The organism is Micromonospora lutea (genome assembly GCF_016863535.1).
Taxonomy (GTDB): Bacteria; Actinomycetota; Actinomycetes; order Mycobacteriales; family Micromonosporaceae; genus Micromonospora; species Micromonospora lutea.
Map to the genome: position 1 here is coordinate 169682 of NZ_BOPB01000007.1, position 56438 is coordinate 226119.

The following is a 56438-nucleotide window of genomic DNA, read 5'->3' on the forward strand; positions in this document are numbered from 1 at the left end:
GAGATCGAGTTGGACGCCGATCCGGAGGTGATGCGTTTCCTGGGGCCGGTGCGCTCGGCTGAGCAGGTGCGTGAGGCTCATCGGCGACGGTTGGCGGTGGCCGGGCAGGCGCCGGGGTTGGGGTTCTGGGCCGGCCTGGTCGATGGGGAGTTCGTCGGCTGGTGGCTGCTGGAGCCGCCGCGACGTGCCGACCAGGGGCCGGTGGCCGGGCAGGCGGAGTTGGGTTACCGGTTGGCGCGCCGGTGGTGGCGGCGGGGCTTGGCCAGCGAGGGGGCCCGGGAGTTGATCCGGCACGGTTTCGTCGACCTGGGGTTGCGGCGGGTCTTCGCCGAGACGATGGCGGTGAACGAGGCGTCGCGGGCGACGATGGCGGCGGTGGGGATGCGCTACGTGCGTACCTTTCACCAGTCGTGGCCGGATCCGCTGCCCGGCGCCGAGCAGGGTGAGGTGGAGTACGAGATCACCCGGCAGCAGTGGATGGCGTCAGCGGCGGGGTGAGTCGAAGCGTCCGGCGCGTATCTCCCGCAGGGCGCGGCGTCGGACCTCGCCGCGCAGGATGTCGACGTAGAGGCGGCCGTGCAGGTGGTCGGTTTCGTGTTGCAGGGCGCGGGCGAGGAAGCCGCTGCCGGCGATGGTCAGGGGTTCGCCGTGCTGGTCGAAGCCGTGGGCGGTGGCGTGCAGGGCGCGCGGTGTCGGGAAGTAGAGACCGGGGATGGACAGGCAGCCCTCGTCGTCGTCCTGGAGTTCGTCGGACAACTCCAACGTGGGGTTGATCATGTGGCCGCGGTGGCCGTCGGCGTCGTAGACGAAGACCTGGGCGTTGACGCCGATCTGCGGGGCGGCGACGCCGGCGCGGCCGGGCGCGCCGAGCAGGGTGTCCATCAGGTCGGTGACCAGGGCGCGTAGGTCTGCGTCGAAGCTGGTGATCGCTTCGCTGGGGGTGCGTAGCACTGGGTCGCCGATGATTCGGATGTCCCGCATCGTCATGTCGGCAAGATTATCGGTCGGTGGTGTGGGGTCGCTGGCCGGCTGGCGGGTCGTCAGGTGAGGGCGGCGCGCACCGGGGTGGTCTTGGCTGCCGCTTCGGCGACCTCGGCGGCGGGGTCGCTGTCCCAGGTGATGCCGCCGCCGGCCCACACGTGCACGGCGTTGCCGTCGACGGCGGCGGTGCGGATGGTCAGGCCGAGGTCGAGGTGGCCGGGGCCGACCCAGCCGAGGGCGCCCATGCCGGCGCCCCGGCCGACGGGTTCCAGCGCGGCGATGTGGTCCAGGGCGGCCAGCTTCGGGGCGCCGGTGACCGAGCCGCCGGGGCACACGGCGCGGAGCAGGTCGGCCAGGCCGAGTCCGTCGGCGACGTCGGCGCGGATGGTGGATTCGGCCTGCCACAGGTCACACCAGCGTCGTACGGCGAACAGGTCGTCGACGCGGACGCTGCCGGTGCGGGCGACGCGGGCCAGGTCGTTGCGTTCCAGGTCGACGATCATGATGTGTTCGGCGCGTTCCTTGGCCGAGGCGAGCAGGTCGGCGCGGCCGGCGGTGGTGGCCGGGCGGGTGCCCTTGATCGGTCGGGTGGTGAGGGTGCCGTCGCGTACTTCGATCAGGGTTTCCGGGCTGGCGCAGCCGATGGCCCAGCCGGGCCCGGTGAGCACACCGCCGTAGCGGGCGCCGGGCAGCCGGCCGAGACGGGCCAGGGCGGGCAGTGGGTCGCCGGTGTAGGTGGCGCGGGCATGGCCGACGAGGTTGACCTGGTAGACCTCGCCGCGCCCGATGGCGTGGCGGATCGCGGTGACCGCGTCGGCGTGCTGGCGGGGGCTCCAGCTCTCGGTCCAGGCGTCGGGCCGGAAGGGCGGTGGTGGGCCGGGGTGGCCGGGGGTGGTGGTGTCGGTGTGGCCGTAGACGACGACGGCCACCTCGGGCAGGTCGGCGGGGTTGGGTGCGCCGGGTGCGCCGCCGGCGAGGACGGCTCCGGCGGCGGCGGAGAGGTAGAGGGCGGCGCCGCAGATGTCGTGGGGGTGGTGGCGGCGTGCGGGGCGGCTCAGGTCCGCCAGGTGCAGGCCGTGGTCGGCGAGGAACTCCTCGGCGTAGGCGGCCGGGTCGCCGCCGTCGGCGGGTCGCCAGTGCCAGCGGGCCCGTTCGGTGAGCCGGCCGCGGCACGAGGCGGGCACCGAGGGCGGATCGACAACCATCCGTGGGAGCGCTTCCACGACGTCTGGGCGGTTCATGCTCATCCGTTCAGCGGATTTCCCGCTCACCACGCGCACATCTGCTCGATGCGGCGCGCTTCCGCTTGGTACTGTGCGTCACTGGTCATGTGAACCATGACACAGTGCCCCCACAGTCCGGAGAACCCGATGTGCCAGCACCAACCCACCTGTCCCTCCGCCGAAGCCACCGACCGGGAAGCCGCCAGGGTCATCGCCTGCTTCCGTGAACAGGGCTGGAGCCTGCTCTGCAACGGAGTCATCGTCTTCGAGGACACCGGCGAGCTGCTGCCCGACGGCAGCAGCATCGCACCGCACCGCGGCCCCGCCCGACACGCGCTCGCCGCCTGACACCCCATCACGATCCGTCACGACGCTTCCCGCGCCGACCCAGGCTAGTCCCCCGGTCAGGGACCGCCACGACCAGGTCGGCGCGGTACCGGACCCGGTCAGCTCTCGTACGCCTGCGGTGACGGGCACGAGCAGACCAGGTTCCGATCGCCATACCCGCCGTCGACCCGACGCACCGGCGGCCAGTACTTCCCCACCCGGCTCACCCCGGCCGGCCAGGCACCCACCGACCTCGGGTACGGGTGCGGCCAGTCGTCACCGCCGACCATCGCCGCCGTGTGCGGCGCGTTGGCCAACGGATTGTCCCCGGCCGGCCACTCACCCGAACCCACCTTGTCGATCTCCGCCCGGATGGCGATCATCGCGTCGCAGAACCGGTCCAGCTCGGCCAGGTCCTCACTCTCGGTCGGCTCCACCATCAACGTCCCCGCCACCGGGAACGACATCGTCGGCGCGTGGAACCCGTAGTCGATGAGCCGCTTGGCCACGTCGTCGACGCTCACCCCGGTCGCCTTCGTCACCGGCCGCAGATCCAGGATGCACTCGTGGGCGACGAGACCCTTGTTGCCCGCGTACAACACCGGGAAGTGCTCCCGCAGCCGCGCCGCCACATAGTTCGCCGCCAGCACCGCCACCCCGGTCGCCCGCGCCAACCCGTCAGCACCCATCATCCGCAGGTACGCCCACGGAATCGGCAGAATCCCCGCTGAACCGTACCGGGCCGCCGCGATCGCCGGCCGCCCGTCGACCGGCGCACCGGCCGGATCACCCGGCAGGAACGGCGCCAGATGCGACCGCACCGCCACCGGCCCCACCCCCGGCCCACCGCCACCGTGCGGAATGCAGAACGTCTTGTGCAGGTTCAGGTGCGACACGTCCGCCCCGAACCGGCCCGGCCGGGCGAACCCGACCAACGCGTTGAGGTTCGCCCCGTCGACGTACACCTGGCCACCCGCGTCGTGGACCTTCGCGCACAGCGACGCGATACCCGTCTCGTACACCCCGTGGGTCGACGGGTACGTCACCATGATCGCCGCCAGGGTGTCCCGATGCGCGTCGATCTTCGCGTCCAGGTCCACCAGATCGACATTGCCGTCATCGTCACAGCCGACCACCACCACCCGCATGCCGGCCATCACCGCGCTGGCCGCGTTGGTGCCGTGCGCCGACGACGGAATCAGACACACGTCACGGTGCCGCTCACCCCGACTACGGTGCCACGCCCGAATCGCCAGCAGCCCCGCCAACTCCCCCTGCGAACCGGCGTTGGGCTGCACACTCACCGCGTCGTAGCCGGTGACCTCGGCCAGCCACCCCTCCAACTGGCCGACCAGCTCCCGGTAACCGGCGGTCTGCTCCGCCGGCGCCAACGGATGGATGTGCGCGAACTCGGCCCAGCTCACCGGCTCCATCTCCGTGGTGGCGTTGAGCTTCATCGTGCACGACCCCAACGGGATCATGCCCCGGTCCAGGGCGTAGTCGACGTCCGCCAACCGACGCAGATACCGCAGCATCGCCGTCTCCGAGCGGTGCGCCCGGAACACCGGATGGGTGAGGAAATCGCTGGTGCGGGCCAACCCGGCCGGCAACGCCTCAGGCACCTCACCGTTGACCCCGTCGACACCGAACGCCGCCCACACCACCGCCAACTGCTCGACCGTGGTGGTCTCGTCGCAGGAGACACCGACCCGGTCGGCGTCGACCAGCCGCAGATTCACCCCACGCCGCCGCGCCTCAGCGACCACCTCGGCGGCCCGACCGGGCACCCGCGCCGTCACCGTGTCGAAGAACGCCACATCCGCGACATCGACTCCACCGGCACGCAACCCGGCCGCCAACCGGGCCGCCAACCGGTGGGTACGGGCCGCGATCTCCCGCAGCCCGTCCGGGCCGTGGTAGACGGCGTACATGCCGGCCATCACCGCCAGCAGCACCTGCGCGGTGCAGATGTTACTGGTCGCCTTCTCCCGCCGGATGTGCTGCTCACGGGTCTGCAGCGCCAACCGGTACGCCGCGGCGCCGGCCGCGTCCCGGGACACCCCGACCAGCCGGCCCGGCAGCATCCGCTCCAGACCCGCCCGCACCGCCAGATAACCGGCGTGCGGCCCACCGAAGCCCATCGGCACCCCGAACCGCTGGGTGGTGCCGGCGGCGATGTCCGCACCGATCTCCCCCGGCGGCCGCAGCAACGCCAAGGCCAACAGGTCCGCCGCCACCGTCACCAACGCGCCCACCGCGTGCGCGGCCTCGACCAGCGGCGCATGGTCCCGCACCGCCCCGGACGCCCCCGGATACTGCAGATGCAGACCGAAGAACTCCGCCGGCAACGGCTCCACGTCCAGATCCAGCACCCGCACCTCGATGCCGAGCGGCTCCGCCCGCCCGACGATCACCGCGATGGTCTGCGGCAACGCGTCCGCGTCGACCACATACACCCGGCTGCCGTGCTTCGACGCCCGCCGGGCCAACGTCATCGCCTCCGCAGCCGCGGTGCCCTCGTCGAGCATCGACGCGTTCGCGGTGACCAACCCGGTCAGATCCGACACCATGGTCTGGAAGTTCAGCAGCGCCTCCAGCCGGCCCTGGCTGATCTCCGGCTGATACGGCGTGTACGCCGTGTACCACGCCGGATTCTCGAACACGTTGCGGCGGATCACCGCCGGAGTGTGGGTACCGTGATACCCCAACCCGATCATGGAAACGGCCACCGTGTTGCGGGCCGCCAACGCCCGCAACTCCGCCAGCGCCTCCGGCTCAGTGGCCGGCGGCGGCAGATCAAGCCGGCCGTGCCAGCGGATCACCTCGGGAATCGCCGCGTCCATCAACTCGTCGATCGAGGCGTACCCGACGGCGTCCAACATCCGGCGCTCGTCGTCCGGGCCGGGACCGATGTGACGGTCGGCGAACTGTTCTGCGGTCATGGGCACTCCTGCGCGGGGCGGGGGGGTCGACAGGTCGGCCCTCCCCCTCTGTCGCACCCCACGGGCGCTCCACAGTGCCTGACCCGACGCGGTCCTTCTGCCTGAGAGGTTCCGGGGAGGATTTGCCCCTTCGGCGCCGCCCCGTCTCGCCAGGCGGTCTCTCCCACGTCGGTGTTACCGGCGCGATCAACGCTACCAGCGTGCCCGATGACCCGCACCGAAGCCCCTGACCTGGGACAGGTCAGGCACCCACCGGGCTGGCCACCACCGCCGGCCGCTCGTCGAGCAGCCGGTCGGCCAACGCCGGCAACAGCCGCCCCAACGCCGCCTCCACCCGCAGACACGCGTACCCGTCACCGCGGGTCGGCCCCTGGTTGACGATCACCACCGGCACGCCCCGCTTCGCCGCCCGCACCACGAACCGGCGCCCCGACATCACCGTCAACGACGACCCCAACACCAACAGCAACCGGGCCCGCTCCACCAGCGCGAAACACGACTGCACCCGCGCCGCCGGCACCGTCTCACCGAAGAAGACCACGTCGGGCTTGAGCAACCCGCCGCAGGACACACAGTCGACCGTACGAAACGCCGCCACCTGCTCCTCAGCGAGCTCCACGTCACCGTCAGGGTTGACCGCCACTGACTGCCCACCGAACCCGGGATTGGCCGCCCGCAGCCGCTCGTCCAACTCCGCCCGAGACATCCGACCCCGGCACCCCAGGCACACCACCTCGTCGAGCCGCCCGTGCAACTCCGTCACCGCAGGACTACCGGCCGCCGCATGCAACCCGTCGACGTTCTGCGTGATGACGCCGCTCACCAGCCCACCCTGCTGCAGGCGAGCCACCGCCCGATGCCCGTCGTTGGGCACCGCCCGGGCGATCAACCGCCACCCCAGATGGCTGCGCGCCCAGTACCGCCGACGTGCCACCGGATCACCCAGAAACGTCTGATACGTCATCGGAGTGTGCCGACGAGCGACACCACTGGGCCCCCGATAGTCGGGAATGCCCGACTCGGTGGACAACCCGGCGCCACTGAGCACCACCACCCCACCGCCGGTCACCAGGTCCGCCAGCGGCTCGATCAGCTCCTGCACCCACCCATCGTGCCCCAGCCCCGCCGACAGCGACGAACGCCACCGTCGGTGGCGTTCGTCGCTGGCCACGCGACACCCGCGCCGACAACCCCAGCGTCAACGCTGCTGGTGCCGAGGCAACGACCGCGCCGCCCCCGCCGCCGCCGGCTGCGCACCGAACCGCTCCACGGTCCGAGCCAACTGCGCACTGCCGTCGTCGAGATGCCGGGCCGCCGCCTGCATGTGCGAAATCATCATCTCGCCGTAGATCCGCAACGCCTCCCGCGCGGCCACCCCATCATCGAACGTCGGACCCGCCGTCGCGTGGTAGTCCTGCACCGCCCGCTCCGCCTCCTGACGGGCCTCCTCCACCGCCGCCCGCACATAGCTCTCGTACTGGGTACGGGCGTACTCGGCGACCCGCCGCGCGTAGTCGTGCGCCTGAGCGATGATCTGCTCGGCCTCCCGCTGCGCCGCCGACAGCAGATTCACCTCCTTGGCCGCCGGCACCTTCACCGCCGACTCGGCACTCGGGATCACCCCGTGCCGGTGCAACTCCACATGATCGTTGAGCCGCTCGTTCTCCGCCCGCAGATTCGCCACCTGTGTCGACAGCAGATCCAACTCATCGGCCACCTGCATCCGGAACCGATCCACGTCGGTGTGGTCGTAACCACGCCGCCCGAACGACGACGACCCGAACTCCCACCGACGCACCCGGTCGGCGGTCATCCGCACCTGCACACCACCGGCGACCTGCCCACCGTCGTACCTGCCCACCGGGGCTGTGCTCACCGTACCGGCCCGCCACTCGCGGCCACGAGGCTCACTCACCGGGCACCTCCGGAATCGTCAGAGATGGCGGGACCACCCGCCGCCGTCCGCCACGAAGCGCCGTACCAGTGCCTACCCAGACCCTCGTGATGCACCTGCCCGGCATGGAAGCCGGACCGAGTCAGGGTCGCCACCGTGTGCGACACCATGTCATCGGAACCACACACGTACACATGCCGGGACCGCCAGTCACCATCGGCCAGCGCCCGGTCCACCGGAAACACGAACTCCCCCGGCCGGTTCAGGTCCAACCCCGCCACCTGCGTCACGGTCAGCCACGGGTGGGAGGAAACCAACTTCTCCACCGCGTCACCGTCGTAGAACTCGCTCCGCGAACGCGCACCCAGATACACATCGACGCGACGTCGGGAACCCTCCGCGGCCACCTGCTCCACCAACGCCTTCAACGGCGCCCAACCGGTACCACCGGCCAACAGCAGCAGATCCGCCGAACCAGCCGGACCCAACGTCAACCCGTCACCCACCGGAGCGGCCAGATGCACCTGGTCACCCACCGCGCACCCGTACACCAGCCGCGACGACACCGCGCCCCCCGGAGCCGCCCGCACGTGCAACTCCACCGTGCCGTCCGCACGCGGCGCATTCGCCGGGGAGTAGTACCGCCACGCCCGCACCGCCGGATGCGACACCCCGATCGACTGGCCCGCGGTGAACGGCAGCAGATACTGCGGACGCAACGTCAACACCGCCACGTCGAACGCCCGCCGCTCGTGCCCCACCACCTCCGCCGCCCACCACGGTGGACTCACCGACTCAGCGGCCTGCGCCGCCTCGGTCATCACCTTCGCCACCAGCCCGTACGCCGCCGCCCAGTCCTGCGCCAACTCGTCGGTCCACTGGTCGGCGAGAAAATGCCGCAGCGTCGCCAGCAACGCCTCCCCCACCGCCGGATAATGCTCCGCCCGCACGGCGAACTTGCGGTGGTCGACGCCGAGATCCTGCAGGAAACCCACCAGCCGGTCCAACTGGTCCACCTGGGACACGATGTGACCAAGCGCGGTCACCAACCGGTCCCGCTGCCCCGCCATGTTGGTCGGGAACATCTGCCGGGTCTCCGGATACGCCAGGAACAGCGTGGAATAGAAGTAGAGCGGCACCTGGTCGCCGTGCGCGGCCACCAACGACCAGCTCTGCTTGAGCCGGGGCACGTCCACGTTCAGGAACCCGCCTGGTCCCCGCCGACCACCACCTGGTCCTGCACCTGCGCCAGCACCGCCTGCACATCGGCGATGATGTCACCCGGCACACCCAGCTGCGTCAACGTCGCCGTCAGATGCTCACCCACCTTGACGTAATGCGCCACCGGAATGTTCAACGGCTGGTGCGCCGACGCCAGATCCCGCCCGCTGTACTCATTCGGACCACCGAGCACCACCGTCAGCATCAACGCCAGATGCCGACGCTGTCCCACCATCTCCACCTCGGAGAAATAACCGGCAAGCTCCGGATCAGCCAGCACCCGGTCGTAGAACAGCTCGACGGCGGCCTTCACCGAAGCCGCCCCGCCGATGCGCTCGTAATGCGAGACCGGAGTGGTCTCTTCGGTAACCGTCACAGGTGTTTCCTTCCGTCGTGAGGGGACGCGCGGTGTCAACGCGCGCAACGACGACCCACCGACGGCGGAACCATCCCACAACAGCAGCAGCCGGCAGACCGAGTCGGACGATAGCGTGCCGCGTTCGACCCGTCACCGCCGGCCCATAGGATTCCCGGCAACAACCAGACACGAAGAGTCACAAAACGCCCCAGAATTCTCACCCTGAGGCAATCCCGGAAGCACAGAACGTGATCAACAAGGGTCGGTCGAGCCCACACCCACATCACCCTCGACGCTGACCGCGCCGACGACCGCGCACCTCAGTGGACGCGCGCCCTCACCAGCACACCACAGTGGAACGTCTCAACCCGCCCGCCGCCGGGCCCGCCGGGCGGCCAACTCGTCGCCCACCGCACCACCCTCGGTGACCTCCGACGCCGCCGGCTCAGCCGACACCGCCGCCGGCTCCGCCGGAAGATGCGACAACGAACCCTGGATCTCCTTGAACGCGCCACCGATCGCGATGCCGAACACCCCCTGGCCGCCCTGCAACAGGTCGACCACCTCCTCCGGCGAACGACACTCGTACACCGTCGTCCCATCGGAGATCAACGTGATGCCAGCCAGATCATCCACCCCACGCGACCGCAACGCCTCGATCGCCTTCCGGATGTTCTGCAACGACACCCCGGCGTCCAACAGCCGCTTCACCACCTTCAACACCACCAGGTCGCGAAACGAATACAACCGCTGAGTCCCGGAACCCGACGCGTCCCGCACACTCGGCACCACCAGCGACGTACGCGCCCAGTAATCCAACTGGCGGTAGCTGATCCCCACCGCGTGGCAGGCCGTCACACCCCGATACCCCACCGCACCGTCACCGTCAGTTGCCGACCCGGGCATCCCAGCCGGCTCACCCGACACCGCACCCCGATCGGAATCCCGCGGCTCGTACATCCGGACAACCTCCCCGTCAGTGCGGTGCCACGCCGGTTCCGGAACGCGCACCCCTCGACACGGCAACCCTATAGCGACCGCCAGGAGTTACCACGGAGAAACCGACGCGACACGCCGCGCATCGACAGCGATGACCATCACCATCACCGACAGTCACCACCCAGGCGGCGACACACACCCACCGACACCGGCAGGGCCAAGCCCTCAGCCGGCAAAATCCTCCGGACGCACCTGCTCCAGGAACTCCCGGAACTTCTCCACCTCGTCCTCCTGCTCGTCGGGAATCACGATCCCCGCCTCACTGAGGACCTGCTCCGCACAACGAATCGGCGCACCCACCCGCAACGCCAAAGCGATCGAATCACTCGGCCGAGCCGAAACCCGCACCCCATCACCGATCAACAGATCAGCGAAGAACACGTTCTCCTTCAACTCGGTGATCTCCACCGCCCGCAACGGCGCCTTCAACGCCGCCAACACATCCCGCAGAAGATCATGAGTCAACGGACGCGCCGGCTTGACACCCTGCTGCTCATAAGCGATCGCCGTCGCCTCGACCGCGCCGATCCAGATCGGCAGATAGCGGTCCCCCTCGACCTCCCTGAGCAGGACGATCGGCTGGTTACTGGGCAACTCAACCCGAACCCCGACCACGCTCAGCTCGCGCACCGCTGCCTCCGTGTCGTTGTCACCTACGCCGCACCGCGCCCTTCTCTGCACGGTACACGGACCGCGACACGACCGTTTCATGCGCTACACGCACCCACGCCCGCGCCAGAAGAGGGGTTACCCCCGCAAGCCTACGCCACTCACCAAGCCGCCGATCAGTACGCACACGCACCTCACCGCCCCAACGCCGAGCGCAACCCCACCCGCACCAACGCCGCATGCAACTGCTGCGACAACGCCTCCAACTCCCGCGCCGTCTCCGCCGCCCGCGCCCGCGCCGCCGGATCACTCTGCCGCGCCAACGGCGCCACCAACTGCGCGAACAAACCCACCTCGCGATCCGCCGCCGTCCGGTAACCCCGCAAATGCCGCGGCTGGAACCCGTACTCCGCCAGACCCGCCACCGCCCGCGCAATGATCAACGCATCGCCGTCATACCACCCCGGCGGATCCGACACCACCAGCCCGAGCCGCTCCAACTCACCCAACGTCGACCCGTCCAGCCCACTGCGCGCCACCAACTCGGTACGGTCCAACCGCACCTGCGCCGACTCACCCGACGACACCGCGTCACGACCCGGAACCTCACCATCAGGCCCCACCGCCACCAACGCCGGCCGCGACCACTCCGGCGCCTCACCGTCGTCGGCATCCCAGCGCGCCAACTGCTCCCGGATCACCCGCAACGGCAGATACTGATCCCGCTGCGCGGTCAGCACGAACCGCAACCGCGCCACATCGTCCCAGCCGTACTTCCGGTAACCCGCCGCCGTTCGTTGCGGCTCCACCAGGCCCTCAGCCTCAAGAAACCGCAACTTCGAAATCGTGACGTCCGGAAAATCCGCCCGCAACTGAGCCAGCACCTCGCCGATACTCATCAACGGCTGGGCGCCACCCACCCCGGACGGCCTGGAGGCCGCAGGCTCGTTCACCCCCGGCCGGCCTCACCCTCCGGGCGCGGACCGGCGATGAACACCACCCGGAACTTGCCGATCTGCACCTCGTCACCGTTGCTCAACGTCGCCGCCTCGACCCGCTCCCGGTTCACGTACGTGCCGTTCAAACTGCCCACGTCCCGCACCGTGAACGTCCCACCATCCCGGTGGAACTCCGCGTGCCGACGCGACACCGTCACATCGTCGAGGAAGATGTCACTGTCCGGATGCCGTCCACTGGTCGTCACATCGTGATCCAACAGGAACCGGGCACCCGCGTTCGGCCCCCGCCGGACCACCAGCAGCGCCATCCCCGGCGGCAGCGAACCGGACATCCGGCTCGGCACCACATCGGTGTCCGGGCCCTCCAGCGCTTCCTCGAGCGAACCGAGATTGAGCGTCGACGTGACGTCGAGCGGGGGGAACTCGTCGCCTGGGCGAGTCATGGGGACCACCTCACGGAATCTGTTTCGGTCGGCGTCGGGTGACGGCGGGTCTGGCCGCCGGGCTCTCATCCACCCGGCGGCTGGCTCTCCGTGCCCCGAAAGGCTGTCCGCGACGCTCAACTAATGGGTTCTCGGTCGACTGGGCGAGCCTAGCCAGCGCCGAAAAGCAGGGCAACCGGACGCGCGGCAGACACCGCCCCGCCCGCACAGCAAAAACGGTCAGCTCTCGGTCAACTCGCGGTACGCATCCGCACTCAACAGCCCGTCCACCACCGCCGGATCCGACACAGTGATCTCCACCAGCCAACCCGCACCGTACGGATCGCTGTTGATCACCTCAGGGGTGTCGGTCAGCGCCTCATTGCGCGCCGACACCGTACCCGCCACCGGGGCGTAGAGCTCCGACACACTCTTGGTCGACTCGATCTCACCCAACGACTCACCGGCCGCCACCATCGCGCCCACCTCCGGCAACTGCACATACACGATGTCGCCAAGAGCATCCTGCGCGTAATGGGTCACGCCAACCCGGACGGACCCACCGTCCGCAGCAGCCACCCACTCGTGCTCGGCGGTGTAACGCAGATCCTCAGGAATCACCAGCAGCGTCCTCATCCATCGCGACACCGGGCCACCAGGTGTCGGCCCACCGACCTTCAGGAGACCGGACGGGCATGTTCCAGCGGGCGGGGGTCGTGCAGCGCCAAGACCTCGGCAACCTCACGATCCTCAACGATCACGTTACCGCCGTCACCGGCCACCGACGCCACCACCCCACCAGGAATGTTGAGCGCCGTACGCATCGTCGCCGGATCACCCAACACGGTGATGGTGAACGGCCCCGTCAACCGACGCCCGTCCACCACCAACGACCCGTCCTTGCTCTCGTGGTCCAGGAAGTACGTCGACGCCACGATCCGCACCGTCGCCCGATCACCACCGGAAATCTGCATCGCCTCGGCCCCGGCACCCCGCAACTCCTGCACCGCGTCCAGCACCCGCATCGCCGAGATCGACTTCCCCGGCCCCGCGTCGAACCGCACCGCCAAACCCGGGCCCCGCGCCGGCAACGTACCCGCCAGGATCCCCAACTCGTCCGCCCGCCGGGTCGCCTCCTCCAACGCCGCCTGGCGGCCCTGCTCACCCGAACGCAACTGCCGCTGACTCTCCTCCAACGCGGCGACGTCCTGCCGCAACCGGATCTCCCGCGCCTCCAGGTCGTACAGAATCCGGACCAGGTCCTCCTGCCGCGCCGCCGCCAACGACGAATCCGTCGACGTCGTCTTCAACTGCACCGCCAGCGTGAAACCCAACAACCCCAGCAGCACACCGATCATCACCGCGGCCGAACTGAACCGTCGCCACGGCGACACCGCCGCAGCCCGCTCCTCCACCACCGCGCCACCCTCGGCGGACGCCGCCGCCACACCCTCGTCCGGCGCGGCCGACGGATCCTCGTCCTCCCCCGGCGGCGACAACGGGCTCAACTCGTCCGGATCCGGTGCCTCCGGACGCGGATCAGGCTCCCCCGCCGGACCATCCGGCCGCGCCGGCTCCGCCGGCTGCGGCCACCCCGTACCCGTCTGCGTGTGCTCGTCACTCACGGCACAAACCTACGCCCGGAACAGGTGCCGACGGATCGCCGCCACGTTGCCGAAAATACGAACACCCAACACCACCACCACACCGGTGGACAACTGACCGCCCACTCCCAACTGGTCACCCAGATACACGATCAGCGCGGCGACCAGCACGTTCGAGATGAACGACACCACGAACTGCTTGTCGTCGAAGATGCGGTCCAGCTTCGCCCGCACCCCACCGAACACCGCGTCCAACGCGGCCACCACCGCGATCGGCAGATACGGCTGCAGCGCCGCCGGCACCGTGGGATCCAGCCACAGCCCGAGCAACACACCGGCGAACAGTGCCAGCACCGCGATCATCGACCACCTCCGGAGGGACTGGGGGACGTACCCGAGCCGGACGACTCGTCACCGCCCGACGGCGACGCACTCGGACTCACCGAGGGCTCCGCGTAGCGTAGCCGCGGCTCCGGAGCAGCAGGCAGCGTCAGGTCATCGGCGTCGCGTACCGCGAACGACAACCCGTTCGCCTTCGCCACCTTGCGCATCGTCAACGCGCTGTAGCTCGTCTCGTACCGCTTACGCATTCCACCCGGCCCGATCGCGGCCACCTCGTACGGCCCGGTCACCGGACGGAAGTCCACCAGAATCGCCTGACCCGCGGAACGGATCGTCGACGTCGAGGTCAACCGCTGCCCGTTGATCGCGATCGCCTCCGCACCGGCCGCCCACAGATCATTGGTCACGCTCTGCAGATCGAGGTAGATCACCTGCGCCGGACCGACGTTGGCGCCGCTGAGCGAATCCTGGCCACCTGGCCCGTCCGCCAGCTCCACCACGACACCGTCACCGCGTACCCGCCCCAGGCCGGTGCTCGCCTCCAACTCGCGCAACCGGGCCGCGCGGGAACCACCCAACGCGGTCTCCCGCTGCCGGTTGACCTCCTCGCGCAACTGCTCGGCCCGCGTCGACAGAGCGTCGGTCTCGTTCTGCCGCTGCTTGATCTGCGCCACCAACCCGGAGCGGGCCTGAGCCCGCCCCGGCTCCTCGGCCACCGTCTGCCGGTAGGCCACCGCGAACAGGAAACCGAGCAGCACGATCACCACCAGGCCGACCGGTCCCACCGACCAGCCCGACCGCGCCGGTCGGCCAGTCTTCGCCCGCTGGGCCGCCGCGTCGGCGTACCCCGGATCCAACGGGTTGTGGAACAGCTCAGTGAGAAAGTCCGGCGTGAAGGCCCTCATCCCACGCCGGTTCTGCCCCGGCTCATCGCTCGTGCGCTCGCTCATGCCGCCGCTCCTTGCCGGCCGCGTACCGCCCGCACCAGATGCCGAGCCTGGACCACGTACAGCGCGCCGGCGACCCAGTAGAGCACCAGACCCCACCAGGCCAACGCCCAGCCGATCGCGCCGGCCACCGCCGCAGCCGTCGGCACCGCTGCGGCCAGCAGCAGGATCGGGAAGGCAGCCAGCAGCAGGAAGGTGGCCGTCTTACCGACGTAGTGCACCGGCGGCGGCCCGTACCCGTGCCGTCGCAGCACCCCCAACGAGCCCAACAGCAGCAGTTCCCGGGCCAGCAGCGCGGCGGTGAACTGCCAGGGCACCACCTCGCGGGCGGTGAACGCGATCAGGGTGGCGAGGATGTAGAGCCGGTCGGCGAGCGGGTCGAGCAACTCGCCCAACCGGCTGACCTGTCCCAGCCGCCGGGCGATCCAGCCGTCCACCCAGTCGCTGGTGCCACCGACGGCCAACACCACGATCGCGGCAGTGTCGGCACCAGCCACCAGGAACAGATAGAGGAAGAGCGGAACACCCAGTAGGCGGACGAAGCTGATCAGGTTCGGCCAGGTGAGCACCCGGTCGTCGGGTCGCTGCTCATCACCGTCACGGGCCTGCGACTGCTCCGCCCGACCCGACACCGATCCTCCTCCGCGACGCGTTCGGGCGCCCCCGGCCCTCAACCGCCGTGCGGCGTTGTACGCGTTGTTCAGCCGACTGGTGCCGGCGCCCCCAGTGATCCCGCAGCGGGATCGGTCCCTGACCCGCCGTCCATCGTCGATGATCACGGGCCGGTCGAATGCGCTGCCACTATAACGGGTCACTTTCGTGCTTTGGCTGCCCAGCGTGCTCGTGGCGGGATGTCGGTGAGCAGTCGTGGTGACGTGTGTTACCACGCGTAAGTCATCCTAGGACACTAGTGGAGCACGGATCAGGCGCTGCGGGCCTTCGTGCTCGTCTCCGTGTTCGCGGCCTGCACCCCCAACGCCGCCTGCCCGAACGCCGCCAACGCCCGCAACAGGTCCTGCTGCCCGCAGATCGGCATCCGATCGAGCACGGCCCGCACCGCCTCGTGGCGACGCGACCGCACCTCCCCCAGCAGCACTTCGGCGGCGGCGGTCGGGACCAGGCGCACCTCCCGGCGGTCCCGGGGGTCGGCTGTGCGGCGCACCAACCCGATCGCCTCCAGCCGGTCGCAGAGTCGACTGGCTGACGAGGGCACCACGTCCAACAACTCCGCCAGCCTGTTGACGTTGATCTCCGGGCGGGCGCTCAGCAGGGACAGCACCCGCAGCTGGGTCGGCGACACCGCGAGCCGGTGCCGGGAAACGGCGGAGTCGAGGACGCCCACCAGCGCTTCGGCGGCCGCGTCGATCGACGCGGCGAGATCCGGTCGCTCCACTCGATGTCCCCTGCGATTGTCCCGCTGGTACCGCACCGACCCGCCGGGCAGGCCGGTCAGCCCGGCTTCCGGCTGACCGTGCCACGCCAGTCCAGGCAGACGACGACCGCGTCGTCGCGCAGGTCGGTGTCCGCGTGGAAGGTCTGCAACTCCCGCATCACCGTACCAACCGCCTCGGTCGGCGGCTGCAACCGAGTGGCCCGCATCGCCCGGGCCATCGCCCGTTCACCGTACGTCTCCCGGCCGCTCGGATCGGCCGCCCACACCCCGTCGGAGACGACAAACAACCGGTCGCCCGGGTCGAGGTCGAACTCCTGCAGGTCATAGCGGGTCTCCCCGAACATTCCGAGGGGCAACTGCTGTTCGAGGGTGACCCGGGAGACGGTACCGCCGCGCAGCCGCACCAGGTGCGGTGAGCCGGCGTCCACCGCCCGCACCCGCCCGGTCGCACAGTCCAGTTCGAGCAGCAACGTCGCCACGTGCCGGTTCCCCCGATGCTGGTAGTAGACCGTGTCGGAGGCCAACTCGGCCTGTTCCACCAGCCCACCACCGGAGCGGCGGGCGTTACGCATCGCGTTCACCGTCACCGCCGTCAACAACGCGGCGGCGAGCCCGATGCCGTCGCCGTTGAGCACGGTGACGGTGAGCCGACCGTCGTCCAGGGACCAGTCGAAGTGGTCACCACCCACCGTGTACGCCGGTTCCAACTGGCCCGCCAGATGGAAGGAGTCGTGGCTGACACTGCGCCCCGGCAGCAGTTCCCACTGCAACTCGGCAGCCATGCTCAGCCGCTCCCGCCGCCGGGCCCGCCGGTAGCGGTCGGTCTCCCGGTCGGCCGCCCGCAAGGCCATGGCCATGTCCCCGGCGATGTCGACCGCCGCGCGCACCACCGTCTCCGGCGGCTCGTCGGGCAACTCGACCATCAGCACCCCCAGCCGCTCGCCCCACACGGACAGGGGAAGGTAGAGCCGGCACCCCCCGTCCTCACCGGACTCCCGAACCGGCTGCTGACTGCTGAAACAGCGCTGCACCGTACCCTGAACTGCCGGGGTGGCCACGCCAGGCCGGCGCGAGTCGAGCACCGGCCACAGCCCGCTGATCCGGTAGTCGGCGAGGAAGACGGCGGTGCCCGACGCGCCGAGCACCGACCGGATGGCCAGGTCGGCGGCCTCGACCACGCGGTCGGGCGGGGCCTCGCGCAGGGCGCGGGAGATCCCGGTTGGCGCATCCGCCATGACCATCCCTCCGAAATGCTTGCTCTGGGGCAAGCATCATACGGAGGCGGATCCACCCATGGTCACCCGGCCGACCGCACCGCGACCGCACCGTGGAAGGCATCCGGCACCTCCGCCGGCCGGCCCTCCGGTCGCCATCGGGTCACCGGCACGATCCCGTCCCCGGTGGGCGTCCACCGACCGAGCAACGGGGCGAACGCGGCCGGCGGACGCATCCGGAACGCCGGACCCATCATCGACAGCGCATCCGGATACGCGGCGAGTTCCTCGGTGTCGAAGTCGATCGCCAGGTGACTGCGCGGCGCCGCCGCCGTGTACAACTCGTCCAGGGTACGGAGGAGGGTGTCGTCGTCCAGGAACGCCGCCAGCCCGAGGAACACCACCCCCACCGGGCGACGGCCCCACCCCGGCACGAACCGGTGCAGCAGCACCGGGTCGATGGTGCCGATGTCGGTGGCGTCACCGAAGCCGTAACCCGCCCGATCGCTGCCGGAAAGGAGGCGCTGCCCGAGACGGATGGTGACCGGGTCGACGTCGGTGTAGAGGACGGTCGCGTCCGGCACCGCCTCGTGCACGTTGCCCATCGTCGGCACCCCGGCGCCGAACACCAGGAATTCGTCCACACCGGTGGCGGCGATCGCGCGTACGGCGCGGCCGAGGAAGGCGCGCAGCTCCCGGAAGACCGGGGCACACGGACCGTACGCCTGCTCGAAGGCGTGGGCGGCGGCCACGTCGACCGGATAGTGGTGCGCACCGCCAAGCCAAAAATCGATCATCCGTGCGGTACTCGGCTGGTCGGGTTCCACCATCGACCACGCTCCTCCCCGGCACTCTGCGCCAGCGTACCGATATCACGTCGCTCGCCGGTATCGGCCCGCCGGCCCACCGCAGACGGCGATACTGACCCAGAGCGGTCCCGATGACGGCCCAGCACGGGAGGCGACGGTGAACTCGGCGAGCGGCTCGGCGGTGCTGGTCGGGGTGGACGGCTCCGAGTCGGCCCGCGCCGCGGTACGACTGGCCGCCGCAGTGGCGGCCCGCCGCGACCGGCCGCTGCGGGTGGTGCACGCCTTCATCTGGCCGACGCTGCGCACTCCCATCCGACCCGCCACCGACGGTGCCCCCGAGGGTGGTCTGCGAGCGCAGGCGGAGCAACTGATCATCGCCGCCGTCGACGAGGCCGAGGCGACCGTCCCGGGGCTCCGGGTCACCGGCGAACTCGTCGAGGGTGAGGCCACCGCCGTGCTGCTCGCCGCAGCGCGCACCGCGACGATGGTGGTGCTCGGGCACCGGGGTGCGGGCGGGTTCGCCGCGCTGGTGGTCGGCTCGGTGGCGGTGAAGTTGGCCGCGTACGCCGACTGTCCGGTGCTGGTGGCACGCGGCGCGCCGCACACCGACGGTGCCGTCGTGGTCGGGGTGGACGGGTCCGAGTCGTCCCGCCGAGCCGTGGAGTTCGCCGTCCAGGAGGCCGCTCTGCGCGGTGCCGATCTGCGCGCCCTGCACGCCTACCGGCATCCCGTCTCCACCGGCCCGGGCGACATGCAACCGCTGGTGTACGACGAGTCCGAGTTGCGAGCCGACGAGGACCGGGCGGTGGCCGAGTCCATCGCCGGGCTGACCGAGCGGTACCCGGAGGTGCCGATCATCCGGGACTCGGTGCGAGGTCGCGCCGCCCGGGTGCTCACCGATGCCTCCCGCCAGGCCCAGCTGGTGGTCGTCGGGGGCCAGGGACACGGTGAGGTGACCGGTTTGCTGCTGGGTTCGGTGAGTCAGTCACTGCTGCACCACAGCCACTGTCCGGTCGCGGTGGTACGCGGCCCCCGGTGACCGGTCGGCACGGTTGGCGGCGGTCCAGGCGGGTAGACGGGCCGCGTACGCCACCGGCGACGACCAGAGGGGTCACCGACGCCACCGGCGACGACCGTGAGGAGACAGCGATGCCAGGACCTCGACCCGGCAGCAACGCCTACGACAAGCAGCGCGCCCGCCTCCGTAACGCCATCGACGGCTCGGGGCGGCGCACCCCGGATCAGAAGGCCGACGAGGCGGCCAACCGGATCCTGCGGGAGGATCAGGGCCGTCGTGGCATCGTGCGGGGCGAACGCACCTACGGCCCGAAGGGCAACCGCGAGCCCGGAGATCCGAAGAAGTGAGAGCCGCCGACCTGACCGACGGCCTCATCGCCGGGGCCGTCGGCACCACAGCGCTCAACGTGGTCACCTATCTGGACATGACCGCCCGGGCCCGGCCCGCCAGCCGAACGCCGGAGCAGAGCGCCGGAAAGCTGGCCGACGCTGTGCAGGTGTCGCTGGGGTCACCGACGCAGGCGGCCAACCGACGCGCCGGCCTGGGTGCCCTGATGGGTTACGGACTCGGCGTGGCCACCACGGTCGGCTTCGCGCTGCTGACCCGGGGTCGCCGTCAGCCGCTGCTGCGAGCGTCCGCCCTGCTCGGCGGGGGCGTGATGACCCTGGCGGACGGATCGTTGACCCTGCTCGGGGTCACCGACCCGCGTACCTGGCGGCGCGCCGACTGGCTCGCCGACATCGTCCCGCACCTCGCCTTCGGGCTGACAGCCGCAGCCACCTGGAACTGGCTGCGGCCGTCGGAGTAGCGCGGAATTCCTCGTATCAGCGGCGGTCGCTGTCGTCCTCGGCCACCGGCTGGCCGCTGGGACCGTACGGTGACACCTGGCCGTGCGGCACCGGGCGGCCGGCGTCGCCCCGCGACGAACCACGGTTACGGGGGTGGCCGGCCGGATCGGGGCCCTTGTTGTCCTGGCTGGTCTCACCGAGGGCGTTGCGTCGGAGTTCCTGCTGCTGCGGGTTCGTCACGGTCTTCTCCCTTCGCCGGTGCGCGGCACGACGCCGCGTCATCCGCGGCATACCCGCCGCCGTCGGCGGCATTCCGGTGCGGCGGCCACGACGAGGGCTATCCGGGTCGCCGGTGGGTACACCCGGAGGATGGGCGACCAACGGGCGTTGGCGCGGGCCCTGCTGACCCGCCGTACGTACGCCGAGGAGGCCGGCATCACGCTGGCCGACCGACCAGCGCCGCTGTACCAGCTGCTGGTGCTGGTCACCCTGCTCAGCACGCGGATCCGGGCGCAGGTGGGAGTGGCGGCGGCCCGGGAACTGTTCGCGGCCGGTTACCGCACCCCGCAGGCCATGGAGGCCGCCAGCTGGCAGGAGCGGGTCGACGCGTTGGGGCGCGGCCACTACCGCCGCTACGACGAGCGGACCGCCACGATGCTCGGCTCCGGCGCCCGACTCTGCCTGGACCGCTGGCACGGCGACCTGCGGCGGCTGCACCGGGAGGCCTCCGGTGAGCCGGCACAGCTGCGGCGGCTGCTCACCACGTTCCCCGGTATCGGGCCCACCGGCGCGGACATCTTCCTGCGTGAGGTGCAATCGGTCTGGCCGCAGGTGCGCCCGTACGCCGACCGGCGGGCGGTGGCCGGCGCGCGGCGACTCGGGCTGCCCGCCACGACGGACCGGTTGGCCCGGCTCGTCGACGACGTCGACTTCGGCCGGCTCGCCTCGGCACTGGTCCGGGTCGCCCTCGGCGAGGAGTCGGCCGGGCAGCTCAGCCGCAGCGCCGCCGCCCGCTGAACGCCGTCACTTCGCCGCGTCGCCGCCGGGTTTCGTCAGGTGCCACACCAGCAGCGACGCCAGCAGTGCCAGCACCACCAGCCCGCCGGAGAGACCGCGACCCTCCTCGGCGGAGCGGCCGGTGGTGCCGAAGTAGATCACGGCGAGGCCGGCCAGCGCCGCGACCACCTTCCGGATGCCTCGGTCCTTCACAGTGGCACCGTACGGACAACGACCCCATCACGGGGGTATTACCCTGATTTGTCCCCCGAGCGGGGCCCTGCTCAGTCGACCTCCAGGTCGTCGAGGGAGATTTTGTGGCTCATCAGCCACCGGGCCAGCGCCGCCATGCCGAACAGCCACAGCGGCGCGGACTCCGTCGTGCCGTTGGTCGCGTAGATGGCGAACCGCAGATCCGGCGCCCGGTACGCCTCGATCCGCCACCGGTGCTGCCGGTCCCGCCAGACCGCGGAGGGATCCATGCCGTCACGGTAGGTGCCCGGCTCCAGAGCCGGCCGGTGATGGGCTCAATTCACCACCACCCGGGCGTCGTCGGGTAGTCGACGGGTGAGTCCCTGCCGGTCCAGCAACTCCAACAGCGGCACCGCCACCCGGCGGGTGGTGTCCAGCGCCTGCCGAGCGGCGCTGAGCGTGAACGGCTGCGGCAGCCCGGTCAGCACCCGCACCGCCTGCTGCGGTGCGCTGGGCGGCAGCAGCACGTTCCCGGTCAGCCGAAGCAGCGCGCCGGCCCGCACCGCCGCACCGATCTCCCGGGTACCGAGCCCGACGGCGGTGAGCCGGTCAGCGTCGGGCGCACGGAACGGATGGGCCGCGAAGTCGTCGCCCACCAGGGCCAGGGCGCGGGCCACCGGCTCGGGCAACGAGGCCGCGCCGGGCGCCACGACCCGGCCCGCGACCATCCGCAGCGGCGGCCGGACCAGGGCTTCGACCAGGGCCCGGTCCGGCAGGTCCAGACGACGGCGCAGTTCCTCCAGGGGAGCGCCCGGCGCCAGCGGATGCGTACGGGCGTGCTCGGCCACGGCCGCCGCGAGGCGATCGCCCAGCCGCAGCCAGTGTTCCGGATCGGCCAGCCAGTCGCCCGCCACCGGGGCGAGGGTCACCGGAACGCCCGCCCTGACCAGGTCAGTCACCCGTGCCAGGCCCCGGCGGCGCAGCTCGCCGGCAGCATCGGGACGGCCATCCAGCATGCCCAGCACCGCCGCCCGGGCCGCCGCATCGCCTCGACGCCGAAGCGGCGGCGGCATGACGTCGAGCACGGTGACCCCACCGGCGACGTACCGGCGGCCCGGATCGCGCAGCAACGCCCGGTCCCCCACCACCAGCGGCAGCGGACGACCCAGCCGCAGCCGGGCGGTGTCCGCGCCCAACGGGCGCACCCGCACCGGCACCGCGGCCGAACCGACGTGCAGCGTCAGCGTCACCGGCAGCTCGCTCACCGGCGCACCGGCCAGTCGCACGTCGACCATGTCGGTGGCGCGGAACCGCCCCGGGGTGAGCAGGGCGTCGCCGCGGCCGATCCGGTCGCGGGCCACCGCCCGCAGGTTGACCGCCACCCGGGCCACCGGTACCACCTCGTCGCAGGCGGCACCGAGCTGCTGCAGGCCCCGAATCCGCATCACTTCGCCGCTGCCGGCCAGCTCCAGTTCGTCGCCGACGCACAGCCGACCAGCGCCCAGCGTGCCGGTGACCACCGTGCCGCTGCCCCGGACCGTGAAACAGCGGTCGACCCAGAGCCGGACCGGGCCTTCCGGCGTCGCCACCGGCACCCGGTCGGCCAACCGGTCCAGCGCGGCCCGCAGATCGTCCAGCCCGGCACCGGTGACGGCGCTGACCGTGACCGCCTCCACCGCACCCAGCGAGGTCGCCGCCAACTGCGACCGGGCCCCCGCCAGGGCCGCGGCCGGGTCGGCCAGGTCCGCGCGGGTCACCACCAGCAGGCCGTGCCCGACACCGAGCGCGTCCAGGGCGGCCAGGTGCTCGGCGGACTGCGGCATCCAGCCCGCGTCGGCCGCGACCACCACGACAGCGGCCGGTACCGGGCCCGCGCCGGCCAGCATGTTCGGCACGAACCGCTCATGCCCCGGCACGTCGACGAACGCGACGGTACGACCCGACGGCAGCGCCGTCCAGGCGAACCCGAGATCGATGGTCATGCCCCGGCGGCGTTCCTCCGCCCACCGGTCCGGTTCCATCCCGGTCAGCGCCCGCACCAGCGTGGACTTGCCGTGGTCGACGTGCCCCGCCGTGGCCACCACCAGCATGGTCAGTCGTCTCCCGGCACGGCCAGCACAGCGGCACGCAGGAGCCCGTCGGCCCGCTCCGGCACACAGCGCAGGTCGAGCAGCAGCCGACCACGGACCACCCGACCCAGCACCGGCGGGTCACCGGTACGCAGCGGGCCGGCGTACCGCTCAGGCAGGCTCAGCGCCCACGAGTCCAGTTCGACCCCGGGAGCGCCGCCGCCACCGACCACCGCCACGGACGGCACCACCTCGACCTTGCGGCCGTCGGCGGCGAACATGTCCCGTAACCGTTCGGTCCGCTCGCGCAGCGACGCCGCGTCGGCGTGCAGCGCACGGCGGGTGGGGGTGGCCGGGTCGGCGAGCGTGCCCGCGAGCGCGGCCAGGGTCAGCTTGTCCACCCGCAACGCCCGTGCCAGCGGATGCCGGCGCAGCCGCTCGACCAGGTCGGCGGTGCCGAGCAGCAGCCCGGCCTGCGGGCCACCGAGCAGCTTGTCGCCGCTGGCGGTGACCAGCGACGCCCCGGCGCGCAGCGTACTGGCGGCATCCGGTTCGTCCGGCAGCAACGGGTCCGGTACGAGCAGCCCGGAGCCGATGTCGACGATCACCGGCACACCGAGCCCGGCCAGCCGCCGCACCGGCACCGCCGAGGTGAAGCCGGTGACCCGGAAGTTGGACGGATGCACCTTCAACACGAACCCGGTACCGGGTCCGACCGCGGCGGCGTAGTCGGCGAGGGTGGTCCGGTTGGTGGTGCCCACCTCCCGCAATCGCGCACCGGTGCTGGTGAGCAGGTCGGGCAGCCGGAAACCATCACCGATCTCCACCAGCTCGCCCCGGCTGACCACGATCTCGGCGTCGGCGGCGAGCGCGGTGGCCGCCAGCACCAGCGCGGCGGCACCGTTGTTGACCACGTGCACCGCCTCGGCAGCCGGTACCGCGGCGGCCAGGGCATCCAGCGCCTCCCGCCCACGGCGGGCCCGCCGCCCGGTGCCCAGGTCCAACTCGACGTCGGTGTACCCGGCGGCGGCGGTCACCGCCGCCAGCGCCGCCTCGGAGAGGGCGGCCCGCCCGAGGTTGGTGTGCAGCACCACCCCGGTCGCGTTGAGCACCACCCGCGGCACAGGCGGCGGCAGCGCGGCCAACGCGGCGTCGCGTACCTCGGCGGGGTCGATCTCACCTCGGCGGGCCCGCTCCTGAGCCTGCCGCACCGCGCTGCGCACCCGGTCGCGGCCCACCGCGACGGCGGCCGCGACCAGCGGCGGCTCCGCCAACAACGCGTCGGTACGCGGCACCCGGCGCCGCGGATCCGCGCCGCCGTCGCTCATCGGGTCATCTCCTCGCAGCCTGGCGGAGACGGACGGGAATCGAACCCGCCTGGCCCGGATCCCGGACCACACCGGTTTTGAAGACCGGGAGGGGCACCAGCCGCCTGAACGCCTCCACCGGCCATTGGATCACAGCTCGACGGCGGGTGTGCGGCCGAGTCGGCACCACGGCTACCGGTCGGATTCGGCCGCTCGCCGGTCGAGACGTGCCCGCTGCGGCACCACCGTGTACTTCGGATCGCGGGCCGAGGCGACACCGGCGTGGAAAACCCCGAACCGGGTCGCCACCGACGCGGCCAGCAACGCGGCACCGGAGACCGCCGACACCAGTCGGCTCCGCCGACCCAGCAGCGCCCCGGCCACCCCGGCGACGGTCAGTGCCCGCCCGGCGCGTAGCAGACGACCGGCCCGACCCGTCCGATAGGGCTCGCTGAGCAGGCCGAGACGATTCTCCACCCGGTGCGCGCCGAGAAGTTCCAGCCCGGCACCGGCCACCGCCAACCGCCGCGCCGGACCCGCCTCCGACGGGGACACGGCGAGCAGACCCACTCCCGCCCCGCTGGCCAACGCGCTGCCCGCGAAGACGAACGGCAGATCGGCGTACGCCTCGTGCCAGGACGGCACGGCCGTGTCGGCCAGCAGCACCGCCGTGTACGTGCCCAGAGCCGGCGCAGCCACCGCGGCGGCCAACCCGGCGGCGCTCCCCACCGGCGGCAACACCCGCCGGGCCACCCCGAGCGGCCCCCGCGTGGGTAGCAGCGGCGCCGCCTCGGCGACCGCGGCCAACCCGGCGGCCGGACCGTACGCGGTGAGGATCCAGGTGCCCACCGACATCGGCGAGGTCGGCTTGGCCACCCGCAACATGTGGTGGAACCGTTCCGGCCGACCCAGGTCCTTGACCAGCAGGCCGGCGCTGGCGGTGACCGCGGCCAGCGCGGTGAACCGACCGGCACGGCGGACCTCGGCGCGCCCGGTGAGCTGCCCGCCCGCCGCGAGCAGCGACGAACCGGCGGCCACCCCGCCGGTGAACAGGTAGGCGGCGATCTCCCACGTCCACACCGGCGGCTTCAGAATCGGCCGACCGTAGTAGGAGGTGAACTTCGCCGGCGGCACGGTCAACTCCTCACCGCCGCGACGGCCCGCCCGGAAGCGACGGAACCGGTCGCCGACGGCCGGTCGATCCGGGTTCACCGCCGACCGCCGAGGAACGCGCCGACCGCCGCCGCCGTCATGGCCAGCGCGGCCAGCCCCGCCCGGCGCCACATCGCCGGCAGGTCCCGGGTGGTGACCTGCGGGTCCGGTGGCAGGCCGTACACCTCCGGCTCGTCGAGCAGCAGGAAGAACGCGCCATCGCCGCCGACGCCGTCGTGCGGGTCGTGGCCGTACAGCCGTGCCTGCGGCTCCCCGCGCTCCCGCAACGTGGCCACCCGCGCGGCGGCCCGCTCCCGCAACTCGTCAAGGGGGCCGTACTGGATGGACTCGGTCGGGCACGCCTGCGCGCACGCCGGAGTCAGCCCCGCGCCGATCCGGTCGTAGCAGAGCGTGCACTTCCACACCCGCCCGTCATCCACCCGCCGGTCGATCACCCCGTACGGACAGGCCGACACGCAGTAACCGCACCCGTTGCAGATGTCCTCCTGCACCACCACCGTGCCGAACTCGGTGCGGAACAACGCCCCGGTCGGGCACACGTCGAGACAACCGGCCCGGGTGCAGTGCTTGCACACGTCCGACATCATCAGCCAGCGGAAGTCACTGCGCCCCTGTGCACTGCCGGTACGTCCCGGCGGCCCGGACGCCGGCATGCCGAGGAACTCGGTCATCCGGGCAGCGGCAGCCGGTTCACCCGGCAACACACCCGGCTCGGTCCCGGTCGGGTTGGTGGAGCCGGCCGACCGGGCGGCGGAGGCCGCGCTGGCCGACGCGTCGGTCGGGTTCCCGCCCGCCGGCGGAGTGCCGTGACCGTCGGGCCGGTGCTGTTCGACGAAGGCGACATGCCGCCACGAGTTCGCCGTCAACGCGCCGGTGTTGTCGTAGGACATGCCCAGCAGGTCCAACCCGGAGGTGGGGACCCCGTTCCACTCCTTGCAGGCCACCTCGCACGCCTTGCAGCCGATGCAGACGCTGGTGTCGGTGAAGAAGCCCATTCTCGGCGGTGCGTCGACCCAGCCGGCCGAGGTCGCCGGATCAGCCGCCGACACCGCCGACACCGATGCGGCGGGCCGGCCAGGCGAATCGACCATCAGCGGTTCCCCTCTGCGTCACCGGTGGACCCGGACGGCTCAACCGGCACGCCGGGAGTGACCGCCGGCGGCAGGACACCCGGCACGATGCCGGCTCTGGTGCGGTAATCCTGCACGAGTTCACCCAGCGCCACCCCGGTGGGCCGCCGACCCGGCCGCACGTCACAGGTACCGATCTTGCTCTCCTGGATCAGCACGTTCGGGTCCAGGGTGATGCCGAACAGGTCGTTGGCCGAGTCACCGGTGACCAGACCCTCGAAGCCGAAGTGGTACGGCAGCCACACCTGGTGGATCACCCGACCGTCCACCGACAGCGGCACCAGCCGATCGGTGACCAGCACCCTGGCCTCGATCGCCGCGCGGGCGCTGATCAGGTGCGCCCAACCGAGATGGGTCAGCCCGACCAGTTCCGCCAACTCCGGAGAGACCTCCACGAACATCTCCGGTTGAAGCTCCGCCAACGGGGCGACGGTACGGCTCATCCCGCCCGCCGTGTGATGCTCGGTGAGCCGGCTGACCGTGAACACGTACGGAAAGACCTGATCGTGCTGCTGCGGTGGGCTCGGGTTCGTCGAGTTCACCGGATGGTCGTACATCTTGCGGGTCGGATTGGCCTGCTGGCCGTAGAGCGGGTTGCGCACCGGCGACTCGGCCGGCTCGTAGTGCGTCGGCAGTGGCCCGTCCAACACCCCACTCGGCGCGTACAACCAGCCCTTGCCGTCGGCCTGCATGACGAACGGGTCGTCACCGGCCAGCGCCGCCGGCCCGGTGGCACCCTCCGGTGGCCGGTACGACGGCGGTTTCGTCAGCTCGAAGTCCGGCACATCGTGGCCGGTCCACCGCCCGAGGTCGGCGTCCCACCAGACGTACCGCTTCCGCTCGCTCCACGGGCGGCCCTGCGGGTCGGCGGACGCCCGGTTGTAGAGCAGCCGCCGGTTCGCCGGCCACGCCCAGCCCCACTCGGCGGCCACCCAGTCCTGCTCGTGCCCCGGCCGACGCCGGGCCGCCTGATTCACCCCGTCGGCGTACACCCCGGTGTAGATCCAACAGCCGACGGCGGTCGTCCCGTCGTCGCGGGCCTCGGTGAACGCCGACAACGGGCGGCCGGTGGTCGTGTCGTACCCGTTGATTTCCCGCAGCACCGCCTCGGCGTCCGGCTCGTCGTGCCGGCCGTGCGTGGGATAGTCCCAGGTCAGGTCGAGCAGCGCGCGGTCACGCGGCAGGGTCGAGCCGGCCAACTTCTGCCGCAGCCTGCGCCCGAGGTGGTAGAAGAACCACAGTTCGGAACGGGCGTCGCCGGGCGGATCCACGGCCTTCTCCCGCCACTGCAGCAGCCGCTGGGTCTGGGTGAAGGTGCCCTCCTTCTCCACATGGGACGCGGCCGGCAGGAAGAACACCTCGGTGGCGCACTCCTGCGGCACGATCTCCCCGGTGGCGACCTCGGGACCACGCTGCCAGAACGTCGCGCTTTCGATCATGAACAGGTCGCGGACGACCAGCCAGTCGAGGTTGGCCATGCCCAGCCGCTGCGCCCGACCGTGCGCCGAGCCGACCGCCGGGTTCTGGCCGAGCAGGAAGTAACCCTTCACCTTGCCGTCGATCATGTTCAGCACCTGCTGGTACGTGCCGTGATCACCGGTCAACCGGGGCAGGTGGCCGTAGCAGAAGTCGTTCTCCTCCGTCGCCGCGTCACCCCAGTACGCCTTCAGCAGGCTGGCGGCGTAGGCGCGGGCGTCGCCCCAGAAGCCCTTCTGGCCCGGATGCCGGATGCTGTCCACCCAGGCGTCGAAGTCGGGATGCCGGGCGTGGTGCGGCATCGGCAGATAGCCCGGCAGCAAGTTGAACAGGGTCGGAATGTCGGTGGAGCCCTGAATGCTGGCGTGCCCGCGCAACGCCAGCACCCCACCACCGGGCCGACCCATGTTGCCCAGCAGCAGTTGGATGATCGCCCCGGTGCGGATGTACTGCACCCCGACCGTGTGCTGGGTCCAACCGACCGAGTAGATCAGGCAGCCGGTGCGTTCCCGCCCGGAGTTCTGCGTCCAGGCACGGGCCAACTCCAGGAACTTCTCCCGGGGCACACCACAGACCCGTTCCACCATCTCCGGGGTGTAGCGGGCGAAGTGCCGCTTGAGGATCTGGTACACGCAGCGCGGATGCTGCAACGTCTCGTCCCGCCGCACCTGGTGGGCGACCGGCGCACCGTGCGACTCGTGGCGCAGACCGGCCGCGGTCTCCCGCTCCCCGGCCGTCAGGCCACTGCCGGAGTCCCGCTCGTGGCCCGCGTACTGCCAGCTGTCCTGCACGTAGCTGGCGGTCGCGGGGTCGAAGCCGGAGAAGATCCCGTCGGCGTCCTCGGCGTCGACGAAGTCGTCACTGACGATCGTCGCCGCATTGGTGTACGCCAGCACGTACTCCCGGAAATCCAACTCGTTGCTGAGGATGTAGTTCACCACCGCGCCCAGCAGCGCGATGTCGGTGCCCGCCCGGATCGGCAGGTACGCGTCAGCGACGGCACTGGTACGCGTGAAGCGCGGGTCGATGTGGAAGACCTTGGCCCCGCGCCGTTTCGCCTCCATCACCCACTGGAAGCCCACCGGATGGGCCTCGGCCATGTTGGAACCCTGGATGACGATGACGTCGGCGTTCGCCACGTCCTGCTGAAAGTCCGTCGCGCCACCGCGACCGAAGCTGGCCCCCAGACCGGGGACGGTGGCGGAGTGTCAAATACGGGCCTGGTTCTCGATCTGAAGCGCCCCCATCGCGGTGAACAGCTTCTTGATGAGGTAGTTCTCCTCATTGTCCAGGGTGGCCCCGCCCAGGCTGGCGATCCCCAACGTACGGTTCAGCGGCCGACCCTCGGCGTCGACGTCCTCCCACGTCTGCTCGCGAGCCGCGAGCACCCGGTCGGCGATCATGTCGAGCGCGGTGTCGAGGTCCAGGTCCTCCCACTCGGTGCCGTACGGCCGCCGGTAGCGCACCGTGGTCTGGCGCAGCGGACTGGTGATCAGGCTTCGACTGGCGGTGCCCTTCGGGCAGAGCCGACCTCGCGAGATGGGGCTGTCCGGATCGCCCTCGATCTGCGTGACCTGGCCGTCGGTGACGAAGACCCGCTGCCCACAGCCCACAGCGCAGTACGGGCAGACGGACCGGGCGACCCGGTCGGCGTCCTCGGTACGGGGGGTCAGTGCGGCGCTGCGGGGCGAACGTGCCGCCGCACCCCGGCCCAGGGGGTCGGTGCCGGTGAGCTGCCGGTAGACCGGCCAACCCAGCAACCTGTCCCGCAGTCCCACGCTCGACACCTCCGGTTCGACCTTAGGACAGTGCGACCGGATCGGCGACCCTCCTACCGGAACCACAGCACGACGTCGCCCCCGGCCCGAGATCGGGCCGGGGGCGACGAAGGTGCCGGTGTGCAGGTCGCCTCTCGGCGAGTGGCGCGACGCGGCTCCAGCCGAACGGTATTCCGCGAAGGCAATTTAGGTGAGGCCCGGGGACACTGAAACACACCGACACCCGAGTCAACAGGTTACCCGCTCTTCTTCTTCCTACCCATGCCGTGACCCACGCCACAACCCACGCCACAACGGCAGGTAGGCGGAACGTGGCCCCCATCTGGCCGGGACCGCAACCGGGGCGCGGCGTATTACACCCGGGCCGGCGCGGGCCGTCAGACGCCGCTGGCCGGCACCCGGGTTCGGGTGCCGGCCAGCGGTCTTGTTTGTGGGTCAGGCGTTCCAGTGCTCGGCGACCAGGTCGGCGGCGAGCTGTTCCCACTGGGCGTAGTGGTCCGGGTACGCCGAGACCTGCACGGTCTGGGCGGCCTTGGTCAGCGGCATGTCCTGCCAACCGTCAACCTGCTTGAGGCCCTTGAGGAACGCCAGGGTCGAGTACTCGGGGTCGGTGATCTGCTCGACCGTGCCCCAACCACTGGACGGGCGCTGCTGGAACAGGCCCTGCGAGTCGTGGTCGTTGCGGTCACCCAGGTGACCCAGGTTCTCCAACTTCGACTCCTGCAGCGCGGTGGCGATGGCGACCACGGCGGCCCGCTCGTCCATCCCGGCCTTCTTCGTCGCCGCGATGATCGCCTTCGTGTTCGCCACCTGCTCGTCAGTCAACTCGATCGTCGACTGACCCGCCGGGGTGCCGTGCGGCAGCAGGGTGGCGGTGTCCGGCTTGTCGGCCTGGACGGCGGCGATGGGCGCGGTCGGGGTGGCCGGGGTGGTGGCGTGGTTGAGGGGGCCGGCGGCGAGGCCGGCGGCGGCGGTGAGTCCGGCGATTCCGATGATGCTCTTGCGCAGCATGGTGTTCATGGGGGAACTCCTTCGCGTTCGGGGGTGAGACGTCGCCTTGTGCGGGGGTGACGGGCGACGTCGCAAGACGGCGGAGAAGAGTGGTGTGATCCGGCCGGAGGGGGGTGGGCCGGGAGGGCGCGTGGGGCGGGGCCACTTCACGTGCCGGGACCATGTGTAACGACTGACCGGGGCGGGTCATTCCCGGATCCCGTCGCCCGCGGCGTCGGTGTGCTCCTTGGTCAGCCACCCGTTACAACACCGACCCCCGGCCGATGATTCCACCCGGCCACCCGCCACCGGGTCCGGAAAACCGGACACCCGGCACATCCGGACCGTCTCCGCCCACGACGAGGGTGTGGCCCGCCGTGCCCCGCGCAGGGATCAAGCCTGACCGCCCGGAACCGGGCACGGCGGGCCACACCCCACCAGCGTCAGATCATCGGCACGAGCCGACCCGATCTGGGGTTACCCTGACAGCATGCAGGCCGTCTCCCCCACCGCGACCGTGGCGCACCTGGCGCGACCCGGCCGTCCCGCCGTGGTGGCCCGGACACTCGCCGAACTGCGTGGGCCCACCCGAGGGGTGGTGGAGCTGCCGGTGCGGCTGATGTGGTGCGCCGACCGCGCGTTCGACCTCGCCGACCCCGACCAGTTGCTCTGGCTGTACGAGAACGTGCTGCGCGAGACCGCGCACGTCGACGACCTGCGCCGGCTGGTCAACGGGCGGACACTGCGCCGGGTGTGGAAACTTCTCAACCTGCCCCGAGGCGTACGGCAGGCGTGGGAAAGCCGACACCAGGGCCTCCGGTCGGCGTGACCGGGGCATCCCCCACCGCGCACCCACACGAGTTCTACCGCGAGGTCGCCCGGATCGCGTTGACCGTCGCCGGGCCGTACCGCTTCGTCCTCGGCGGCGGGGTGGCCTGGGCCGCGCACGGACTGGTCACCCGCCCCACCGAGGACGTCGACCTCTTCGCCGATGTGGAGGGCGCCGCCGCCGCGGCAGCCGCGGACGTGCGGGCCGCACTGGAGATCGCCGGGTTCGAGGTGGCCGACGCCGACCCGGACAGCGAACTCGGTGACCTCTTCGACGGCTTCGACCGGGATCTGCGGGACTTCGTGGTCACCCGGGACAACCGGCAGATCCGCCTCAGCCTGGCCCGCCTCGACCGGCACCGCAGCCCGGTGGTGATGGACCTCGGACCGGTCATGGACGTGCGAGACCTCATCGCCAACAAGACCGCCGCCCTGATCAACCGACGCGAGGTGCGCGACTACATCGACGTGGCCTCCGCCCTGGAGCACCGGTCCGTGGCGGAACTGCTGGAACTCGCCCGGCAGCTGGATCCCGCGCTCGACGACGAGGACGTGCGCGCCGCCGGCCGGTACCTCGACCGGATCCCGGACCGCCGGTTCACCCGCTACGGCCTCGGTCCCGCCGACATCGGCCAGGTCCGGCGGCAGCTGGCCGACTGGCCCCGCTGACCCGGCCCCGCCGACCCGCACCGGGTCAGCGGGGCCGCAGCGTCGACGGGGACGGCCCGCCCGTCACTTGGTGAAACGGCCGCCGGTGACGCCCAGGACCTCACCGGTGATGAAGCTCGACTCCTGCGAGGCGAAGAAGACGTACGCGGGCGCCAACTCCGCAGGCTGACCGGGCCGGCCGACCGGGGTGTCGGTGCCGAACTGTTCGACCTTCTCCTCCGGCATCGTCGCCGGGATCAGCGGAGTCCAGATCGGCCCCGGCGCCACCGCGTTGACCCGGATCCCCCGATCGACCAGGTCGGCGGCGAGCGCCTTGGTGAAGTTCGCGATCCCCGCCTTGGTGGTGGCGTAGTCGAGCAACTGCGGTGACGGGTCGAAGGCCTGGATCGAGGAGGTGTTGATGATCGTGGACCCCTCACCCAGATGCGGCAACGCCGCCTTGCACAACCAGAACATCGCGTACAGGTTGGTCTTGAAAACCCGATCGAACTGCTCTGTGCTGATCCCGGCGATGCCCTTGTCCTGCGCCATCTGGTACGCCGCGTTGTTCACCAGGATGTCGATGCCACCCAGGTCACTCACCGTTCGTTCGATCAACACCTCGCAGTTGCGCTCGTCGGCGATGTCACCTCGGACCGCGACACCCTTTCGACCGGCCGCCTCGATGAGTCGTACCGTCTCCCGCGCGTCCGCGTCCTCCTCTTCTCCGAGGTAGGAGATGAGGACGTCGGCGCCCTCCCGGGCGTACGCGATGGCGACCGCCCGGCCGATGCCCGAGTCACCTCCGGTGATCAACGCCTTCTTGCCGTCGAGCTTGCCGGTCCCCCGGTACGAATCCTCGCCGTGATCCGGCTTCGGTGACATCTCGCTGGTCCGGCCCGGTGGGCTCTGCTGCTGGTTCGGCTGCCCCGACTGCTGGCCGTACTGCTCGGTCGGGTCCTGCTGGGTGTGCTGCGTCTCGCTCACGAACGTCTCCTCGCCCGGGGTCGCGGGATTGCGGTCCCGCAAGCCCCTACCCGGAGGACGCAGGTGGAAACACTGGCGGTGGGCATGGTGTGCAGGTCACCGCGCGTAAGGCATCCTAGGATCCTGGACAACTGGATCAGGTACGGGCGGACCGACGATCAGTCGGACACGCGCACCAGCGACGCCGCCCTCGGGCCGGGCAGCCGGTCCGCCAGCGCCAGCGCGGCCCGGACCGGCAGCCGCCCGACCACCTCGTCGAAGTCGGCCTGCCCCAGACAGAACCGGGTGAACGCCCGCCAGCCCGGCGGTGTGGCGAGCAACGCGTGGCAGGCCGCGGGTCGCTGGGAGAAGACGTCGAGCAGCCGCCGCCCCGCCCGCATGGCCGGGGTCAGGCGCTCGGTGACCGACCGTTCGTAGCGGGCGAGATCCGCAGCAGCCACCGCCGCACCAGCCAGCTCACCGGAGCGCAACGCATAGCTGATCCCCTCCCTGGTCCAGGGCTCCAGCAGGCCGGCGGCGTCACCGACAACCAGCACCCGACCACGTCGCAGCGGCGAGTCGTCGGCCCGGCAGCGGGTCAGGTGGCCGGAGTCGTGCGTCGGCACCACCTGGGCCAGCCCGAGGCGGTCGACGAACCGCCGCAGGTACCGCCGGGTCCGCTCGCCCTCGCCCCGACCGGCGATCACGCCGACGGTGAGTCGGTCACCCTTCGGAAAAACCCAGGCGTACGAGCCGGGCAGCGGGCCCCAGTCGAGCAGCGCCCGCCCCCGCCAACGGGCCTGCTCCGGCGGCGGTACCGGCAACTCCAGTTCCAGCCCCAGGTCCACCTGACGGTGACGCACCCCCACGTGCCGGGCGCTCACCCCCGACGAGCCGTCGGCACCGATGACGGTACGGGCCAGGAGCACCTCACCGTCGGCCAGTCGCACGCGCACGACGTCAGGGCCCTGCTCCACCGACCGGACGGTCGCTCGCTCGCGGAGCTCAGCCCCGGCGGCCACGGCGACAGCCCGAAGCCGGTCGTCGAACTCCCCCCGGCGCACCATGCTCACCAGCGGCCCCGCACCATGGCGGCGAGTGAAGCCGCCCCGCCCGTCGAGGGTGAAGGTGATCCGGTCCACCAGGTCATGGGCCGGTACCTCGATCCGTCCGGCCAGCGCGGCCAGCGAGGTGCCGATCAGACCGCCACCGCAGGTCTTGTACCGGGGATGCGCGGCGCGCTCGACGACAAGCGTGCGTACTCCTCGCCGCGCGGCGACGAAAGCGGCGGAGAGCCCGGCGGGACCACCGCCGATCACTATGAGTTCCCAGACGTTCACCGGTGCAGGGTAGATCAGCGGAGACGCGCCACGGGGCAGGCGTGGGGCGGGCATCTTTTCCGGCGCGCCGGGTAACCGCCCGCCGCAGACCGCCTGCCGCAGGCGGACGAGGCGCGAGGAGGACACCATGCAGCAGGTGCGGCTGTCGGACATCGAGGCTCGGGTGTACGACGCGGTGGCGGCCCTGGAGGCCCGCGGCCAGGTCCCGTACCCGGACATGATCGCCCAGGAGTGCGGCCTGACCGAGGAGCAACTGCAGACCCCACTGCATCTGCTCACCGAGAAGAACCTGCTGCACCGGGAGGATTCGCCGATGGCCGGGCTCGACTTCGGCCCCCGCTTCTGTGCGCAGCAGTTGGCATGACGGGTCGCCACGCGCACCACCCGACGGGACCGCGCCGGATCGCCGGTTGAGATCAGCGGGATCAGGCGGTTCGGCGAGGTCCGACGCGGCGGTGAACGACCGGCGACGCTGGCAGGCACTCGGCGTCGGGTTGGTCGCGGCGTTCATGACACTGCTCGACATCAGCATCGTCAACGTCGCCCTGCCCTCATTGGAGCGTGCCCTGCAGGCCGATTCGAGCGACCTGCAATGGGTGCTGTCCGGGTACGCCCTGAGCTTCGGACTGGTTCTGGTGCCGGCGGGGCGCTACGGAGACGTGCGGGGGCGACGCGGCGCGTTCGTCTTCGGCATCGCCCTGTTCACGCTGACCAGCGCGCTGGCCGGGCTGGCCCAGTCCCCCGGCTGGCTGATCGCCGCCCGGCTGCTCCAGGGTGCCGCCGCCGGTGTGGTCAACCCGCAGGTGACCGGCCTGATCCAGCAGCTGTTCGCCGGGCCCGAACGGGCCCGGCCCTTCGGGTGGCTCGGCGCCACCATCGGCATCTCCACCGCCATCGGCCCGCTGCTCGGCGGTCTGCTGATCGCCGCCGGTGGCCCGGAACACGGCTGGCGGTGGGTCTTCTTCGTCAACGTGCCGGTAGGGATCGTCGCGGTGCTGCTCGGCTGGCGGTTGCTGCCCGGTCGGGTCACCCCACGCGGCTCGCAGCGCCGGTTCGACCCGGTCGGGGTGCTGCTGCTCGGCATCGGCGTGACGCTGGTGCTGCTGCCGCTGGTGCAGCGCGAGCAGTGGCACGGCGCGACGAAGTGGCTGCTGGTGCCCGCCGGCATGGCGACCCTCGCCGGTTTCGTCGGCTGGGAGCGGCGGTACGCCCGGCACGGTCCGCCGTTGTTCGACGTACGCCTGTTCGGTATCCGGTCGTACGGCCTCGGCTCGACGATCGCGCTGCTCTACTTCGGCGGGTTCACCGCGATCTTCTTCATCTTCACCCTCTACCTGCAGAACGGGCGTGGCTACAGCGCCCTGGTCGCCGGTGCGGCGATCACCCCGTTCGCGCTCGGCTCGGCCGTCGCGTCCGCGGTCGGGGGGCGGGTGGTCAACCGGTACGGCCGCCCCCTGGTCGCCACCGGGCTGGTCGTGGTGGTGAGCGGTCTGGGCCTCGCCGCGCTGGCCATCGAGCTGGTACCACACGCCCCCGTGCCCTGGGTGACCGCGTTGCCGCTGCTGGTCGCCGGCATCGGCAGTGGTCTGGTGATCGCTCCCAACCAGACGCTGACCCTGTCGGAGGTGCCGGTACCGCAGGCCGGCAGCGGTGCCGGCATGTTGCAGACCGGGCAGCGGATCGGTTCGGCCGCCGGGATCGCAGTGGTCGGCGCGGTCTTCTTCACCGCGCTGGGCGACGGCGCGGACGCCTGGTCAAGGGCGTTCGAGCGGTCGCTGCTCACCTCGGCGGCGATCATCACACTGGCCCTGGTGGCGGCCGGCGTCGACATCGTCCGCAACCACCGCGGCCGGCCCCACGAGCGGGGCCGGCCGGTGGATCACTGACGTCGGTGTCACCAGAGCTGCGAGACGATGTCCGCCGCCTGCTCCTCCCACTGCGCGTAGTGGAACGGATAGGCCGACACCTGCACCGTCTGCGCGGCGGTGGTCAGCGGCAGATCGCGCCAGCCGCCGACGTTCTTCAGCGCCTCGAAGAAGACGGTCGAGGAGTACTCGGGATCGGTGATCTGCTGCACGCTGCCCCAGCCGGTGGAGGGACGCTGCTGGAACAGGCCCTGCGAGTCGTGGTCGTTCCACGCCCCCAGGTGCCCGAGGTTGTAGAGCTTCGACTCCTGCAACGCGGTGGCGATGCCGATCACCGCACCCCGCTCACCGACACCGGTGCGCTTGGCCACCTCGATGATGGTCTTGGCGTTGTCGCGCTGGACGTCGTCGAGCGGTACGCGCGACTGGGCGCCCTGCACGCCGTGCGGGATCAGGTCCTGGCGGGTCGGCTTCCCGGCGTCCGGCTTGTCGGTGCGGCCGGCGGTGGTCAGCCCGGATTCCACGGTGACACCGGCGGTGGCGCGCCCGGTCGCCCGGTCGATCGCCGCGACCGCGCCGGAGTGCGGGCCGGCGGTGATCGGTGCGGCCACGGCCGTGGGGCCGAAGGCAAGTCCGGCGAGGGCCGTCACACCCACCACGCTGAGCGCGGTCTTCCGGTTCGGGATCGTCGCGATGGCCGGGAGCCATCGAGTGAAGTCCAGCTTCACGATGGTTGCCCTTTCGATCGGGTACGAGCCGCTCGGGGTTGAGCCGCTCTCGGGGGGACAGGCGCGGGCCGTTTGCCAGCCGGCGCTATGGGGGACACAACCGGGCTGGCATGTCCGCCATTCCGGAAATGAACCAGCCGCCGTGGGCTGCGACCCAGGTCACGTCGCGGACCGGTGCGCACGGCTCGGCAGGGCACGAACCCGACGGCGGGTGTCAGACCTCGTAGGGGAGGCCGAAGCGCACCAGGACGTGCCAGAGTTGCTTGAGGTGCTGCAACGTGTCCGTGGACGGGCCCCGATCGGTCCACCGTCCCGGCTCGGTCACCACCGACGCCGCAGCCCGCCCGATCAGCGCGGCGTGCACCGGCTCCCCCGCCCGAGCGAACTCGGTGTGCACCCGCGCGGCCAGCGTCGGGATCGCCGGGCCACGGAACTCGGCATCCACCCGGTCCACCGGCAGCGCGAAGCCGGCGTGCCAGCGGATCGGGAAGCCGAACCGGTCGGCGGCGGCGCTCAGACTCGCCGCGGTGCCGGTGCCCCGGAACGAGGGATCGACGACCAGTTCCAGGACGTCCCGACTCAGGCGGATCTCACCGTGCACCTGCGCCTCGATGTAGTCGTCGAGGGCGCGGCCGGCCGCCCGAGGTGACGCGACCAGCGTCTCCTGACAGCGCAGCAGCTCACCGGTGAGGGTCGCCAGATCCACACCGGGACGGCCCAGACACACACCGGTATCGGCGGTCGCGGTGAGCAGGGCGGCCAACACCGGCTCGACCACGTCGACCGTGCCCACGTCGCGCGGTCCGAGGTGGCTGTCGCCGAAGCAGAAGGTGGTCCGGGTCAGTACCTCGGGACGCAGCCGCAGGTGGCAGGAGCCGAACCGGGGGCAGGCACCGTCGGGATGGTCGAGCAGGTTCAGGCCGCCGTACTTCGGCCGCTCCCCCGGCCCGACGCCCGGTCGCTGGTAGGCGCCGCCGAACAGGCGCTGTTCCCAGCGGTCCCGGTCACCGCCGGGGTAGGCGGTGAGACCACCATTGGAAATCCGCGTCTCGAACTGGCTGCGGTAGATCCCTTCGGTGGCGAGCGCCTCGGCGACCGTGCGCCCGTCGGCACGCAGCCGGTCCGGGTGGAAGTTGAGGGTGATCCGTCCCTGTCGGCCGAGCGCCGCGACGAGCCGCTCCGGTTCGAGGCGTACGCCGGTGCCGGCCAGCGCACGCCCGATGGTGGCCAGCGCGGCGGGACGTGCGCGCATTGCCACCGTGCGTACGTGGCGCAGTGCCGCCTGTTGGGCGACGGTCAGCGTCGGGTCGAGGGACATGCCGGCAAGTCTCGCCAGGGCCGGCCCGCCCTTGCACCCCGGTTTTCGGCGTACCGGACGAGCCGTCCCCGGCAGCGGCCTCAGTGGCCCCTGGCAAGCCACTGCGGCAGCTGCGGCGCCTCGGCCCCGATGGTGGTGCTGTCCCCGTGCCCGGTGTGCACCACGGTGTCCGGCGCGAGGGTGAGCAGCCGCCCGCGGATCGACTCGACGATGGTGCCGAAATCGCTGTACGAGCGGCCGGTGGCCCCCGGACCACCGGCGAACAGGGTGTCACCGGTGAAGACGACACCCAGCTCGGGGGCGTACAGGCAGCACGCGCCGGGGCTGTGCCCGGGTGTGTGCAACACGATCAGCGTGGTACCGCCCACCTCGATGGTCTGGCCGTCGTCGAGCGTGCCGCTCGGTGGTTCATCGGGGTGCACCAGGTCCCACAGCACCCGGTCGGCGGGGTGCAGCAGCACCGGGGCGCCGGTGGCCCGGGCCAGCTGCGGGGCGACCCGGACGTGGTCGTCGTGGGCGTGAGTGGCGATGATCGCGGTGACCCGCCGCCCGTCCACCACCGCGAGGATGGCGTTGACGTCGTGCGGAGCGTCGATCACGACGCACTCGGTGTCGTCACCGACCACCCACACGTTGTTGTCGACGTCGAAGGTCTGACCGTCCAGGGAGAAGGTGCCGGAGGTGACGGTGTGGTCGATGCGGGCGGCCATCAGAAGACCACCACCGAGCGGAGCACGTCACCGCGATGCATCCGGGCGAACGCCTCCTCCACCCCGTCCAGGCTGATCTCCTCGGTGACGAAGGCGTCCAGGTCGAGGCGGCCCTGCAGGTACAACTCGGTGAGCATGGGGAAGTCCCGGCTGGGCAGGCAGTCGCCGTACCAGCTGGACTTGAGGGCGCCACCGCGGCCGAAGACGTCCAGCAGCGGCAGCTCGACGCGCATCTGTGGGGTGGGTACGCCCACCAGCACGACGGTGCCGGCCAGGTCGCGGGCGTAGAAGGCCTGTTTCCAGGTCTCCGGGCGGCCGACCGCGTCGATCACCACGTCCGCGCCGAAGCCGCCGGTGGCGGCCTGGATCTCCGCCACCGGGTCGGCCTCGGAGGCGTTGACGGTGTGGGTGGCGCCGAACCTGCGGGCCCAGTCGAGCTTGCGGGAATCGGTGTCCACCGCGATGATCGTCGTCGCTCCGGCCAGGGCCGCGCCGGCCACCGCCGCGTCGCCGACGCCACCGCAGCCGATCACCGCCACCGAGTCACCACGGGTCACCCCGCCGGTGTTCATCGCCGCGCCGAGGCCCGCCATCACCCCGCAGCCGAGCAGCCCGACGGCGGCGGGCCGGGCCGCCGGGTCCACCTTGGTGCACTGGCCGGCGTGGACCAGGGTCTTCTCGGCGAAGGCGCCGATGCCCAGTGCCGGGGCGAGTTCGGTGCCGTCGGTCAGGGTCATCTTCCGGGTGGCGTTGTGGGTCGCGAAGCAGTACCACGGGCGGCCCCGACGGCAGGCCCGGCACACCCCGCAGACGGCGCGCCAGTTGAGCACCACGAAGTCACCGGGTGCGACGGCGTCCACACCCTCGCCGACCTGCTCGACGATGCCGGCGGCCTCGTGGCCGAGCAGGAACGGGTAGTCGTCGTTGATGCCGCCCTCGCGGTAGTGCAGGTCGGTGTGGCACACGCCGCACGACTGCACCCGGACCACCGCCTCGCCCGGACCGGGGTCGGGCACCACGATGTCGGTGACCTCGACGGGTGCGCCCTTGCTGCGGGAGATGACTCCCCGTACCTGCTGACTCACGTTGTCCTCCTCCGCGCCGACCCGCGCCCTGCAGTCACCGCACGGCGACGTCGGCGGCGGCTGCCACGCTCCCCTTCACAGGCGAACCTACCGCCGGGACGACGGATCGGCACCGCTTCGAGGGCGGTACCGGGCGCGGCGGGTCCGCCGTGGTCCCGACGGGCCACGTTGCGCCAGCGCAGCACCTGCGCCACGCCGACGGCCCAGAGGAGGTACTGCACCGCGAACGCCCACCGGAACGCGGTCAGGTCGGGCGCGGACCGCCCGGCCGGCGTGGCCAGGTCGAGCACCAGGCCGACGGCGATCACCAGGATGATCGACGCGGTGAAGCCGCCGACGTTGACGATGCCGGTGGCGCTGCCGATCCGGCTGACCGGATTGAAGGTGCGCGCGTAGTCGAAGCCGATCATGGAGCCGGGGCCGTTGAGGGCCAGCACCAGCACCAGCACGACCAGCAGCCAGCCCGGAGCACGACCGGGCCAGGCGAGCACCACCGCCCAGACCGCGGCCGTGGCGCCGGTGATGCTGAACACCAGCACGGACCGACGCAGCGGGTACCGGGCGCACAGGTGCGCGATCGTCGGCCCGGTCAGCAGCATCGCGAGGGTCAGCAGGGTGAGCAGCGACGCCGCCACGGTGGGACTGAGCCCCTGGCCCTGCACCAGGAACGGGAAACCCCACAGCAGCGCGAAGACGGTGCCGGAGAACTGGGTGACGAAGTGCGTCCAGAGCCCGAGCCGGGTGCCGGGATGCGACCACGCCTCGGCGAGCCGCGCACCGTACCCGGCGGGCGGCGACGGCGCGGTGACGCCCACCGGCTCCTGTGGATAGTCACGGACCGCGGCCAGCGCCACCAGCACCGCCGCCGCGCCGAGTCCAGCGGCGGTGAGGAAGGCGGCGGTCCAGCCGGCATGCTGCAGCAACGCCACCAGCGGCACGGCGCCGAGGACCGCGCCGAGCTGCCCGAGCGTCCCGGTCAGTTGCACGAGCAGCGGATTGCGGTGGCCCGGAAACCAGAACGCCACGAGCCGCAGCACGCTGATGAAGGTCATCGCGTCGCCGAGGCCGATCAGCACCCGGGCCGCCACAGCGAGGCGTACGTCGGTCACCAGGGCGAAGGTCAGCTGCCCGGCGACCATCAACGCGCCACCGACGATCAGGAGCCGGCGCGAGCCGTACCGGTCCAGCAGCATCCCGACGGGCACCTGCATGATCGCGTACACGGCGAGCTGAGCCACGCTGAACATCGCCAGCGTGGCGGCGGAGATCTCGAAGCGGTCCGTGGCGGCCACTCCGGTCACCCCGAGCGAGCTGCGGTGGAACACCGCCGCCACGTACGCGGCCAGCGCCACGCCCCAGACCAGCGCCGCGCGTCCACGCGTCGTGCCCGGTGCGGACTCGGCCAGGGCGGATGGGCTCACCGCGGACTCAGGAACACGCGCGCCGCACTGTCGATGTGCGCGGCCACGGCGGTGATCCACGGCTGCGGGTCGTCGGAGTCGAGGGCGGCCAGTTGGGCTGCGTGCTCGGTCAGCGCCGTCTCCGCCCAGCGCGGTGAGAGCCGGAAGCTGGCCTCCCCCATACGCAGCTGCCGGTCCCGCAGCCGCTGGTACAGCTCGGCGAGAATCCGGTTGCCGGCGGCGTCGACAACGGTGGCGTGGAACGCCCGGTCGGCGGCCATCAGGGCGGTCAGGTCACCGGCGGCGTGCGCGGTGCGCATCTGCGCCAGCAGGTCGGCCAGGTCGGCGCGGATCTCGGCGCGGCGGGGCCAGACCTGCGCGGCGGCGTGCGTCTCGACCAGCCGGCGGGCCTCGATGACGTCGGCGATCTCGCGGGCCGAGACGGGCAGGATCAGCGCCCCGCGCTTCGGGAAGAGCCGGACCAGTCCCTCGGCTTCGAGCCGCAGCAGAGCCTCCCGCACCGGCGTGCGGGAGACCCCGGTGGCATCCGCGATCTCTCCCTCGCTGACCAACGACCCTCCGGGATGCAACTGTTCGAGGATGGCGCGTTTGAGGTGACGGTAGGCGCGCTCGGCGGCCGATGGCGCGGCGATCTGATCGGCCGCGGAGGGATGCGTCATGTATCTATGATGCGGTCCTGGGTCGGTCGGGCGATCACCGGGGTGCGCGTCCCTGGTCACGGCGGTGGTGTTCCGCACGCCGGCCATCCCTGGCGGAGCGCCGGCCACCGGGGTCCTGCCGCCGCGCTCAGACCGGCGTACGGCTCCGCCCGGCGGTGGGCCCTCGGACGGCGCCCCGGTTCACGACGGCGGCCAGGAGACGGCCGTGGCCGGCCGGCGCGACCCGGGCCAGCAGGTCCAGCAGCCGCGTCGACCAGCCGATCAGCACGCGCCCGCGCCGACGGGCCACGCCGCGCAGGATGGTCTCCGCGGCAACGGCCGGGTCGATGGTGAGCAGCCGCTCGAACCGCTGCAGGCCCGCCTCGTACTCGACCCGGTCGACACCACTGCCGACCCGGGCGTCACGGGCGATGCGGGTGCGGATGCCACCGGGATGGACGCAGGTCACGCCGATGCCCTCGGTGGCGAGTTCGTGCCGCAGCGCTTCGGTGAAGCCCCGTACCGCGAACTTGCTGGCCGCGTAGGCGACCTGACCGGGCGGGGCGAACAACCCGAACAGGCTGGAGATGGTGACCAGGTGTGCACCGGGCTCGGCCCGCAGCGCCGGCAGCAGCGCGTGGGTCAGCTGCACCACGGCCCGGAAGTTGACGTCGACGACCCAACTGAACTCCGCCAGGGTCACCTCGTCGAATCGGCCCCCCAACGCCACCCCGGCGTTGTTCACCAGCAGCCGGATCCGGGGGTGCCGCTCGACGATCCGGTCGGCGAGCGCGGCGGTGGCCTCCACGTCGGCCAGGTCGACCTGATGGGTCCACACCTGCTGCCCCGGGTACGCGGCGCGGAGCGCGGCGGCCACCGCCGCCAGCCCGGACGCGTCCCGGTCGAGGAGAACCAGCGCGGCACCCCGGCGGGCCAAACCGTGGGCCAGGGCGGCACCGATGCCACCGGCCGCCCCGGTGAGCACCGCGACCCCGCCGCTGACGGTGAACCTACGCATCGACGGGACTCCTTCGCGGTGAGCCGGCCCGGTCGAACCGGACGTTGGCGTCGGTCAGCCGCCCGTACCGCATGGACAGCAGGTCACGCAGGTAGTTCTGGGGCAGTCGCCACGGCCCCCGGGTACCCATCCGGGGCAGTCGCCCGACACCGCGTCGCACGTACCCGGAGGTGAGGCCGATCAGCGGTGGACGCGGGCCCGGCGGCGGGGCCACCGGGGTGACGATCTGGGTGCCGGTACGGTCCAGATGGCGCAGCAGCCGGCACACGTAGCGGGCCACCAGGTCGGCCTTGAGCGTCCAGGAGGCGTTGGTGTAGCCGATGGTCATGGCGAAGTTCGGCACGCCGGAGAGCATCATTCCCTTGTAGGCGACGGTTTCCGGTAGGTCCACGTCGACCCCGTCCACCCGCAGGGTCATGCCGCCGAGGGCCAGCAGGTCCAGCCCGGTGGCGGTGACCACCACGTCGGCGGGCAGTTCCCGACCCGAGGCGAGCCGAATGCCCCCGGTGGTGAAGGCGTCCACGGTGTCGGTGACCACCTCGGCCCGCCCGTCGGACACCACCGTGAACAGGTCACCGTCGGGAACCACGCACAACCGCTGGTCCCACGGGTCGTAGCGAGGGGTGAAGTGCCGTTCGACGTCGTAGCCGGCGGGTAGCCGGCGGGCCGCGTCCCGACGCAGCAGCCCGCGTACCAGCCCGGGGGCGCGCCGGCTCAGCTGGTAGTTGGCCGCGGCGAGCAGGACGTTCTTGCCGCGCACGATCGGGTGCGCCAGGCGCGCCGGTAGCAGCCGCCGCAGGGCGTCGGCGAGCCGGTCGCGGGAGGAGAGCGCCAGCAGGTACGTGGGTGAGCGTTGCAGCATGGTCACCCGGGCCGCCTGCCGAGCCAGCGCCGGCACCAGCGTCACGGCGGTGGCACCGCTGCCGATCACCACCACACGGCGGTCGGTGAGGTCGAGGTCGGCGGGCCAGTGCTGCGGGTGCACGATCCGACCGGTGAACCGCTCCTGGCCGGCGAAGTGTGGCGTGTGGCCGGCCTCGTACCGGTAGTAGCCGGTGCAGGCGTACAGGAAGGAGCAGGTCAACACCACGGTCTCGGCGGTGTCCTCGCGGCGGACGTGCACCGTCCAGCGGCCCCGCTGGCTGTCCCACTCGGCCCGCTGAACCCGGTGTCGGAAGCGGATGTGACGGGTGACGTCGTGTTCGTCGGCGGTACGACGCAGGTACTCGCGGATGGTCGCGCCGTCGGCAAGGCTCTTCGGGGCGGTCCACGGTGCGAACGAGTAGCCGAGGGTGAACATGTCGGAGTCCGAACGGACGCCGGGGTAACGGAACAGGTCCCAGGTGCCGCCGATCGCGTCGCGTGCCTCGACCAGCGCGTAGGTCCGGCCCGGGTGGCGACGCCGCAGGTGGCAGGCGGCACCGATGCCGGAGAGGCCCGCGCCGACGATGAGCACGTCGACGTGGTCCGGGGTCATCTCGCCTCCTGCCCGCACATGATGATCGAAAGCCTATCGCCCGTTGCGGACGAGTTCCCGGCTCACGAGGTGAGCAGGGCCGCCGCCGAGTCCAGCAGCGCCAGCTCGGTCGGCGTCTGGGTGGGGTTGGCACGTCGGAGGGCCACGGCCTCGACGACCAGCGGGACGGCGTGGTCACGCAGCGCGTACCGGTAGGCGCGCTGCATCTCGTCGGCGGCCGCCGCCATCGGTTGGTCCGGGTCGACCGCGACCTGGGCGAGGATCAGGGCGGTCATCGCCACGTCCAGTCCGGGCCGGCCGTGCTGGACGTTGCGCCAGTCGACCAGCACCGCGCCGCTCGGGCCGAGGAGGACGTTGTCCGGGTGCAGGTCCAGGTGCAGGATCCGCTCGCCGTCGGCGGCGCCGGGCAGCGGCGTGACGGCGTGCAGCCGACGGTGCAACCCGGCGAGGAGATCGGCCGCCGCCACCGCCTCGATCGTGCCGGCCACCAGCGCCTGGAGCATCGTCGGCCCGGCCACCCGCTGCATGACGAGGTCCGCTCCCTCGGCCCGGTGCACCCGGGGCACCGGGAAGCCGGCGGTGTGCAGGTGGGACATGAACCGGGCCTCGACGGTGACGTCGGTGCCGTCCCGGTAGCGACGCAGCACCAGACCGGCGTCGAGGGCGTAGACGTCGGCGTCCCGGCCGGCGGCGAAGGGGGTCGAAGCTGCCATGACTGGCACGGTAACGGTAGCCCCGGAGCCACGATGGACCGCGGGTGGGGCACCGAACGTGGTTGCCCTGTGACACGCTGGGATGACGACGAGGGTCGCCGGAGGTGATGGCCACGTTACGCACGCTCGACCTCGTTGCCGTGCCGGACCTGTCACCGCTCAACCTGGACGTGGCCGTCGGCGCGACGGTCGCCCTGGTCGCCGGGGCGGCACCGGCCACCGCCGTGGCCCGGGTGATGGCCGGGCTGGCCGCGCCGGTCACCGGCCGCATCCTGGTCGGCGGCCGAGACGTCACCGACCTGCCGCCGTTGCGCCGCCGCATCGGATACGTGCCGGCCGGCGGTGCCCTGCTGCCCCACCTCACCGCCGGTCGCAACATCTCCTACGGTCAACGCCGTCGCCAGTGGGTACGCGACGTCGCCGAAGGCTGGGCGGCCGTGCTGGTCGACCGACTCGAACTCGCTCCGACCCTGGGTCTGCGCCCGCACCTGCTGTCCGAGGCGCAACGCTTCCGGGTCGCACTCGCCCGGGCCATGGCCTGCCTGCCCGAAGTGCTCGTGATCGACCTGCCGGCCCCGGTCGACGGGGCGCGCCTACCGGACCTGCTCGACCGTACGTCCCCACCGGACGCCCCGGGTGTGACGGTGCTGCTCTGCTCGGCCCACGAGGAGGTGTTGGCCGACGTGACCCATCGGGTGCCACTCGCCGACGAAGCGCCACCCGGTCCGGTCCAGCCGGCGGTGCGGCCATGACCGGGCTCGGACTTCGCCGCCGGGCCCTGCTGCGGGCCGCCGCGGCGAGCACCGCCGCCGTGGCCGGCGTCGGAGGGTGCGGGCGGGGCCGCCGCTCGCTGCAGGTGGCGGTCGTCTGGGCCAACGACGAGCTGATCCGGTTCCGGAAAGTGGTCGCCAACTACCCGACGACGGTGCAGGTGGTCGGGGTGGGCAACGACATCGACGCCTTCCTGACCGCACGTCGTGCCGCCGGCACCAGTCCCGACGTGGCGATCCTGCCCCGCCCGGGTCTGGTGGTCGCGTACGCCCGACGGGGTTGGCTCAGCGAATTGACCCCGGCCGCCAGCTACACCGCCCCACCCGGCATGACCGACCTGCTCAGCGTGAACCGCCGGCGCTACGGCGTATGGATCAAAGCGGCACACAAGTCGCTGTTCTGGCACTTCCCGTCGATGCTGGACGCCGAACCGCCGAGAACCTGGGACGCCTTGGTGGCGTTGACCCGCCGTCTCGGCGCACGGCACCGGGTCGGCGCGGGCCCGGCCCCGCTGGCGATCGGCGCGGCGGACGGCTGGGTGCTCACCGACTGGTTCGAGAACGTGCTCGCCGACGTCGCCGGCGTGGAGCTGTACGGGGCGCTGGCTTGTGGTGAGGCCAGCTGGGAGGACCAGCGCGTGGCGTACGCGCTGGACCGGCTGGCCGAGTTGTGGAGTGTGGACGGTGCCTTCCCGGGCGGCGGGCGGCGGGCCCTGCTCACCCAGTTCGCAGAGTCGATCATTCAGGTGGTGCATCACCGTGCGGCGACCATGGTGTTCGGAGCCGACTTCGTCGACGCGGTCGCCGCCCAGTTCAGCCAGGGTACCGAGCCGCTGGCCACGTTCCGGTTTCCCGGCGCCCGGATGGTCGATCGACCGCTGATCGTCGGTGGCGACGCGGCGGTGGCGTTCGCCGGCGCCACGGGCGGGGCGGAACTGGTGCGCTGGCTCAGCGACGCGACGGCTTTCCTGCCCTGGCTGGACGCCGGCGGCTACCTCTCCCCCAACCTGGCCGTACCGGTGGACAGCTACCGCGACCCGTTGCGGCGACGGCTCGCCGGCGAGCTGCGCGCCGCCGACACCGTGCAGTTCGACCTCTCCGACCAACTACCCGGCACCTTCACCGGCACCGACGGGGTGGGGATCTGGCGGATCATGCAGGACTTCTTCATGAACGTCACCGACGGCATGCCGGCCCGGGATGCGATCCGCCGGGCCACCGGGCAGCTCGCCGCGGCGGCCGAGGCGGCAAGGGGCGGCCGGTGAGCCGGGGACCGCTGCTGGGCGAACTGGCGGTACTCGACGACGTCGGACCGCCCCGGCGCGGTCGGGCCTACCCGGCCGCCGGCGTCGGCTGGGCGCTGCTGACCCCGGCGGTGCTGCTGCTCGGCGGTCTGCTGGCCTGGCCGGTGCTGCGTACGATGCACGCCAGCGTCACCACCGACGGCCGCTGGGTCGGTGACGAACACTACCGGGCCGCGCTCTCCGCCCCCGGCAGCGCCGCGGTGATCGGACGGACCCTGCTGTGGGCGCTGCTGGTACCGGCGGTGGTCACCGTCCTGGGTTACCTGCTCGCCGCCGCCTCCCGGCGTTCCCAGGAGGGCTGGCTGGTCCGGCTCATTCTGGTGGTGCCGACCGCGCTGCCACTGGTGGTCACCGGCGTGACCTTCCGGCTGCTCTACGACCCCGATCCGCAGCGCGGGCTGGCCACCCTGCTGCTGGTCCGGGTGACCGGGCGCGACCCGGAGCAGCTGCCGCAACTGCTCGGGCCGGGCCTGGTCACCGTCGCGGTGATGTCCGCGTTCGTGTGGGCCTGGGTCGGGCTGGCGATGCTGGTGTTCCGGGCCGCCCTCGACGCGGTGCCGTCCGGGCTCGTCGACGCGGTGCGCGCCTTCGGCGGCAACCGCCGCGACGTGTTGTGGGACGCGCAGTGGCGACCGCTGCTGCTGCGTACCGTCGCGGTCGTCTTCGCCCTGGTCGCGGTCGGCACCAGCCGCACCTTCGACCTGATCCTGGTGATGACACCCGGTTCGGTACGGGACGAGGCCGCGGTGCTCTCGCTGCGGATCTGGCAGACCTCCGGTGCGACGACCACCGGTGAGGGCGCCGCCCTCGGGGTCGTCTGGCTGGTCGCGGTGACCGCCGGCATGCTGGTGGTGGCCCTGTTCGTCCGGCAGGCGTGGCCACCACCGCAGCAGCCGGCCGGTGCCGCCGTGACCTCGCCCCCACCACGGCGACTGGTCCGGCTGCTCGCCGCCGGAGCGGCGATCGCCTGGCTGCTGCCGCTGGGGGTGTTGGCGGCCACCTCGTTGCAGAGTCCGGTCCGGGCGGCGACCGGAGGTTGGTGGTCGAGCCCGCCGGGTCTGGACTCCTACCGGGCGGTGCTCTCCGGCACGGAGCTGTGGCGCAGCCTCGGGTTCACGTTGGTGCTCGCCACCGTCGTCACCGCCGCGGTGCTGGGCGTCGCGCTGCTCGCCGCGTACCCGCTGGCCTGGCTGACCGGGCCGGCCGCGCAGGTCACCGGGCTGGTGCTGATGGCCGCGGTGGTGGTTCCGGTGCAGGTGATCGCCGGTCCGCTCAACGAGGTGCTCGGGTTGACGCTCTCCTCCGGTACGGCTCGGGGGGTGGCCCTGGTGCACATCGCCCTGGGCGTCCCGTTCGCCGTGCTGGTGCTGCGCAACTCCTTCGCCGATCTGACCGCCGAGCAGATCCGTGCTGCCCGCCTCGGCGGCCGACACTGGTGGGGCACGCTGCGCCGGCTGGCCCGGCACAACCGCACCGCGCTGGTGGCGGTGGCCGTGCTGGAGTTCGTCCAGGTGTGGAACGACCTGGTGGTGGGACTGCTGTTCAGCGGCCCGGACGCGGCCCCGCTCGGCTTGTTCCTCGCCGGGCAGACCCGTGGCTTCGTGGCCGGCAGCGGCACGCTCGCCGCCGGTTGCGTGCTCGCCTCGATCCTGCCGGTACTGGTGTTCGTGCTGGCCCGCCGGCAGGTGGTCGCCGGTCTGGTCGCCGGTGGTGTGCGATGAGCGGGTCTCCGCCGCGCCGGCCACGGCTGCTGAGCGTGCTGCTGGCCGCCGGCGGGGTGGTCGGCGCGGGGATCAGTGCCGTGCTCGGCAACGTCACCGGCAACCTGCTCTCCGAGTTGTCGCTGACCGTCCTCGGCTCGGCGAGCCTGGGCCTGGCGGCGATCGGCGTGGTCGCCTCCTTCCTGGTGGAGTGGCGGCGGCGGCAACGCGAGCAGGTGCCGGCGGACGAGGAGGCCGCCAGCCCGGCGAGCAGCAACGCACCGACGCTGCCCTGGCCGGCCGGGTACACCGGCCGGCAGGGCCAGGCGGAGGCGGTGGTGGCCATGCTCGCCCCGGAGCACGCGGTGGCGGTGGTGGGCCGGCGGGCCGTCGGTACCTCCTGGTGCGCCATCCAGGCGGCGAACCTGAGCCGCAGGGACTTCCCCGACGGGCACTACTACCTCGACCTGCGCCGGGGTGGTCGGGCCCGCACGCCCCGGGAAGTGCTGGCCGCACTGGCCCGCATCGTCGGCACCAGCGCTCCGCGTACCGGCAGACCGGACGACCTCGTTGACGCCGCCGATGAGCTGCGCGGCCAGTTGGACGGCCGCAAGGTGCTCCTGGTACTCGACAACGTGGACTCACCGGCACAGGTCGTTGCGCTGCTGCCGCCCACCGCCCGGGACTGCCGGTTGCTGCTGGCCGGCACTGGTCGGCTCGCCGCGCTCGACGGCGTGATGGCGTACTGGCTGGCAGAGCCGGACGTCGGCGACGCGGTGGAGATGTTCGCCGACGCCGGAGCGGCCACCGTCGTGGCCCGCCCGCACCGCCCCGACCCACGCTCCGACCCGGCCGTCCGGGCCATCGTCGAGCTCTGCGGGCGACAGCCGCGCACGGTCACCGAGTTGGGGCGACGCAGCGCGCAGCACGGCTGGCGGTACGCCGACGTGCTGCACGCGCTGCGCCGCGCCGCCGACACGCCTCCCCACCAACGGGTGGGCGTATCACCCGTGACAGGGCTGGTCACCGCCCGTGACACCGCGTACCACGCGCTCAGTGGCGAAGCTCGCCGGCTGTGGCGGCTGCTGTCGCTGAGCCGGGTGCCGCTGGATCGGGCGACCATCGCCGCGCTGGCCGGACGTCGGCCGCACCGGATCGCCGCGCTGCTGGACGAACTGGCCGACGGTGCCTTCGTCGTCGGCGCGCCCGGCGACCGGTACGAGGTTCGTCCGCTGCTCGCCGGGTACGCCCGGATGCACCTGCGGGAGGTCGAGCCGGTGCACCGGCGGGTCACCGTGCAGGCGCGGCTGACCCGGCATCTGGCCCGCCGTGCCGAGCAACAGGTGGCCGCCCTGGCGACCGGCGCGCTCGACCGCGACCACCGACTCCCCGACGACGATCCGTACGGCTGGCTCGACCTGCACCAGGAGTTGCTGCTGGCGGTGGTGAAGGTGCCGGCCGGCGCGGTGGAGACGCTGCCACGCCAGGTCCGCAACTGGTGGTTCCGGCTGGCCGTGGCGCTGTGCGGGTGGCTCGCTCACACCGAGCGGCTCGACGAGTGGGAGGACGTCTGCCGCACGGTGCTGGCCAACCCGACCGCCCAGGACCGGCCGGAGATCGCCGGCTGGGCCCACAACGAGCTGGGGGTGCTGCGTCGCCGCCGACACGACCCGTACGGTGCGGTGGCCGCGCTCAGTCTGGCGGTGGCCGGGCAGGGTCGCCGTGGCACCGCTCAGGCGCGGATGAATCTCGGGCTGGCCCTGCTCGACCTCGGCCGCACCGACGAGGCGGTGGAGCATCTTGAGCTGTCGCGGCGGCACCGGGCCAGTTCCGACCGTGCCGGCCAGGCGCTCAGCGACCTCGGGCTGGGGGCGGCGAGGCTGGCGCGGTACGAGATGGAAAGCGCACACGAGCTGCTGGTGCGCGCGGCGAACTCGTTCCGGTCGCTTGGCGACGCACGCGGCTACGCGGCGGCGTTGACCAATCTGGTGCTGGTCCACTCGGCGATGGGCGAACACCTCGACGCGGCGCAGGCGTGGCGGGCCGCGCTGCGCGAGTACGAGTCGCTCGGTGACCCGGTCCACCGGGCGGTGGCGCTGCTCAACGCGGGCGTGGCGCTGCTGAATGTGGCACCGGGACAGGCCCGTCAGGCGTACGAGCTGCTGGCCGAGAGCTGGCGGCTGCGTCGCAGTGGCCGTCCGGACGCCGGGCTGGGTCGGACGCTGTTGCACCTGGGCGACGCGGCTGCGGCACTCGGCGACGACGAGGAGGCCCGCAGGTGCTGGTCGGACGCGGTGGCGACCTGCGAGGTGGCCGGCGACGACGACGGCCAGCAGGCCGCCGACGCCCGCCTGCGTGGTGGACGCTCTGCCGAGCCACGCCGGGGGTGACCCCGACCGCCACCCCACCGTGCTGACTCCCGACGAGCCTCGTTCCGAGACGCGGCGATCAACCGGAGCGGGGTCAGCGCGTCTCGCCGGGGGCGAGGTAGCGGTAGCCCGCAACGGTTTCGCCGAACCAGCCGTTGACGCTGGCCAGGCCGCGCTCGTTGAGTTGCGCGTCGTGGATCGGAAGGACCTCGGGGGCACCGACCTGGAGGGCGAAGTCGATCGCCTCGGTCAGTTTCAGCCAGGACGCCTGCGCCGGCACCAGCAGGGTCCGCACCGGCCGGTCGGGCAGGGCCAGCGAATCGCCCGGGTGGTAGAGCGTGTCGGCGACGACGTAGCCGAGGTTCGGACAGTCAGGCTGTCCACCGTGGATGGTGGCGTGCCGCCCGCCGACCGCGATGATGTCAAGGCCGGCGGCGACGAATCGCTCTCCCGGACGGACCCGGGTCACCGGCAGCGGGGTCAGTTCCGGCAGGGCGGCGCCCACGGGCGCGAAGACCGGTACGCCGAGGCCGGCCAACCGGAGCACGTCGATGTGGTCGGTGTGCTCGTGGCTGACCAGTACCGCGTCCGCGCCGAGCAGCGCGCGCGGCTCGCTCCAGGTGCCCGGGTCGATGACGAGGACGACGCCGTCGTGTTCGAGCCGGACGCAGGAGTGTGTGTACTTCGTGATCCGCATCCCGGGACGCTACGTCAGAGAACACGCCGCCGGGGTGCCGGCGTTCGCCAACCAGGCGTGCGGTCATCGGTCTGCCAGGGCTCGGTGACGCGCTACGTCAGGTCCGCGTCGGGCGTCGCCGTCCGACGCGCCCGGGTCGGCGGCCGTTCCGCCGCTGCCTCGGCCGCCTGGCACAGGTCGGTGAGCGGGTCGACCTCCTGAGCCGCGCAGGCCACCCGTCGCAGCAGGTCCCGCAGGGCGCTGGCCTGCTCCGGCGACAGCTGCCGCAGCAGGCGTGACTCGACCGCGCCGAGGGCCTCCCGGCGGTGTCGCGCGACATCCCGCCCGGTCTCGGTGAGGGTGACCAGGCGGCTGCGCCGGTCCGCCGGATCGGGTCGGCGGACCACCAGCCCGTCCCGCTCCAGGTCGTCGATCAGGTACGTCAACACGGTGCGGTCGATGCCGAGTTCTTCGGCGATCGCGCCCTGGTTGCGGGCGGGTTCCCGGTCGGCCGAGGTGAGCACCTGGTAGCCGCGGGGCCCGCCGGGGAGGTCACCGACGGCGTGGTCGGCGGCGCGGACGTAGGTGCGGAAGACGACACCGAGCATCCAGCCGAGATCGTCGTTGATCGGGTCACTGGCCTGGGCGCTGCTCATCGACCCACAATATCCTACGTCACATAATTTCTAGAGCAATTATGTTCTGCAGGGCATAACATTTCTGATGTGGCGGTCCACGCCGCAGGACCGAAAGGACAGCCGAGATGAGCGACTACGGGCACCCACTGACCTTCGGGTCGTTTCTCACTCCCGGCAACGCCGACCCGCTGCGGCCGGTCGGCCTGGCCATGCTCTCCGAGCAGGTCGGGCTCGACCTGGTGACGTTCCAGGACCACCCGTACCAGCCCGCATTCCTGGACACCTGGACACTGCTCAGCTTCGTCGCCGCTCGCACCGAACGGGTACGGCTGTCCGCCAATGTCACCAACCTGCCGCTGCGTCCGCCGGCCGTACTGGCCCGGAGCGTGGCCAGCCTCGACCTGCTCAGCGGCGGTCGGATGGAACTCGGCCTCGGCGCGGGCGCGTTCTGGGACGCGATCGAGGCGATGGGCGGTCGTCGCCTCACCCCGGGGCAGGGGGTACGCGCCCTGGAGGAGGCGATCGAGATCATCCGTCAGATATGGGACGTCGAGGCCCGGGGCGGTGTCCGGGTCGAGGGCGAGTTCCACCGGGCGGTCGGCGCCAAGCGCGGGCCGGCCCCCGCCCATGACATGGGCATCTGGCTCGGCGCCTACAAGCCGCGCATGCTGTCGTTGACCGGACGCCGCGCCGACGGCTGGCTGCCCTCCCTGGCTTACCTGCAACCCGGCGACCTGGCCCGGGGCAACGCCATCATCGACGAGGCCGCCGCAGACGCCGGCCGGTCCCCTGCCGACGTGCGCCGGCTGCTCAACGTCAACGGGCGGTTCGCGGCCACTGGGCGCGGCCCGCTGCACGGTCCGGCCGAACAGTGGGCCGAGGAACTCGCCGACCTGGCCCTGACCGCCGGGATCAGCACGTTCATCCTGGCCAGCGATGATCCGGACGACCTACGGCGGTTCGCCGCCGAGGTGGCACCGGCCACCCGGGAACTGGTCGCCGCCGAGCGCGCCGCCCCGTCGACCAGCCCCGCGACCAGCCAGGACCCCACCCCGACCGGGCAGACCAGCGCCGCCACCGGCCAGACCGGTACCGCGACCGGACCTTCCGGCAGGACCGGTGGCACCCGCGGCAGCACGGCGCCCGCCGGAGGCGCGGCCAGGGTCGCCGCCGCCCCGTTGGCCGTGGTGCCCACTCCCGACGACGGCGTCCGTCGCAGCGACGTGCGGGTGTGGGACGAGGCGGCCCGACCCACCGGGCCCACCCCGGACCCGGAGCGCGCCTACACGGCCCACGAGCAGGCCGGCGCGCAGCACCTGATCGACGTACACGACGGGCTGCGCGCCGAACTGGCCCAGATTCACGACTTGATCGAGCAGGTCGCGGCCGGTCTGATCGACGTGGGGACGGCCCGCTCGCACATCAACACGATGACCATGCGGCAGAACAAGTGGACGTTGGGCACCTACTGCGAGTCGTACTGCCGGGTGGTGACCACCCACCACACGATCGAGGACCGGTCGCTCTTTCCCCACCTGCGGCGGGCCGACCCACGGCTCAAGCCGGTCATCGACCGGCTCGAGGAGGAGCACCACGCCATCCACGACGTGCTGGAGGGTGTCGACCGCGCACTTGTCGCCTTCGTGGCCAGCCCCGACGGCATGGCCGAGTTGCGGGCCGCAGTGAACCTGCTCACCGACACGCTGTTGTCACACCTGGCCTACGAGGAACGGGAACTGATCGAGCCGATCGCCCGCCTCGGCGCGCACTAGGCGACGTCGGGCAGCGCCCCTCGACACCCTCCACCGGAGGCCGCTGCCCCGCTTCCCCGCCACCACCACCGCCGGCCGCCGGCGCTGCACCGCCTGTCGCTCACGGACGTGCGGAACGGCCAGGCCGTACGTCGAAAGGCGACCCCCAACCGAGTCGCCGGACGGCAGTCGCCGCACCGGCAGCCGCCTAGCGTCGGGCACAGCAATCGTCCGCGCCCGCAGGGGCGCCGAACCGGTAGGAGGACCGGTGTCTCGCAGCAAGCTCATGTGGATCGCCCTGGTCGCGCTGACCTGGGCGGCGATGATGTCGTTCGGGGGCGTGGCGGCGGAGACCGTGATGCTCTACCCGAACATCTTCCACGACGCGCCGGCATCGCTGGAGCGTGCCCGCGACTTTCTGGCGGTCAGCGGCCCGAGTGACTACTTCCCGCCGCTGGGCGCCGCGGTGGTGCTGCTCGGCGTCGCAGCCACGGTGCTCACCTGGCGAGATCGCCGGCTGCGGTGGTGGGTCGCTGCCGCGACCGCGGTCTTCGTCGCGTGCGAGTTCCTGTTCTCGGTCGTCTTCTTCTGGCCCCGCAACGAGATCATGTTCGTCGACCCGGTCGGCACCCACACACCGCAGTACCTGCGCCAGGTCGCCGACGAGTTCGTCGCCGGACACCGGGTGCGGCTCGCCGGTGGCGCGGTGACCGCCGTGCTGGCCTTCACGGCTCTCCTGCGCTGGGCCCGTACCGCCGTCACGCCGGGTAGGAGCGACGGTAGCGGCGGCTGAGCCGGCCACTGCACGGAGTGCCGGGCAGCGGCGTACCGTCACGCTGGGTTCAGGAGCGGGGCGACCGATACCTGTGGCGCCGCGAGGAGGGACGGATCGGATGTTCGAGGGAAGCGGGTCGGCCCGCGTCGGCGAGTTGCAGGCCGACTGTGCCCGCTGCTTCGGCCTGTGCTGCGTCGCCCCCGCGTTCGCCGCGTCGGCCGACTTCGCGATCGACAAGCCCGCTGGGCAGCCGTGCCGCAACCTGCGGGCGGACTTCGGTTGCGCCATCCACACCGAGCTACGCGAACGGGGCTTCTCCGGCTGCACCGTATTCGACTGTTTCGGTGCCGGTCAGCGGGTCGCGCAGGTCACCTTCGGCGGGCGGGACTGGCGCGCAGCGCCACACAGCGCCCAACAGATGTTCGACGTCTTCGCGGTGATGCGACCGCTGCACGAACTGCTCTGGTATCTGACCGAGGCGCTCCGGCTGCGTCCACCGACCGACCTGCGTACGGAGTTGGAAGCCGCACTCGTCGAGA

Annotated in this window: 57 protein-coding genes, 1 tRNA gene, 1 pseudogene and 1 riboswitch (2 of these 60 running past the window's edge); of the genes and pseudogenes, 17 read left to right on the top strand and 42 right to left on the bottom strand. The window is 71.8% G+C overall.

Features of this window, described 5'->3' with window-relative positions; genetic code table 11:
• Positions 1 to 498 carry the 3' portion of a GNAT family N-acetyltransferase gene (locus Vlu01_RS07550; protein ID WP_203995839.1) on the top strand. Its footprint begins 69 nt before the window's first position, so only the last 498 of its 567 coding nucleotides appear in the window; the start codon falls outside the window, past its left edge; the stop codon is at positions 496 to 498.
• On the opposite strand, the gene def is transcribed toward Vlu01_RS07550, so the two are convergent.
• Both def and Vlu01_RS07560 read right to left on the bottom strand, forming a co-directional pair.
• Complete coding sequence (gene def, locus Vlu01_RS07555) at positions 484 to 987, bottom strand: peptide deformylase (RefSeq protein WP_203995841.1); 504 nt, start codon at positions 985 to 987, stop codon at positions 484 to 486. The two genes, Vlu01_RS07550 and def, sit on opposite strands and share 15 nt — an antisense overlap.
• 53 nt (positions 988 to 1040) lie before the next feature.
• Positions 1041 to 2255 carry a chorismate-binding protein gene (locus Vlu01_RS07560; RefSeq protein ID WP_203995845.1) on the bottom strand — a complete coding sequence of 405 codons (1215 nt, stop codon included), beginning with the start codon at positions 2253 to 2255 and terminating at the stop codon, positions 1041 to 1043.
• A 96-nt stretch (positions 2256 to 2351) separates the two neighbouring features.
• Here Vlu01_RS07560 and Vlu01_RS07565 point away from each other — a divergent pair, with 96 nt between their 5' ends.
• A complete protein-coding gene (locus Vlu01_RS07565; protein ID WP_093402410.1) occupies positions 2352 to 2552 on the top strand; it encodes a DUF5999 family protein in 201 nt (66 codons plus the stop codon).
• A gap of 98 nt (positions 2553 to 2650) precedes the next feature.
• Here the strand turns inward: Vlu01_RS07565 and gcvP are convergent, their stop codons facing one another.
• The 17 genes from gcvP to Vlu01_RS07650 all read right to left on the bottom strand — a co-directional run bounded on the left by gcvP (position 2651) and on the right by Vlu01_RS07650 (position 18265).
• Entirely contained in the window at positions 2651 to 5473 is a 2823-nt protein-coding gene (gene gcvP, locus Vlu01_RS07570) for an aminomethyl-transferring glycine dehydrogenase (RefSeq protein WP_203995847.1), read from the bottom strand.
• A gap of 79 nt (positions 5474 to 5552) precedes the next feature.
• A riboswitch (glycine riboswitch) is annotated at positions 5553 to 5649 on the bottom strand.
• A gap of 65 nt (positions 5650 to 5714) precedes the next feature.
• Positions 5715 to 6575, bottom strand: coding sequence for an NAD-dependent protein deacetylase (locus Vlu01_RS07575; RefSeq protein ID WP_239095764.1), 861 nt, complete (start codon positions 6573 to 6575; stop codon positions 5715 to 5717).
• Positions 6576 to 6671: 96 nt separating this feature from the next.
• Entirely contained in the window at positions 6672 to 7388 is a 717-nt protein-coding gene (locus Vlu01_RS07580) for a DivIVA domain-containing protein (RefSeq protein WP_239095765.1), read from the bottom strand.
• Positions 7385 to 8563, bottom strand: a complete 1179-nt coding sequence (locus Vlu01_RS07585) for a globin domain-containing protein (RefSeq protein ID WP_203995849.1) — start codon at positions 8561 to 8563, stop codon at positions 7385 to 7387. Before Vlu01_RS07585 ends, Vlu01_RS07580 begins: the two co-directional genes overlap by 4 nt.
• A 2-nt stretch (positions 8564 to 8565) precedes the next feature.
• On the bottom strand, positions 8566 to 8964 hold the full coding sequence (locus Vlu01_RS07590) for a group I truncated hemoglobin (protein WP_203995851.1): 399 nt from the start codon (positions 8962 to 8964) through the stop codon (positions 8566 to 8568).
• 345 nt (positions 8965 to 9309) lie between these two features.
• A complete protein-coding gene (locus Vlu01_RS07595; RefSeq protein ID WP_203995853.1) occupies positions 9310 to 9906 on the bottom strand; it encodes a MerR family transcriptional regulator in 597 nt (198 codons plus the stop codon).
• 204 nt (positions 9907 to 10110) lie between these two features.
• Entirely contained in the window at positions 10111 to 10575 is a 465-nt protein-coding gene (locus Vlu01_RS07600; RefSeq protein ID WP_013733914.1) for a bifunctional nuclease family protein, read from the bottom strand.
• A gap of 173 nt (positions 10576 to 10748) precedes the next feature.
• Positions 10749 to 11453 carry a transcriptional regulator FtsR gene (gene ftsR / locus Vlu01_RS07605; protein WP_203996026.1) on the bottom strand — a complete coding sequence of 235 codons (705 nt, stop codon included), beginning with the start codon at positions 11451 to 11453 and terminating at the stop codon, positions 10749 to 10751.
• A gap of 50 nt (positions 11454 to 11503) precedes the next feature.
• A complete protein-coding gene (gene odhI, locus Vlu01_RS07610) occupies positions 11504 to 11956 on the bottom strand; it encodes an oxoglutarate dehydrogenase inhibitor Odhl (RefSeq protein ID WP_093402417.1) in 453 nt (150 codons plus the stop codon).
• A gap of 219 nt (positions 11957 to 12175) precedes the next feature.
• Entirely contained in the window at positions 12176 to 12556 is a 381-nt protein-coding gene (gene gcvH, locus Vlu01_RS07615; RefSeq protein ID WP_203995855.1) for a glycine cleavage system protein GcvH, read from the bottom strand.
• 56 nt (positions 12557 to 12612) lie between these two features.
• The gene (locus Vlu01_RS07620; RefSeq protein WP_203995857.1) at positions 12613 to 13560 is read right to left on the bottom strand and encodes a DUF881 domain-containing protein; all 948 of its coding nucleotides are present in this window, start codon (positions 13558 to 13560) and stop codon (positions 12613 to 12615) included.
• 9 nt (positions 13561 to 13569) lie between these two features.
• A complete protein-coding gene (locus Vlu01_RS07625; RefSeq protein ID WP_203995859.1) occupies positions 13570 to 13902 on the bottom strand; it encodes a small basic family protein in 333 nt (110 codons plus the stop codon).
• Entirely contained in the window at positions 13899 to 14831 is a 933-nt protein-coding gene (locus Vlu01_RS07630) for a DUF881 domain-containing protein (protein WP_203995862.1), read from the bottom strand. The genes Vlu01_RS07625 and Vlu01_RS07630 overlap by 4 nt, the downstream gene beginning before the upstream one ends.
• The gene (clsA, locus tag Vlu01_RS07635) at positions 14828 to 15460 is read right to left on the bottom strand and encodes a cardiolipin synthase ClsA (protein WP_203995864.1); all 633 of its coding nucleotides are present in this window, start codon (positions 15458 to 15460) and stop codon (positions 14828 to 14830) included. Before clsA ends, Vlu01_RS07630 begins: the two co-directional genes overlap by 4 nt.
• 290 nt (positions 15461 to 15750) lie before the next feature.
• Positions 15751 to 16221, bottom strand: a complete 471-nt coding sequence (locus Vlu01_RS07640; RefSeq protein WP_203995871.1) for a MarR family winged helix-turn-helix transcriptional regulator — start codon at positions 16219 to 16221, stop codon at positions 15751 to 15753.
• A gap of 56 nt (positions 16222 to 16277) precedes the next feature.
• Positions 16278 to 17456 carry a PP2C family protein-serine/threonine phosphatase gene (locus tag Vlu01_RS07645; RefSeq protein ID WP_203995872.1) on the bottom strand — a complete coding sequence of 393 codons (1179 nt, stop codon included), beginning with the start codon at positions 17454 to 17456 and terminating at the stop codon, positions 16278 to 16280.
• 62 nt (positions 17457 to 17518) lie between these two features.
• Positions 17519 to 18265, bottom strand: a complete 747-nt coding sequence (locus Vlu01_RS07650; protein WP_203995874.1) for an SAM-dependent methyltransferase — start codon at positions 18263 to 18265, stop codon at positions 17519 to 17521.
• A 136-nt stretch (positions 18266 to 18401) separates the two neighbouring features.
• On the opposite strand from Vlu01_RS07650, the gene Vlu01_RS07655 reads away from it, so the two are divergent.
• The 3 genes from Vlu01_RS07655 (at position 18402) to Vlu01_RS07665 (ending at position 20070) form a co-directional block, all read left to right on the top strand.
• Positions 18402 to 19283, top strand: a complete 882-nt coding sequence (locus Vlu01_RS07655) for a universal stress protein (RefSeq protein ID WP_203995875.1) — start codon at positions 18402 to 18404, stop codon at positions 19281 to 19283.
• A 110-nt stretch (positions 19284 to 19393) separates the two neighbouring features.
• Positions 19394 to 19609, top strand: a complete 216-nt coding sequence (locus tag Vlu01_RS07660; RefSeq protein WP_203995879.1) for a phosphatidylethanolamine-binding protein — start codon at positions 19394 to 19396, stop codon at positions 19607 to 19609.
• Complete coding sequence (locus Vlu01_RS07665; protein WP_203995881.1) at positions 19606 to 20070, top strand: hypothetical protein; 465 nt, start codon at positions 19606 to 19608, stop codon at positions 20068 to 20070. The genes Vlu01_RS07660 and Vlu01_RS07665 overlap by 4 nt, the downstream gene beginning before the upstream one ends.
• 16 nt (positions 20071 to 20086) lie before the next feature.
• On the opposite strand, the gene Vlu01_RS07670 is transcribed toward Vlu01_RS07665, so the two are convergent.
• Positions 20087 to 20290: a hypothetical protein gene (locus Vlu01_RS07670; RefSeq protein WP_203995883.1), complete on the bottom strand. Its 204-nt coding sequence runs from the start codon at positions 20288 to 20290 to the stop codon at positions 20087 to 20089.
• Between the two features lie 129 nt (positions 20291 to 20419).
• Here Vlu01_RS07670 and Vlu01_RS07675 point away from each other — a divergent pair, with 129 nt between their 5' ends.
• Entirely contained in the window at positions 20420 to 21067 is a 648-nt protein-coding gene (locus Vlu01_RS07675; RefSeq protein WP_203995885.1) for an HhH-GDP family DNA glycosylase, read from the top strand.
• Between the two features lie 6 nt (positions 21068 to 21073).
• Here the strand turns inward: Vlu01_RS07675 and Vlu01_RS07680 are convergent, their stop codons facing one another.
• From Vlu01_RS07680 to Vlu01_RS07725, 9 genes and pseudogenes are all read right to left on the bottom strand, one after another.
• A complete protein-coding gene (locus Vlu01_RS07680) occupies positions 21074 to 21259 on the bottom strand; it encodes a hypothetical protein (protein WP_203996031.1) in 186 nt (61 codons plus the stop codon).
• 71 nt (positions 21260 to 21330) lie between these two features.
• Complete coding sequence (locus Vlu01_RS07685) at positions 21331 to 21528, bottom strand: hypothetical protein (protein WP_203995888.1); 198 nt, start codon at positions 21526 to 21528, stop codon at positions 21331 to 21333.
• A gap of 45 nt (positions 21529 to 21573) precedes the next feature.
• The gene (gene selB, locus Vlu01_RS07690; RefSeq protein ID WP_203995890.1) at positions 21574 to 23328 is read right to left on the bottom strand and encodes a selenocysteine-specific translation elongation factor; all 1755 of its coding nucleotides are present in this window, start codon (positions 23326 to 23328) and stop codon (positions 21574 to 21576) included.
• 2 nt (positions 23329 to 23330) lie between these two features.
• Positions 23331 to 24635, bottom strand: coding sequence for an L-seryl-tRNA(Sec) selenium transferase (gene selA / locus Vlu01_RS07695; protein ID WP_203995892.1), 1305 nt, complete (start codon positions 24633 to 24635; stop codon positions 23331 to 23333).
• 20 nt (positions 24636 to 24655) lie between these two features.
• Positions 24656 to 24751: transfer RNA gene (locus Vlu01_RS07700), tRNA-Sec, on the bottom strand.
• 55 nt (positions 24752 to 24806) lie between these two features.
• The gene (gene nrfD / locus Vlu01_RS07705) at positions 24807 to 25826 is read right to left on the bottom strand and encodes an NrfD/PsrC family molybdoenzyme membrane anchor subunit (protein ID WP_203995895.1); all 1020 of its coding nucleotides are present in this window, start codon (positions 25824 to 25826) and stop codon (positions 24807 to 24809) included.
• Positions 25823 to 26878 carry a 4Fe-4S dicluster domain-containing protein gene (locus tag Vlu01_RS07710; protein ID WP_203995898.1) on the bottom strand — a complete coding sequence of 352 codons (1056 nt, stop codon included), beginning with the start codon at positions 26876 to 26878 and terminating at the stop codon, positions 25823 to 25825. Before Vlu01_RS07710 ends, nrfD begins: the two co-directional genes overlap by 4 nt.
• A 56-nt stretch (positions 26879 to 26934) precedes the next feature.
• Positions 26935 to 30171 (bottom strand): annotated as a pseudogene (fdh, locus tag Vlu01_RS07715) (formate dehydrogenase); the annotation flags it as partial.
• Between the two features lie 435 nt (positions 30172 to 30606).
• Entirely contained in the window at positions 30607 to 31191 is a 585-nt protein-coding gene (locus Vlu01_RS07725; protein WP_203995908.1) for a hypothetical protein, read from the bottom strand.
• Positions 31192 to 31651: 460 nt separating this feature from the next.
• Here Vlu01_RS07725 and Vlu01_RS07730 point away from each other — a divergent pair, with 460 nt between their 5' ends.
• Positions 31652 to 31990, top strand: coding sequence for a hypothetical protein (locus tag Vlu01_RS07730; protein WP_203995909.1), 339 nt, complete (start codon positions 31652 to 31654; stop codon positions 31988 to 31990).
• Complete coding sequence (locus tag Vlu01_RS07735) at positions 31987 to 32658, top strand: nucleotidyl transferase AbiEii/AbiGii toxin family protein (protein WP_239095766.1); 672 nt, start codon at positions 31987 to 31989, stop codon at positions 32656 to 32658. The genes Vlu01_RS07730 and Vlu01_RS07735 overlap by 4 nt, the downstream gene beginning before the upstream one ends.
• 63 nt (positions 32659 to 32721) lie before the next feature.
• Here the strand turns inward: Vlu01_RS07735 and Vlu01_RS07740 are convergent, their stop codons facing one another.
• Together Vlu01_RS07740 and Vlu01_RS07745 are read right to left on the bottom strand one after the other, a co-directional pair.
• Positions 32722 to 33624 carry an SDR family oxidoreductase gene (locus Vlu01_RS07740; protein ID WP_203995912.1) on the bottom strand — a complete coding sequence of 301 codons (903 nt, stop codon included), beginning with the start codon at positions 33622 to 33624 and terminating at the stop codon, positions 32722 to 32724.
• 158 nt (positions 33625 to 33782) lie between these two features.
• On the bottom strand, positions 33783 to 34943 hold the full coding sequence (locus tag Vlu01_RS07745; RefSeq protein ID WP_203995914.1) for a geranylgeranyl reductase family protein: 1161 nt from the start codon (positions 34941 to 34943) through the stop codon (positions 33783 to 33785).
• Between the two features lie 127 nt (positions 34944 to 35070).
• Between Vlu01_RS07745 and Vlu01_RS07750 the strand changes: the two genes are divergently transcribed.
• Together Vlu01_RS07750 and Vlu01_RS07755 are read left to right on the top strand one after the other, a co-directional pair.
• Positions 35071 to 35307: a hypothetical protein gene (locus Vlu01_RS07750; protein ID WP_155222099.1), complete on the top strand. Its 237-nt coding sequence runs from the start codon at positions 35071 to 35073 to the stop codon at positions 35305 to 35307.
• Between the two features lie 46 nt (positions 35308 to 35353).
• A complete protein-coding gene (locus Vlu01_RS07755) occupies positions 35354 to 36829 on the top strand; it encodes an MFS transporter (protein ID WP_373307306.1) in 1476 nt (491 codons plus the stop codon).
• A gap of 8 nt (positions 36830 to 36837) precedes the next feature.
• Here the strand turns inward: Vlu01_RS07755 and Vlu01_RS07760 are convergent, their stop codons facing one another.
• From Vlu01_RS07760 to Vlu01_RS07800, 9 genes are all read right to left on the bottom strand, one after another.
• Complete coding sequence (locus Vlu01_RS07760) at positions 36838 to 37536, bottom strand: hypothetical protein (RefSeq protein WP_203995916.1); 699 nt, start codon at positions 37534 to 37536, stop codon at positions 36838 to 36840.
• A gap of 214 nt (positions 37537 to 37750) precedes the next feature.
• Positions 37751 to 38854: a DUF3626 domain-containing protein gene (locus tag Vlu01_RS07765; RefSeq protein ID WP_203995918.1), complete on the bottom strand. Its 1104-nt coding sequence runs from the start codon at positions 38852 to 38854 to the stop codon at positions 37751 to 37753.
• Between the two features lie 80 nt (positions 38855 to 38934).
• A complete protein-coding gene (locus Vlu01_RS07770) occupies positions 38935 to 39564 on the bottom strand; it encodes an MBL fold metallo-hydrolase (RefSeq protein WP_203995920.1) in 630 nt (209 codons plus the stop codon).
• Positions 39564 to 40649: an S-(hydroxymethyl)mycothiol dehydrogenase gene (locus Vlu01_RS07775; protein WP_203995923.1), complete on the bottom strand. Its 1086-nt coding sequence runs from the start codon at positions 40647 to 40649 to the stop codon at positions 39564 to 39566. The genes Vlu01_RS07770 and Vlu01_RS07775 overlap by 1 nt, the downstream gene beginning before the upstream one ends.
• On the bottom strand, positions 40646 to 42070 hold the full coding sequence (locus Vlu01_RS07780) for an MFS transporter (protein ID WP_203995924.1): 1425 nt from the start codon (positions 42068 to 42070) through the stop codon (positions 40646 to 40648). Before Vlu01_RS07780 ends, Vlu01_RS07775 begins: the two co-directional genes overlap by 4 nt.
• Complete coding sequence (locus Vlu01_RS07785; protein ID WP_203995926.1) at positions 42067 to 42729, bottom strand: GntR family transcriptional regulator; 663 nt, start codon at positions 42727 to 42729, stop codon at positions 42067 to 42069. The genes Vlu01_RS07780 and Vlu01_RS07785 overlap by 4 nt, the downstream gene beginning before the upstream one ends.
• 127 nt (positions 42730 to 42856) lie before the next feature.
• Entirely contained in the window at positions 42857 to 43726 is an 870-nt protein-coding gene (locus Vlu01_RS07790; protein ID WP_203995927.1) for an SDR family NAD(P)-dependent oxidoreductase, read from the bottom strand.
• On the bottom strand, positions 43719 to 45203 hold the full coding sequence (locus Vlu01_RS07795; RefSeq protein ID WP_203995929.1) for a flavin-containing monooxygenase: 1485 nt from the start codon (positions 45201 to 45203) through the stop codon (positions 43719 to 43721). The genes Vlu01_RS07790 and Vlu01_RS07795 overlap by 8 nt, the downstream gene beginning before the upstream one ends.
• Before the next feature lie 62 nt (positions 45204 to 45265).
• Positions 45266 to 45916: a phosphotransferase gene (locus Vlu01_RS07800; RefSeq protein WP_203995938.1), complete on the bottom strand. Its 651-nt coding sequence runs from the start codon at positions 45914 to 45916 to the stop codon at positions 45266 to 45268.
• 107 nt (positions 45917 to 46023) lie between these two features.
• Between Vlu01_RS07800 and Vlu01_RS07805 the strand changes: the two genes are divergently transcribed.
• The 4 genes from Vlu01_RS07805 to Vlu01_RS07820 are packed head-to-tail and all read left to right on the top strand — an operon-like array spanning position 46024 to position 52080.
• On the top strand, positions 46024 to 46668 hold the full coding sequence (locus Vlu01_RS07805; RefSeq protein ID WP_203995942.1) for an ATP-binding cassette domain-containing protein: 645 nt from the start codon (positions 46024 to 46026) through the stop codon (positions 46666 to 46668).
• The gene (locus Vlu01_RS07810) at positions 46665 to 47951 is read left to right on the top strand and encodes an extracellular solute-binding protein (RefSeq protein ID WP_203995949.1); all 1287 of its coding nucleotides are present in this window, start codon (positions 46665 to 46667) and stop codon (positions 47949 to 47951) included. The genes Vlu01_RS07805 and Vlu01_RS07810 overlap by 4 nt, the downstream gene beginning before the upstream one ends.
• Positions 47948 to 49711 carry an ABC transporter permease gene (locus Vlu01_RS07815; RefSeq protein WP_203995951.1) on the top strand — a complete coding sequence of 588 codons (1764 nt, stop codon included), beginning with the start codon at positions 47948 to 47950 and terminating at the stop codon, positions 49709 to 49711. Before Vlu01_RS07810 ends, Vlu01_RS07815 begins: the two co-directional genes overlap by 4 nt.
• Positions 49708 to 52080, top strand: a complete 2373-nt coding sequence (locus Vlu01_RS07820; RefSeq protein WP_203995953.1) for a tetratricopeptide repeat protein — start codon at positions 49708 to 49710, stop codon at positions 52078 to 52080. The genes Vlu01_RS07815 and Vlu01_RS07820 overlap by 4 nt, the downstream gene beginning before the upstream one ends.
• A gap of 73 nt (positions 52081 to 52153) precedes the next feature.
• Here the strand turns inward: Vlu01_RS07820 and Vlu01_RS07825 are convergent, their stop codons facing one another.
• Together Vlu01_RS07825 and Vlu01_RS07830 are read right to left on the bottom strand one after the other, a co-directional pair.
• Complete coding sequence (locus Vlu01_RS07825) at positions 52154 to 52756, bottom strand: MBL fold metallo-hydrolase (RefSeq protein ID WP_203995955.1); 603 nt, start codon at positions 52754 to 52756, stop codon at positions 52154 to 52156.
• A gap of 92 nt (positions 52757 to 52848) precedes the next feature.
• Positions 52849 to 53391, bottom strand: a complete 543-nt coding sequence (locus Vlu01_RS07830) for a MarR family winged helix-turn-helix transcriptional regulator (protein WP_203995957.1) — start codon at positions 53389 to 53391, stop codon at positions 52849 to 52851.
• Positions 53392 to 53498: 107 nt separating this feature from the next.
• Between Vlu01_RS07830 and Vlu01_RS07835 the strand changes: the two genes are divergently transcribed.
• From Vlu01_RS07835 to Vlu01_RS07845, 3 genes are all read left to right on the top strand, one after another.
• A complete protein-coding gene (locus tag Vlu01_RS07835; RefSeq protein WP_203995959.1) occupies positions 53499 to 55145 on the top strand; it encodes an LLM class flavin-dependent oxidoreductase in 1647 nt (548 codons plus the stop codon).
• A gap of 247 nt (positions 55146 to 55392) precedes the next feature.
• Positions 55393 to 55917 carry a DUF1772 domain-containing protein gene (locus Vlu01_RS07840; RefSeq protein WP_203995961.1) on the top strand — a complete coding sequence of 175 codons (525 nt, stop codon included), beginning with the start codon at positions 55393 to 55395 and terminating at the stop codon, positions 55915 to 55917.
• 100 nt (positions 55918 to 56017) lie between these two features.
• Positions 56018 to 56438: the beginning of a pentapeptide repeat-containing protein gene (locus Vlu01_RS07845; RefSeq protein WP_203995966.1), read on the top strand. Its footprint extends 452 nt past the window's final position; only the first 421 of its 873 coding nucleotides appear in the window; it begins with the start codon at positions 56018 to 56020; its stop codon lies beyond the right edge, outside the window.

Excerpts from the sequence above, each read along its gene's own strand:
- Vlu01_RS07685 (WP_203995888.1), bottom strand. The coding sequence starts at position 21,528 with ATGGATCCCTCCGCGGTCTGGCGGGACCGGCAGCACCGGTGGCGGATC.
- Vlu01_RS07825 (WP_203995955.1), bottom strand. The coding sequence starts at position 52,756 with ATGCGGATCACGAAGTACACACACTCCTGCGTCCGGCTCGAACACGAC.
- Vlu01_RS07835 (WP_203995959.1), top strand. The coding sequence starts at position 53,499 with ATGAGCGACTACGGGCACCCACTGACCTTCGGGTCGTTTCTCACTCCC.
- selA (WP_203995892.1), bottom strand. The coding sequence starts at position 24,635 with ATGAGCGACGGCGGCGCGGATCCGCGGCGCCGGGTGCCGCGTACCGAC.
- Vlu01_RS07675 (WP_203995885.1), top strand. The coding sequence starts at position 20,420 with ATGGGCGACCAACGGGCGTTGGCGCGGGCCCTGCTGACCCGCCGTACG.
- Vlu01_RS07565 (WP_093402410.1), top strand. The coding sequence starts at position 2,352 with ATGTGCCAGCACCAACCCACCTGTCCCTCCGCCGAAGCCACCGACCGG.
- Vlu01_RS07650 (WP_203995874.1), bottom strand. The coding sequence starts at position 18,265 with ATGGTGGAACCCGACCAGCCGAGTACCGCACGGATGATCGATTTTTGG.
- Vlu01_RS07820 (WP_203995953.1), top strand. The coding sequence starts at position 49,708 with ATGAGCGGGTCTCCGCCGCGCCGGCCACGGCTGCTGAGCGTGCTGCTG.
- Vlu01_RS07750 (WP_155222099.1), top strand. The coding sequence starts at position 35,071 with ATGCAGCAGGTGCGGCTGTCGGACATCGAGGCTCGGGTGTACGACGCG.
- Vlu01_RS07725 (WP_203995908.1), bottom strand. The coding sequence starts at position 31,191 with ATGAACACCATGCTGCGCAAGAGCATCATCGGAATCGCCGGACTCACC.
- Vlu01_RS07595 (WP_203995853.1), bottom strand. The coding sequence starts at position 9,906 with ATGTACGAGCCGCGGGATTCCGATCGGGGTGCGGTGTCGGGTGAGCCG.
- Vlu01_RS07630 (WP_203995862.1), bottom strand. The coding sequence starts at position 14,831 with ATGAGCGAGCGCACGAGCGATGAGCCGGGGCAGAACCGGCGTGGGATG.
- Vlu01_RS07645 (WP_203995872.1), bottom strand. The coding sequence starts at position 17,456 with ATGGCGGATGCGCCAACCGGGATCTCCCGCGCCCTGCGCGAGGCCCCG.
- odhI (WP_093402417.1), bottom strand. The coding sequence starts at position 11,956 with ATGACTCGCCCAGGCGACGAGTTCCCCCCGCTCGACGTCACGTCGACG.
- Vlu01_RS07795 (WP_203995929.1), bottom strand. The coding sequence starts at position 45,203 with ATGACCCCGGACCACGTCGACGTGCTCATCGTCGGCGCGGGCCTCTCC.
- selB (WP_203995890.1), bottom strand. The coding sequence starts at position 23,328 with ATGCTGGTGGTGGCCACGGCGGGGCACGTCGACCACGGCAAGTCCACG.
- Vlu01_RS07810 (WP_203995949.1), top strand. The coding sequence starts at position 46,665 with ATGACCGGGCTCGGACTTCGCCGCCGGGCCCTGCTGCGGGCCGCCGCG.
- Vlu01_RS07730 (WP_203995909.1), top strand. The coding sequence starts at position 31,652 with ATGCAGGCCGTCTCCCCCACCGCGACCGTGGCGCACCTGGCGCGACCC.
- Vlu01_RS07765 (WP_203995918.1), bottom strand. The coding sequence starts at position 38,854 with ATGTCCCTCGACCCGACGCTGACCGTCGCCCAACAGGCGGCACTGCGC.
- Vlu01_RS07785 (WP_203995926.1), bottom strand. The coding sequence starts at position 42,729 with ATGACGCATCCCTCCGCGGCCGATCAGATCGCCGCGCCATCGGCCGCC.
- Vlu01_RS07830 (WP_203995957.1), bottom strand. The coding sequence starts at position 53,391 with ATGAGCAGCGCCCAGGCCAGTGACCCGATCAACGACGATCTCGGCTGG.
- Vlu01_RS07625 (WP_203995859.1), bottom strand. The coding sequence starts at position 13,902 with ATGATCGCGGTGCTGGCACTGTTCGCCGGTGTGTTGCTCGGGCTGTGG.
- ftsR (WP_203996026.1), bottom strand. The coding sequence starts at position 11,453 with ATGAGTATCGGCGAGGTGCTGGCTCAGTTGCGGGCGGATTTTCCGGAC.
- Vlu01_RS07660 (WP_203995879.1), top strand. The coding sequence starts at position 19,394 with ATGCCAGGACCTCGACCCGGCAGCAACGCCTACGACAAGCAGCGCGCC.
- gcvP (WP_203995847.1), bottom strand. The coding sequence starts at position 5,473 with ATGACCGCAGAACAGTTCGCCGACCGTCACATCGGTCCCGGCCCGGAC.
- Vlu01_RS07770 (WP_203995920.1), bottom strand. The coding sequence starts at position 39,564 with ATGGCCGCCCGCATCGACCACACCGTCACCTCCGGCACCTTCTCCCTG.
- Vlu01_RS07805 (WP_203995942.1), top strand. The coding sequence starts at position 46,024 with ATGGCCACGTTACGCACGCTCGACCTCGTTGCCGTGCCGGACCTGTCA.
- Vlu01_RS07800 (WP_203995938.1), bottom strand. The coding sequence starts at position 45,916 with ATGGCAGCTTCGACCCCCTTCGCCGCCGGCCGGGACGCCGACGTCTAC.
- Vlu01_RS07710 (WP_203995898.1), bottom strand. The coding sequence starts at position 26,878 with ATGGTCGATTCGCCTGGCCGGCCCGCCGCATCGGTGTCGGCGGTGTCG.
- def (WP_203995841.1), bottom strand. The coding sequence starts at position 987 with ATGACGATGCGGGACATCCGAATCATCGGCGACCCAGTGCTACGCACC.
- Vlu01_RS07790 (WP_203995927.1), bottom strand. The coding sequence starts at position 43,726 with ATGCGTAGGTTCACCGTCAGCGGCGGGGTCGCGGTGCTCACCGGGGCG.